This is a genomic window from Kushneria sp. Sum13 (assembly GCF_052692355.1).
Genome location: NZ_CP199847.1, coordinates 113,702 through 171,372, shown reverse-complemented (window position 1 = coordinate 171,372; position 57,671 = coordinate 113,702). Strand labels below are relative to the sequence as shown.

General features: G+C 62.1%; 50 protein-coding genes and 1 pseudogene (2 of these 51 running past the window's edge). 28 read left to right on the top strand and 23 right to left on the bottom strand.

Going from position 1 to position 57,671, the window contains the following annotated elements; genetic code table 11:
• On the bottom strand, positions 1-816 hold the start of the coding sequence (locus ACUN8C_RS00785) for a TonB-dependent siderophore receptor (protein WP_445620489.1). It extends 1,236 nt beyond the left edge of the window; only the first 816 of its 2,052 coding nucleotides appear in the window; its start codon is at positions 814-816; the stop codon falls past the left edge of the window.
• Positions 817-1,116: 300 nt separating this feature from the next.
• Here ACUN8C_RS00785 and pepE point away from each other — a divergent pair, with 300 nt between their 5' ends.
• The gene (pepE, locus tag ACUN8C_RS00780; RefSeq protein ID WP_445620488.1) at positions 1,117-1,866 is read left to right on the top strand and encodes a dipeptidase PepE; all 750 of its coding nucleotides are present in this window, start codon (positions 1,117-1,119) and stop codon (positions 1,864-1,866) included.
• Positions 1,867-1,889: 23 nt separating this feature from the next.
• Here the strand turns inward: pepE and ACUN8C_RS00775 are convergent, their stop codons facing one another.
• Complete coding sequence (locus ACUN8C_RS00775; RefSeq protein WP_445620487.1) at positions 1,890-2,375, bottom strand: cupin domain-containing protein; 486 nt, start codon at positions 2,373-2,375, stop codon at positions 1,890-1,892.
• Positions 2,376-2,515: 140 nt separating this feature from the next.
• Here ACUN8C_RS00775 and ACUN8C_RS00770 point away from each other — a divergent pair, with 140 nt between their 5' ends.
• The 12 genes from ACUN8C_RS00770 to ACUN8C_RS00715 all read left to right on the top strand — a co-directional run bounded on the left by ACUN8C_RS00770 (position 2,516) and on the right by ACUN8C_RS00715 (position 17,557).
• On the top strand, positions 2,516-2,848 hold the full coding sequence (locus ACUN8C_RS00770; protein WP_445620486.1) for an antibiotic biosynthesis monooxygenase family protein: 333 nt from the start codon (positions 2,516-2,518) through the stop codon (positions 2,846-2,848).
• Positions 2,849-2,886: 38 nt separating this feature from the next.
• Positions 2,887-3,792 carry an oxidoreductase gene (locus ACUN8C_RS00765; RefSeq protein WP_445620485.1) on the top strand — a complete coding sequence of 302 codons (906 nt, stop codon included), beginning with the start codon at positions 2,887-2,889 and terminating at the stop codon, positions 3,790-3,792.
• Positions 3,793-3,975: 183 nt separating this feature from the next.
• Positions 3,976-4,596: a cell wall hydrolase gene (locus ACUN8C_RS00760; protein ID WP_445620484.1), complete on the top strand. Its 621-nt coding sequence runs from the start codon at positions 3,976-3,978 to the stop codon at positions 4,594-4,596.
• 87 nt (positions 4,597-4,683) lie between these two features.
• Positions 4,684-5,652 (top strand): DUF2235 domain-containing protein, encoded by a 969-nt coding sequence (locus ACUN8C_RS00755; protein ID WP_445620483.1) that lies wholly within the window; start codon positions 4,684-4,686, stop codon positions 5,650-5,652.
• Positions 5,653-6,006: 354 nt separating this feature from the next.
• Positions 6,007-7,335: a short-chain fatty acid transporter gene (locus ACUN8C_RS00750; RefSeq protein WP_445620482.1), complete on the top strand. Its 1,329-nt coding sequence runs from the start codon at positions 6,007-6,009 to the stop codon at positions 7,333-7,335.
• 114 nt (positions 7,336-7,449) lie between these two features.
• The gene (locus ACUN8C_RS00745; RefSeq protein WP_445620481.1) at positions 7,450-9,186 is read left to right on the top strand and encodes a carboxylesterase/lipase family protein; all 1,737 of its coding nucleotides are present in this window, start codon (positions 7,450-7,452) and stop codon (positions 9,184-9,186) included.
• A gap of 62 nt (positions 9,187-9,248) precedes the next feature.
• Complete coding sequence (locus ACUN8C_RS00740; protein WP_445620480.1) at positions 9,249-10,886, top strand: carboxylesterase/lipase family protein; 1,638 nt, start codon at positions 9,249-9,251, stop codon at positions 10,884-10,886.
• Between the two features lie 148 nt (positions 10,887-11,034).
• The gene (locus ACUN8C_RS00735; protein WP_445620479.1) at positions 11,035-11,268 is read left to right on the top strand and encodes a hypothetical protein; all 234 of its coding nucleotides are present in this window, start codon (positions 11,035-11,037) and stop codon (positions 11,266-11,268) included.
• Positions 11,269-11,434: 166 nt separating this feature from the next.
• Positions 11,435-12,721 (top strand): flippase, encoded by a 1,287-nt coding sequence (locus tag ACUN8C_RS00730; protein ID WP_445620478.1) that lies wholly within the window; start codon positions 11,435-11,437, stop codon positions 12,719-12,721.
• Between the two features lie 37 nt (positions 12,722-12,758).
• Positions 12,759-13,892, top strand: a complete 1,134-nt coding sequence (locus ACUN8C_RS00725; protein ID WP_445620477.1) for a CapA family protein — start codon at positions 12,759-12,761, stop codon at positions 13,890-13,892.
• A gap of 194 nt (positions 13,893-14,086) precedes the next feature.
• The gene (locus tag ACUN8C_RS00720; RefSeq protein ID WP_445620476.1) at positions 14,087-15,241 is read left to right on the top strand and encodes a M20 aminoacylase family protein; all 1,155 of its coding nucleotides are present in this window, start codon (positions 14,087-14,089) and stop codon (positions 15,239-15,241) included.
• Positions 15,242-15,424: 183 nt separating this feature from the next.
• Positions 15,425-17,557, top strand: a complete 2,133-nt coding sequence (locus ACUN8C_RS00715) for a sensor domain-containing protein (RefSeq protein ID WP_445620475.1) — start codon at positions 15,425-15,427, stop codon at positions 17,555-17,557.
• Here ACUN8C_RS00715 and yccS read toward each other — a convergent pair.
• The 7 genes from yccS to ACUN8C_RS00680 form a co-directional block, all read right to left on the bottom strand.
• Positions 17,532-19,754 (bottom strand): YccS family putative transporter, encoded by a 2,223-nt coding sequence (gene yccS, locus ACUN8C_RS00710; RefSeq protein WP_445620474.1) that lies wholly within the window; start codon positions 19,752-19,754, stop codon positions 17,532-17,534. The genes ACUN8C_RS00715 and yccS overlap by 26 nt on opposite strands.
• A 219-nt stretch (positions 19,755-19,973) precedes the next feature.
• On the bottom strand, positions 19,974-22,208 hold the full coding sequence (locus ACUN8C_RS00705; protein WP_445620473.1) for a TonB-dependent receptor: 2,235 nt from the start codon (positions 22,206-22,208) through the stop codon (positions 19,974-19,976).
• A gap of 242 nt (positions 22,209-22,450) precedes the next feature.
• Entirely contained in the window at positions 22,451-23,617 is a 1,167-nt protein-coding gene (locus ACUN8C_RS00700) for a nucleotide sugar dehydrogenase (RefSeq protein WP_445620472.1), read from the bottom strand.
• A 252-nt stretch (positions 23,618-23,869) separates the two neighbouring features.
• Positions 23,870-25,018, bottom strand: a complete 1,149-nt coding sequence (gene dgoD / locus ACUN8C_RS00695) for a galactonate dehydratase (protein ID WP_445620471.1) — start codon at positions 25,016-25,018, stop codon at positions 23,870-23,872.
• A gap of 58 nt (positions 25,019-25,076) precedes the next feature.
• Positions 25,077-25,700: a 2-dehydro-3-deoxy-6-phosphogalactonate aldolase gene (locus ACUN8C_RS00690; RefSeq protein WP_445620470.1), complete on the bottom strand. Its 624-nt coding sequence runs from the start codon at positions 25,698-25,700 to the stop codon at positions 25,077-25,079.
• 35 nt (positions 25,701-25,735) lie between these two features.
• Entirely contained in the window at positions 25,736-26,704 is a 969-nt protein-coding gene (locus ACUN8C_RS00685) for a 2-dehydro-3-deoxygalactonokinase (protein ID WP_445620469.1), read from the bottom strand.
• Positions 26,697-27,557 carry an IclR family transcriptional regulator gene (locus ACUN8C_RS00680; RefSeq protein WP_445620468.1) on the bottom strand — a complete coding sequence of 287 codons (861 nt, stop codon included), beginning with the start codon at positions 27,555-27,557 and terminating at the stop codon, positions 26,697-26,699. The genes ACUN8C_RS00685 and ACUN8C_RS00680 overlap by 8 nt, the downstream gene beginning before the upstream one ends.
• A gap of 159 nt (positions 27,558-27,716) precedes the next feature.
• On the opposite strand from ACUN8C_RS00680, the gene ACUN8C_RS00675 reads away from it, so the two are divergent.
• Positions 27,717-29,123 carry a mechanosensitive ion channel family protein gene (locus tag ACUN8C_RS00675; RefSeq protein ID WP_445620467.1) on the top strand — a complete coding sequence of 469 codons (1,407 nt, stop codon included), beginning with the start codon at positions 27,717-27,719 and terminating at the stop codon, positions 29,121-29,123.
• A gap of 28 nt (positions 29,124-29,151) precedes the next feature.
• Here the strand turns inward: ACUN8C_RS00675 and gloA are convergent, their stop codons facing one another.
• Positions 29,152-29,688, bottom strand: a complete 537-nt coding sequence (gloA, locus tag ACUN8C_RS00670; RefSeq protein ID WP_445620466.1) for a lactoylglutathione lyase — start codon at positions 29,686-29,688, stop codon at positions 29,152-29,154.
• An 84-nt stretch (positions 29,689-29,772) separates the two neighbouring features.
• Between gloA and ACUN8C_RS00665 the strand changes: the two genes are divergently transcribed.
• On the top strand, positions 29,773-30,420 hold the full coding sequence (locus ACUN8C_RS00665; protein WP_445620465.1) for a LysE family translocator: 648 nt from the start codon (positions 29,773-29,775) through the stop codon (positions 30,418-30,420).
• A gap of 43 nt (positions 30,421-30,463) precedes the next feature.
• Here ACUN8C_RS00665 and ACUN8C_RS00660 read toward each other — a convergent pair whose 3' ends face one another.
• From ACUN8C_RS00660 to ACUN8C_RS00650, 3 genes and pseudogenes are all read right to left on the bottom strand, one after another.
• Positions 30,464-31,561, bottom strand: coding sequence for a M42 family metallopeptidase (locus ACUN8C_RS00660; RefSeq protein WP_445620464.1), 1,098 nt, complete (start codon positions 31,559-31,561; stop codon positions 30,464-30,466).
• A gap of 279 nt (positions 31,562-31,840) precedes the next feature.
• A pseudogene (locus tag ACUN8C_RS00655) lies at positions 31,841-33,288 on the bottom strand (aldehyde dehydrogenase).
• 99 nt (positions 33,289-33,387) lie between these two features.
• On the bottom strand, positions 33,388-34,218 hold the full coding sequence (locus tag ACUN8C_RS00650; protein ID WP_445620463.1) for a p-hydroxycinnamoyl CoA hydratase/lyase: 831 nt from the start codon (positions 34,216-34,218) through the stop codon (positions 33,388-33,390).
• 93 nt (positions 34,219-34,311) lie between these two features.
• Between ACUN8C_RS00650 and ACUN8C_RS00645 the strand changes: the two genes are divergently transcribed.
• Positions 34,312-34,806 (top strand): MarR family winged helix-turn-helix transcriptional regulator, encoded by a 495-nt coding sequence (locus ACUN8C_RS00645; protein ID WP_445620462.1) that lies wholly within the window; start codon positions 34,312-34,314, stop codon positions 34,804-34,806.
• 37 nt (positions 34,807-34,843) lie between these two features.
• Here ACUN8C_RS00645 and ACUN8C_RS00640 read toward each other — a convergent pair whose 3' ends face one another.
• Together ACUN8C_RS00640 and ACUN8C_RS00635 are read right to left on the bottom strand one after the other, a co-directional pair.
• Positions 34,844-35,323, bottom strand: coding sequence for a DUF3237 domain-containing protein (locus tag ACUN8C_RS00640; RefSeq protein ID WP_445620461.1), 480 nt, complete (start codon positions 35,321-35,323; stop codon positions 34,844-34,846).
• Positions 35,324-35,336: 13 nt separating this feature from the next.
• Complete coding sequence (locus ACUN8C_RS00635; protein WP_445620460.1) at positions 35,337-35,855, bottom strand: MarR family winged helix-turn-helix transcriptional regulator; 519 nt, start codon at positions 35,853-35,855, stop codon at positions 35,337-35,339.
• 242 nt (positions 35,856-36,097) lie between these two features.
• Between ACUN8C_RS00635 and ACUN8C_RS00630 the strand changes: the two genes are divergently transcribed.
• Positions 36,098-37,873 (top strand): feruloyl-CoA synthase, encoded by a 1,776-nt coding sequence (locus ACUN8C_RS00630; RefSeq protein WP_445620459.1) that lies wholly within the window; start codon positions 36,098-36,100, stop codon positions 37,871-37,873.
• 120 nt (positions 37,874-37,993) lie between these two features.
• Here ACUN8C_RS00630 and ACUN8C_RS00625 read toward each other — a convergent pair whose 3' ends face one another.
• From ACUN8C_RS00625 to pobA, 4 genes are all read right to left on the bottom strand, one after another.
• Entirely contained in the window at positions 37,994-39,286 is a 1,293-nt protein-coding gene (locus ACUN8C_RS00625) for a TRAP transporter large permease (protein ID WP_445620458.1), read from the bottom strand.
• A gap of 1 nt (position 39,287) precedes the next feature.
• Positions 39,288-39,815: a TRAP transporter small permease gene (locus ACUN8C_RS00620; protein ID WP_445620457.1), complete on the bottom strand. Its 528-nt coding sequence runs from the start codon at positions 39,813-39,815 to the stop codon at positions 39,288-39,290.
• Between the two features lie 40 nt (positions 39,816-39,855).
• Positions 39,856-40,887: a TRAP transporter substrate-binding protein gene (locus ACUN8C_RS00615; protein WP_445620456.1), complete on the bottom strand. Its 1,032-nt coding sequence runs from the start codon at positions 40,885-40,887 to the stop codon at positions 39,856-39,858.
• A gap of 145 nt (positions 40,888-41,032) precedes the next feature.
• Positions 41,033-42,217, bottom strand: coding sequence for a 4-hydroxybenzoate 3-monooxygenase (pobA, locus tag ACUN8C_RS00610; RefSeq protein WP_445620455.1), 1,185 nt, complete (start codon positions 42,215-42,217; stop codon positions 41,033-41,035).
• Positions 42,218-42,364: 147 nt separating this feature from the next.
• Between pobA and ACUN8C_RS00605 the strand changes: the two genes are divergently transcribed.
• Positions 42,365-43,252 (top strand): helix-turn-helix domain-containing protein, encoded by an 888-nt coding sequence (locus ACUN8C_RS00605; protein WP_445620454.1) that lies wholly within the window; start codon positions 42,365-42,367, stop codon positions 43,250-43,252.
• A gap of 22 nt (positions 43,253-43,274) precedes the next feature.
• Here ACUN8C_RS00605 and ACUN8C_RS00600 read toward each other — a convergent pair whose 3' ends face one another.
• Positions 43,275-43,964, bottom strand: coding sequence for a GntR family transcriptional regulator (locus ACUN8C_RS00600; RefSeq protein ID WP_445620453.1), 690 nt, complete (start codon positions 43,962-43,964; stop codon positions 43,275-43,277).
• Between the two features lie 152 nt (positions 43,965-44,116).
• Here ACUN8C_RS00600 and ACUN8C_RS00595 point away from each other — a divergent pair, with 152 nt between their 5' ends.
• From ACUN8C_RS00595 to ACUN8C_RS00585, 3 genes are all read left to right on the top strand, one after another.
• Positions 44,117-45,172, top strand: a complete 1,056-nt coding sequence (locus ACUN8C_RS00595; protein WP_445620452.1) for an aromatic ring-hydroxylating dioxygenase subunit alpha — start codon at positions 44,117-44,119, stop codon at positions 45,170-45,172.
• 81 nt (positions 45,173-45,253) lie between these two features.
• On the top strand, positions 45,254-46,225 hold the full coding sequence (locus ACUN8C_RS00590) for a PDR/VanB family oxidoreductase (protein WP_445620451.1): 972 nt from the start codon (positions 45,254-45,256) through the stop codon (positions 46,223-46,225).
• An 86-nt stretch (positions 46,226-46,311) separates the two neighbouring features.
• Positions 46,312-47,334: a TRAP transporter substrate-binding protein gene (locus ACUN8C_RS00585; protein ID WP_445621885.1), complete on the top strand. Its 1,023-nt coding sequence runs from the start codon at positions 46,312-46,314 to the stop codon at positions 47,332-47,334.
• 91 nt (positions 47,335-47,425) lie between these two features.
• On the opposite strand, the gene pcaG is transcribed toward ACUN8C_RS00585, so the two are convergent.
• The 3 genes from pcaG to ACUN8C_RS00570 all read right to left on the bottom strand — a co-directional run bounded on the left by pcaG (position 47,426) and on the right by ACUN8C_RS00570 (position 49,904).
• Entirely contained in the window at positions 47,426-48,064 is a 639-nt protein-coding gene (pcaG, locus tag ACUN8C_RS00580; RefSeq protein ID WP_445620450.1) for a protocatechuate 3,4-dioxygenase subunit alpha, read from the bottom strand.
• Between the two features lie 18 nt (positions 48,065-48,082).
• Positions 48,083-48,820, bottom strand: coding sequence for a protocatechuate 3,4-dioxygenase subunit beta (gene pcaH, locus ACUN8C_RS00575; RefSeq protein ID WP_445620449.1), 738 nt, complete (start codon positions 48,818-48,820; stop codon positions 48,083-48,085).
• A gap of 283 nt (positions 48,821-49,103) precedes the next feature.
• Positions 49,104-49,904 (bottom strand): IclR family transcriptional regulator domain-containing protein, encoded by an 801-nt coding sequence (locus ACUN8C_RS00570; protein WP_445620448.1) that lies wholly within the window; start codon positions 49,902-49,904, stop codon positions 49,104-49,106.
• Positions 49,905-50,059: 155 nt separating this feature from the next.
• Between ACUN8C_RS00570 and ACUN8C_RS00565 the strand changes: the two genes are divergently transcribed.
• From ACUN8C_RS00565 to ACUN8C_RS00535, 7 genes are all read left to right on the top strand, one after another.
• Positions 50,060-51,208 (top strand): lyase family protein, encoded by a 1,149-nt coding sequence (locus ACUN8C_RS00565; protein WP_445620447.1) that lies wholly within the window; start codon positions 50,060-50,062, stop codon positions 51,206-51,208.
• 242 nt (positions 51,209-51,450) lie between these two features.
• Positions 51,451-52,275, top strand: a complete 825-nt coding sequence (locus ACUN8C_RS00560) for a CoA transferase subunit A (protein WP_445620446.1) — start codon at positions 51,451-51,453, stop codon at positions 52,273-52,275.
• Positions 52,272-53,111 (top strand): CoA-transferase subunit beta, encoded by an 840-nt coding sequence (locus ACUN8C_RS00555; RefSeq protein WP_445620445.1) that lies wholly within the window; start codon positions 52,272-52,274, stop codon positions 53,109-53,111. Before ACUN8C_RS00560 ends, ACUN8C_RS00555 begins: the two co-directional genes overlap by 4 nt.
• Entirely contained in the window at positions 53,108-54,310 is a 1,203-nt protein-coding gene (gene pcaF, locus ACUN8C_RS00550) for a 3-oxoadipyl-CoA thiolase (protein WP_445620444.1), read from the top strand. The genes ACUN8C_RS00555 and pcaF overlap by 4 nt, the downstream gene beginning before the upstream one ends.
• Before the next feature lie 38 nt (positions 54,311-54,348).
• Positions 54,349-55,671: a short-chain fatty acid transporter gene (locus ACUN8C_RS00545; protein ID WP_445620443.1), complete on the top strand. Its 1,323-nt coding sequence runs from the start codon at positions 54,349-54,351 to the stop codon at positions 55,669-55,671.
• A 33-nt stretch (positions 55,672-55,704) separates the two neighbouring features.
• Positions 55,705-56,877 (top strand): bifunctional 3-oxoadipate enol-lactonase/4-carboxymuconolactone decarboxylase PcaDC, encoded by a 1,173-nt coding sequence (gene pcaDC / locus ACUN8C_RS00540; protein WP_445620442.1) that lies wholly within the window; start codon positions 55,705-55,707, stop codon positions 56,875-56,877.
• Positions 56,878-57,114: 237 nt separating this feature from the next.
• Positions 57,115-57,671: the 5' portion of an OmpW/AlkL family protein gene (locus tag ACUN8C_RS00535; RefSeq protein ID WP_108841094.1), read on the top strand. It continues 91 nt past the right edge of the window; 557 of the gene's 648 nt are visible here — the first part of the coding sequence; it begins with the start codon at positions 57,115-57,117; its stop codon lies beyond the right edge, outside the window.

Here is a 57,671-nt window from a genome sequence, read left to right as displayed (position 1 = left end):
GCCGAGAAAGGTTTCCGGATCGATATTTGAACCGATCGGAATGGCATGCGAGGTATTGCCGCGACGCTTGTTGAAATCGGCGAGAAACGTCAGCGAGGTGTTGTCATCGGGCTTCCAGGTCAGGGCCGGTGCAAAATAGAAACGGTCATCACGGGTCTCGTCGGCACTGAGCTCGGCATCCTGCCATTTGGTGGTGATGCGATAGGTCCACTCGCCGGCCTGATCGATCGGGCCACCAAAGTCGGCTGCGGTCTCGGTGTGGTCATCGCCCAGCGTGGTGTAGACCTCGCCGAAATCGTAATCAAGCGGGCGTTTGGTGATCGCATTGACCATGCCCCCCGGCGCGTTGAGGCCAAACAGCGTCGAGGTCGACCCCTTGAGGATATCGATGCGCTGCAGACCGTACGGCTCGAGCTTGCCGCCGGTAAAGTTGACTGTGCGGCGGCTCAGTCCGTCCCGATAGGTACCGGCCGAGGTGCCGTCAAAACCACGAATCATGAAGTAGTCATAGCGGTCATCACCGCCGTATTGATCCACCGCCACGCCTGCCGTATAGCCGATCGCCTGCTCAAGGCTCTGCACGTTGCGCGTGCGCATCTCTTCTTCGGTGACGGTCGAGACGCTATTGGAAAGATCGAGCACCTCGGTATCGGTTTTGGAGCCGGTCATGGTGCGACGCGCCACAATGGAGCTGTCCGGTCCGGCCGCGCTGTCGGGTACGGCGGCCGCCTCGACCGTCATCGTTTCAAGTGCAGCAGTGCCATTATCCTGCGCCATGGCCGTCGTGGTCGACAGCAGGGCCGCGGAGGCGGCCATGAATGTTCCCAGAAAATAGCCACGAGAAACCGGTGTAAGGTGAATACTTCTCGCCAAAGCGCGCGATGACGTTGTCATGATGTCCCTTGCCGATGCGTTTGACGCACCCGTTATTAATATTAAAAAGCGAAGGGATTCTGAGAAGCCACTCAACCAAAGTCAATAATAATCATTCTCAAATAAGAAGATGGCTTTTAATTTGTCTCATTGGCAGTATCGAAACGACTGTCCCGAACATTTGGGATTTCCCGGCTCAAACCCCGGGGGCATTACAGACAAAAGCCCTGACAGGACCATGACATGTCACGACTTCTCCTGCTGAGCAGCGCCATGGCCGGTGATACCGGCTATCTGGCCTGGACACGCCCTCTGATCAAGGACTTTCTGAGCGTTCATCCTGTAAGGATCACGCGCGCGCTGTTTATCCCCCACGCCGGAGTCAGTAAAGGTTTCGACACCTATCTGGACCACGTCCGCGCCGCGCTTGATCTCGGCGACATCACGCTGGACAGCCTGCATGACAGCGACGACCCCGAATCGGCGATCCGCCGTGCCGAGGCGCTGATCGTGGGCGGTGGCAATACCTTTGCACTGGTCAGCCGGCTTTACGACCTAAATCTGATGGATGTCATTCGCAAGCGCGTGGGTGAGGGCCTGCCCTATATTGGCTGGAGTGCCGGTGCCAACCTGGCAGGCCCAACCCTGTGCACCACCAATGACATGCCGATTGTCGAGCCTCCGAGCTTTCGAACCCTTGAGCTGGTGCCCTTTCAGATCAACCCTCACTTCATCGTCGACAAGAGCGCCGGACACCACGGCGAGAGCCGGGAAGAGCGCCTGATAGAGTATCTGGCGCTTAATCCGGGCATGCAGGTGGTGGCCCTGCCGGAAGGCACGGCCCTGCGCCAGGAAGGCGAGCACTTCGAACTGCTCGGTAACCGGGACGCCTGGCTGTTGACCCATCAGGGCACCCGGGCCCTTCAGGCAGGACAGGCCTGCGACGGCCTGCGTGGATCGGAGGGCACAGGAGACGACCCCAAAGCGCCGTGAATCCTGTGGTAATGCGCCCGAGCCTATGCGCCCGGTTCACCTTCCCAGTAGGAAGGCGCGTCATCGTGTCGGCCCAACAGCCGAACGCGAGGCTGATCGGGAGGCCCACTACGCGCCATGAACTTGCCCGAGTCGGGATACTCGATGATATCGGCCGCGGCCCTGCTGGAAATGACCAGATACTGAAGCGGCTGATTGCCGGTATTGATCAACTGATGCGCGGTGTCCATGCCGCCGGCGGGGGCACCCAGCACATCACCCGCCGTGACCACATGGCGATTCTGCCCAAGGCGATATTCGCCCTCCTCTTCCAGAATCACGAAAATCTCATCCTCCACGTGATGGTTATGAAAGGGACAGCCCGATTTGCCCGGGGGCACTTCATTGTACGTAATGCCCAGGGACTTCAAGCCCAGCAGTGCGCCCAGACCGGCTTCCGAGCCTTCGTAAACATTTCCCTGTTGCCAGGGTTTTTTGATCAACCGTGACAGACTGATGACTGGTGTCATGACAGATACCCTCCCAAAGTGCAGTAGCCCGATGTGCCCTGGCTTGCCTGATAGTCTTGCCCGAACGCCGCCAAGGTGCCATCGTCATGACATGACCCGGCGCACAGTGCGCCCGATTGAAGACGACAGGAGCGTGCACGGTGTTTATTGCCATGAACCGTTTTCGGGTCAATCCCGAGCGAGTAGAGGAATTCGAGCAACTCTGGCTGGAGCGTGAAACCCATCTGCAGGGGCTGCCCGGGTTTGTCGAGTTTCATATGTTGCGCGGCCCGCAGGAAGAGGATCACGTGCTGTACGCCTCCCACACGATCTGGCGCTCGCGCGAGGATTTTGATGCCTGGACCCACTCCGAGGCCTTTCGCGCCGCGCATGCCAATGCCGGCCAGAGCCGCCGTGAGGGGCTCTATCTGGGGCCACCGAAATTTGAAGGTTTCGAGGTCATCCAGACCATCAGCGAGGCGAATCACGCCTGATGGCGTGATGGCTTGCCTGTCCACTGCGGAGCATTGTCATGAGTGATCACGCCGATAGACGGCCACTGGCCGTGGTGACCGGTGCCAATACGGGGCTGGGGTTTGAAACCGCCCGCGCCCTGATGCATCAGCACTACCGGGTCATCGTGGCCGCGCGTGATGAAACGAAGGGGCAGGCGGCTGTCGAGGCGCTGCGGGATGAATCCCCCAAGGCCGACGTGTGTCTTGAACTGCTCGATCTCAACCGGCTGACGTCAGTGCGGGAATTTGCCGCCCGCGTGCAGGCACGCGAGCCGTCGCTGGATCTTTTGATCAACAATGCCGGCGTCATGGCCCTGCCCCGGCGCGAACTCACCGAGGAAGGTTTCGAGCGTCAGTTCGGCGTCAATTATCTGAGCCATTTCCTGCTGACAAGCCTTTTGCTGCCGCAGTTGATGCACGCGCCAGCCCCACGGGTGGTCCAGCTCTCAAGCCTTGCCCACCGGGGCGGGCACATCGACTTTGATGACCTGCAGGGGGCACGCGACTATGACCCCTGGCGGGCCTACCGTCAGTCAAAGCTGGCCATGCTGATGTTCAGCCAGACCCTGCAGCGCCACAGCAACCAGGAGCTTTGGGGGCTCGACAGCCTGGCAGCGCACCCGGGGCTGTCGCGCACGGCGCTTTTCAACCATGGAGTGAAAAGCCGCCCGCTGGTGGGCACGCTTTTTCGGCTGGCCATGCCGCTTTTGAGCCAGAATGCCGCCGACGGTGCCCGGCCCACGATCCATGCCGCGACCTCCAGCGACATTCGACCGGGCGATTACTTCGGCCCCGATGGCACCGGGGAAACGCGCGGTGCGCCCAAACGCGCCCGGCTTTCAAAAACGGCACGTGATCAGGCCGAAGGCGAGCGGCTCTGGCAGGTCTCCTGTGAGTTGACCGGCGCGGAATGGTCCGCCTGATCAAGGCTCGACACGACGTCAGCACGGCGGGAGTCCACAAAAGGTCTCGGGCGTGGGGTCATCAGCGGCCAAACAGCATTGGAGCGCCCGCCCGGGCGCTTTTGGTATCTGTGCCGCAATTACTCTCCACTCAGGGACGGTTTCCCGGCCGCCGGTGGAATGCGTAGGATAGGGTTTTTCGCCATGAGAGCTGCCATGCGTTACGCCCTGATTCTTGTTGTCAGCCTTGTTACCGGCCTAGGGATCTCATCGAGTCAGGCCTCCGAGACCACCCAGCGCGCCGTAGCCCAGCAAAAGGCCCAGCTGCTGGAACAGCGCGCCTCCAACGAAGGCGGCGTTCAACCCCCGCCGCCCCACGTTCGTCTCACCAGTGACGGGACGCGCGCAATCGACCCGCGCGGCCAGGCGCCGCTCGATGATGCCGTGACCTGTCTGGCCCGCTCCATCTACTGGGAGACCAAGGGCACGAACCAGCGAGAGATGGAAGCAGTGGCCAGCGTGATCATGAACCGCCTCGGCAGCAGCGGTTTCCCCCCGACCCTGTGCGGCGTGGTGCAGGAGGGCTCGGAAACCGGCAGCTGTCAGTTCTCATGGTGGTGCGATGGTCGCCCGGACGAGGCCAACGAGCTGGGAGAGTACGCCGCCGCCCGTGAAGTCGCTCGACGGGCCCTCAACGGCAGCCTGCGCGATCGCACCCGCGGGGCACTCTTTTTCCATCACCGCGGCATGACGCCGAGCTGGGCATCGAGTTTCGTGGAGACTGCGGAAACCGGCGAGTTCCTGTTTTATCGCCCGCCGAGCTGAGCTCGATCGGTGTGACTGGCGCAGGCGCTGCCGGCCGCTACGCTAAAGGCCCCGACATTACTTCTGCATCAGGGCGGAGCGGCATCGATGGGCAAGAATCTTGTGGTGTGCTGTGATGGCACCAATCAGCAGTTCAGTCGCGTCAACACCAATGTGGTGCACCTGTTTCGCTTGATCAAACGTCACGGCGATCAGCAAAAGGCCTTCTACAGCCCGGGCGTCGGCACCTTTGCCGCGCCCTTTTTCGGCATTGATGTCGGGCGGGCGCTGGGGCGCGCGCTGGGCACCGCCTTCGGTTACGGCATCCAGCAGAACATGGAAGATGCCTACCGCTTTTTGATGAACGAATACGAGCCCGGCGACCGCGTGTTTCTATTCGGCTTCAGTCGTGGCGCCTTCACCGCGCGCTCGCTGGCGTCGATGATCGACCGCTGCGGCATTCTTTATCCGCACCACGACAACATGGTGCAGGAGATTACCCGCCGGTATCTGCGGGGCGATGACGCCACCAGCCTGCGGACCTTTCGCGACACCTTTGCCCGTTCCTGCAAGCCCTGGCTGGTCGGCGTGTGGGATACCGTCGGCGCACTGGGCTGTCTGATCTCGATGCGCAAATTCCACAACCGACGCCTGAGCCCGGGCGTACGTTTCGCCTATCACGCTCTGGCGCTGGATGAAAAGCGCCGACCCTTTTCGCCGACCCCCTGGGATGAAAGCAAGGCCCGGGACGGGCAGCACATCGAGCAGCGCTGGTTTGCCGGCAGCCACGGTGATGTGGGCGGCATGTACCGTGAGCGCGGGCTCTCCGACATCACCCTGCGCTGGATGCTGGAGCGTGCGACCGAACACGGGCTGCTGCTGGAACAGGACGATCTGTCCCGCATTCAGGGGGATCCGGCGGGCATGTTGCATCAAAAGGCCTCAGGGCCATGGCGGCTTTTGGGCACCAGAAGACGTCACTATCCCTGCGGTGCCCTGATTGATGAGAGCGTGCAAACACGTATCGAACAGGTCGATGGCTATCAGCCGGCCGCCCGCCAACAGGCGCGTGAGTAGAACGCGCCCTGTTGCATCAGACGTCACGAATTAATGAGTGAATTTCCCCGGGTCACTGGTAACGGCCTGGGGCACCGCGCCGCCCCCTGACCACCCTTTTGATGCGCCCCGGACAGCCATCCCATCCCTGGGCGTGCCAAAGGATTCATCAAACCCGCCTCAAGCTGAAGTTCCCCGTATCACACTGCCCATGAGCACTTCTGCCAGGTCAGTGACGGCCCCTGTGCGTCTACCGTTCGCAGCGACCCGGACCTTGTCGATACTCGACGGCGCCTGTCGCTGTACGCATGACAACCTGCAATGAACGCCAGCCATTACAACAATTCATGACCACCCTCGGGAGCCTGATCTTTCATGCGTGTCATTGGCCGTCTGTTTACTCACATCGCCGAGCGTTATCTGCCGGATGCCTTTGTTTTCCTGTTTTTCCTCACACTTGTGGTGCTGGGGCTCGGCATCGTGTGGGGCGACGGCCATGCGCCGCGCCAGGTGCTGGACTACTGGGGCAACGGTTTTTTCAGCATCTATGAATTCACCTGCCAGATCATTCTGGTACTGGTGAGTGGCTACGCCCTGGCCCACACCCGCCCGGTGCGCCGTGCCCTGATCGCCTTTACCCGCCTGCCGCGTACCGAGGTGCAGGTGATCGTGGCCACCACACTGGTGGCCATGCTGTGCAGCTGGATTTCCTGGGGCTTCGGGCTGGTGGCCGGCGGTCTGGTGGCCCGCGAAATGGGGATTGTTCACCGCGGCCGGGTGCACTATCCGCTGGTGGTGGCAGCGGCCTACTCGGGATTTATCGTCTGGCACGGCGGCTATGGCGGCTCGATCCCCACCGTCATCGCCAATCCCGGACACTTTCTGGAAGCCGAGATGGGTATCATCCCGGTATCTCAGACAGTCTTTTCGATCGGCAACCTGGCCATTCTGGCGGCCATGGTGCTGGTGGTGCCGGCCGTGCTGGTGTCAATGCGCCCACGCATCGGTGAAGCCCGGACCAGCCTGCCGGACAGCGAGCAAAGCGATGACATCAACGCCGTGCCCGAGCCCGACCGCTCACGCATGACGCCGGCCCAGCGCCTTGAGTACTCACGCCTGATTCCGCTGACACTGGGCGTGATTGCGCTGCTCTGGCTGCTGGATCATTTCGTGACCGGCGGCGGGGTCAACATCAATACCGTCATTCTGGGCTTTTTCGCGCTGGGGCTTTTGTTTTCCCGCCACGCCCGTGAATACATCGCCTTTTGTACCGACGGGTCGCGCACGGCCTACGGCATCATCATGCAGTTTCCCTTCTACGCCGCCATGATGGGCGTGATCGCCGGCACCGGCATGGCCACCGATATCGGCAGTGCGCTGGTCTCGATTGCCAGCAGCGAGACCCTGCCGTTTTATTCGTTCATTAGCGCGGGGCTGATCAACTTCTTTATCCCGGCCGGCGGCGGTCAGTGGATCATGCAGGGCCCCATCGTGATTGATGCCGCCCGCCAGCTCGATGCCGACATGGCCAATGTGGCCATGGCAGTGGCCTGGGGCGATGCCTGGACCAACATGGTGCAACCCTTCTGGACGCTGCCCCTGCTGGCCATTGCCGGTCTGCAGATTCGCGACATCATGGGCTATACCTCGGTGATCATGCTGGTGAGCGGTGTCGTGCTGGGCATCGCCATGTTTTTGATCTGAGCCCGATGCGCCTTGCCCGAGTGAACGACCGTGTCCATCTTTAGTCTCACTCAGAGGATCGGCGGACAGGGAGAGGACATGCGGGCAGGGGCAGGAAGAAAGGGCGTCATCCTGATGATGTGGACAGTGCTGAGCCTGTCGGCCGGCCTCGCCGTGGCCGAGAGCCCTCCGGCACCCGTCGCAATCGATGAGGCGATGGCCGTTGAGGTGGCCGCCGCTCTGGCGGCGGCGAATGATGCCCCGGTCGTTCGCACTGACAGCGGCCTGCTGCGCGGCGAGCATGATCAGGGTTTTTCGGTCTATCGCGGCATCCCCTTTGCCGCACCTCCGGTAGGAGAGAACCGCTGGCGCCCGCCGCAGCCCGTCACACCCTGGCAGGATGTCCGCGAAGCCACGCGATTTGGCCGCGACTGCATGCAAAAGCCACTGTCCAGCAGCGCCTCACCCGGGGATGAGCGCCCCGATGAGGACTGTCTCTATCTCAATGTCTGGCAACCCGATGGCGCTCGACGCGACACACCGGACAGCGCGCGAGAGGCCGCCACCGATGGACAGGCGGCCGCAACCGATGGCCCGGGTCGCCCGGTGGTGGTCTGGCTCTATGGTGGTGCCTACGTCAACGGTGGCGCGTCCTCACCGGCCTATGACGGCCAGAGCTTTGCCCGTGATGGCGTGCTCTATGTCAGCCTGAACTATCGACTGGGGCGCTTTGGCTTTTTCTCTCATCCGGCGCTGGACGGCGAAGACGGCAATGACGCCCTGGAGGGCAACTATGCCGTCATGGACCAGATCCGGGCGCTTGAGTGGGTCAAACGCAATATTGACCGCTTCGGCGGCGACCCGAATCAGGTCACCCTGGTCGGCGAATCTGCCGGCGGCAACTCGATTCTCAACCTGATGGCAAGCCCCGCCACCGAGGGTCTCTTTCAGCGCGCCGTGGTGATGTCCGGAGGCGGCCGCGGGCTGCGCGCCGTGCGCCATGGCCTGCATGACGACCACCCCGACAATCCATCGGCCGATAGCTTCGGCACCCGCTTTGCACAGCGTCACGGCATCGAGGGCAACGATGAGGCCGCGCGTGAGGCGCTGCGCGCGCTGCCGGCCGAGGCGGTGACGGGGGATCTCAACATGAGCATGATGTATACCCCCAACCGCGAGCGTGAGACCTATGTCGGGGGTCCGGTGCGCGATGGCCGGCTTCTGGTCGATGAGACCCAGAACCGATTCAAACAGCAGCAGCAGCGAAAGATACCGCTATTGATCGGCTCGACCAGCATGGATCTGGGGCGCGCGGATGCCGCCTCGAAAACCGAGCTTTTCGATACCTTTGGCGATAATGCCGATCGCATGCGCGCGCTCTATGACCCCAACGGCAACGTCAATCTGAAAACGCTGGCCAAGGAGATCGGGCGCGACCGCACCATGACGGAGCCGGCGCGCTTTATTGCCGATGAAATGTACGCCGCCGGCCAGCCGGTGTGGCGCTATCGTTTCTCGCATGTCGCCGCGCCGCGCCGTGCCGACTGGGCAGGCGCACCGCATGCCACCGATATTCCCTATCTTTTTGATCATCTTGATGCGCTCTACGGCAGCTCGATCGACGACAGCGACCGCACCACGGCCACGGCCTTTCATCGCTACGTGGTCAACTTCGCGCTGACCGGTGACCCCAACGGCGAGGGCCTGCCACAGTGGCCCCGGCATGACCCGACGCAGGAGAAGCTGGTGGATTTCACTCAGGATGACGGGCCACAGGTGATGCGCGACCCCTGGTGGGAACGGCTGGACATGATCGAGGGCCGCTGGGTGGCCGCCCCCGATGCACCTCCCGAGCCGGACCATCAGGGCTGACAGGCCCGGTCTTCCGGCGTGGTCTATGCTGGGCGCATGATCCAACGCAAACGGGACGTCGCATGCAACGCTGGTTGAAAGGACTGCTGACGCTGGGGCTACTGGCCACGCCCCTGTGGACCTGGGCTCAGGCCGCCTCGTCTGACCCGGCCGTTACCCGGGTAGACATCGACACCGGCGCGCTGCAGGGCCGCAGCGCGCTTGATGTGACGGCCTTCAAGGGCGTCCCCTATGCAACGCCGCCAACGGGAGACAACCGCTGGCGGCCACCGCAGCCGGTATCCCCATGGCAGGGCGTGCGCAAGGCCACCGCTTTCGCCCCGGACTGCATGCAGCGTCCCGACCCGAGCGATGCCGCCCCGCTGGGGGTAACGCCTTCAGAGGACTGTCTTTACCTCAATGTCTGGGCGCCGTCTGATGCCATTCCCGATCCGAAGGCCGATCGCGCACCAACCAACCATCCGGTACTGGTGTGGATTCACGGCGGGGGCTACGTCAACGGCGGCACCTCGACGCCCATTTACGACGGCAGCGCCTTCGCTCGCGACGGCGTGATTCTGGTCAGTCTCAATTACAGGCTGGGTCGTTTCGGCTTTTTTGCTCACCCCGCCCTGAGCCGCGAACAGCAAGGAAAGGCGCTGGGCAACTATGGCGTCATGGATCAGCTGGCCGCCCTTGAGTGGGTACAGCGCAATATCGGTGCCTTTGGTGGCGATGCCGGTAACGTCACCATCATGGGCGAATCCGCCGGCGGCGCCTCGGTGCTGGATCTGACCGGCACACCGGCCGCACGCGGGCTGTTCCAGCGCGCCGTGGTGATGTCCGGTGGCGGACGGGCGCTGATGGGGCCAATGCCCGCGCTTTCCGATGATCAGGACGACCTGCCTTCGGCCGAGACGATCGGTGAGCATTTCGCCCACCGTCACGGCATCGACGGCCAGGGGCACGAGGCGCTGGACGCGCTCAGACACCTGCCTGCCGAGCAGGTGGTCGATGGCCTCAACATGAGCAACCTCATGGCATCACATGAGGGACCGCGCACCTGGGTCGGCGGCCCGATCCGCGATGGCGAGCTGATCTCCGGTGAACCCGAGAAGATTTATCAGACCGGCCTTGAGCGGCATGTACCGATGCTGATCGGCACCACCGATGCCGATCTGGGATTCAGCTCGGCAGATAGCATGGACACACTGCTCACCCCCTTTGGCGAGGACGCCGACCGTGCCCGGGCGCTGTATGATCCCGAGGGCAGCGATGACGTGCAGCAGGTGGGGCGCGCCATTGGCATGGATCGCATGATGACCGAACCGGCGCGCTTTATTGCCGATCATGTGGCCGCCAGTGGCGAGCCGGTGTGGCGCTATCGCTTCTCTCACGTCGCGCTCGAGGCGCGTGACCAGTGGCCGGGAGCAGTGCATGCCAGCGAGCTGCCCTATCTCTTTCGCACGCTTGAATCGCGCTACGACCGGCTCGATGACAGCGACCGGGCCATGGCCTGGCAGCTGCATCGCTACGTGGTCAATTTCGCTCGGGACGGCAATCCCAACGGCGGCGGGGCGCCCACCTGGCCGCTGCATACCCCGCTATCAAACCTGATGATGGACTTTACTCAAAAGGCGGGGCCGGTAGCCCGACAGGACCCGGGGCAGGCGCGGCTGGATTTGATCGAGCAACATCTGACGCCGGCCCTTGATCATTGATAGCCCTGGTGTTTTACCGATCATCATCCACGTCCTGAAGACATGACCCTACAGGGCTACGACTTTGGTAATTTTGCGTAACAAAATGATCAAGCAGGTAACGGAGCGGTCGATATAGGCGGGGAACATCTTCTGGATTCTCGCCATCATGAAACTGGATCGCTTTTACGCACAGGCCAACGAACAGGACGCTTCACTGCAAAATGAGGCCGAACATGACGCCCTCATGAATGCGCTGTCCCCCTGCCAGCAGCTGGAACAGAATTATACGAATCTGATCAGGCGCGAGGAGCATCTGCGTCTGGCCTGGAAGGACATGCCCGAAACACTGCGTGTTCTTTTGCAGGAAACATCTCTTGGTCGTCTGCTGGAAGGCCTTTAAGCCTGGTGATCCGACCCGATTTTTCTGTCATGACCTGATGTTGCAGCTCGATACAACCCGAGACATCGCACAACTCTGCACACACGGTAACCCTTTCTGGTGGCATGATCGGCCTCCCTTGCCGATCGGCCACCCGACGGTGTCTCCCCCCTGAAAAAGCAGCTTCATGAACAAGGCACTCATCAATACCGCCTGGATTCTTGGCGAAAAGGTCATGTTGGCGCTGGCCGGTATTTTTATCACGGTCTATGTCGCTCGCTATCTGGGCCCCAGCGAGTTCGGTCTGATCAGCCTGGCGCTGGCGATCGTGGCCTTGATCACACCCATGGTGAAAATGGGCGGCGATAACGTGGTCTTCAATCGCCTGGCCCGCAACCGACAGAGCGGACTGCTGCTGATGGCGGCCTCCACCCGGGTGCGTGCGATCAACTTCGTCATCATTTGTGCGCTGTTGACCGTGGGCGCCTGGTTTTATTTTGACACCCCCAAACAGAGGTTGGTGTTTTCCATCATCATCTGGGGCAGCTTCTTTACCACCAACGAGGTCTACAGCGTTTTTTTCAATTCGTCGCTGGATTCCAAGTTCAACACCGTGGCGCAGAACATTGCCCTCGGTATTGGCGTGGCGCTGAAGTTTGCCTTTATCAAGCTGGGGGCCACGGTGGGCTTTTTTGCCGCGGCCAACATCATTCAGTGGGCCGTGTCGTATTTCATCAAGCAGCATCTGTTTCGCAAAAAGACCCGCGACATTGCGCATACCTTCAAGACGCGCAGCCGCCGCCACTCCCGCCATATCGTGCAGGTCGGCATCCCGCTGGCGATCTCGAGCCTGTCGATTGCCCTCTACACCCGCACCGACCAGATCATGCTGGGCAGCATGCTCGATGAAACGCACGTGGGCTGGTACAGCGCCGCCCTGACCCTGTCCCAGGGCTGGATGATGTTTCCCATGGCGCTGATGACGTCCTGGATGGTCGGCATCAATCATGCGTCAAGAAACCCTGACCCGTCCGTGTTCGAGCATCGCATTCGCCGACTGTTTCTGGCCGTGTTCGTGGTTGCGGTGATTCCGGCCACGCTGATGGGCATTTTCAGGGTCGAGCTGATCGACATGCTCTACGGCGAGCAATATGCCCCGGCCGCTGCTGTGCTGGGCATTACCGTCATTTCCTCGGTCTTCTCGGTACTGGGTACCTCGGCGTTCAACGTGATTACCGTGATGGGCGGCTACAGCTTCCTGCTCAAGAAAATGCTGTTTGTCAGCGCGCTCAATATCGTTTTGAACTACCTGCTCATCCCTCATTACGGTTTGGTGGGTGCGGCCATGTCGACGCTGATTGCCGAAATCCTGTCGGCCGTGGTGCTTAATCTCTTTTACCGTCGGGGCCGTGTCCTGAGGCTTCAGCTGACGGCCTTTATGGGCGCCAGATCTGCCCCGGCGCCGGCCGGTTAATGCTGCCGGCCCCGTCGATATTTTGGAAACCGATACCATGATTGAAATGTTTGTCTGTGGCGATGTGGTCAACCGCCAGTACAACGGCGGCCCCGTCTGCGATGACGCCATGAGCGAAACCATCGCCGCCTGCGATTACGCCGTATGCAACTTCGAGGCACCGGTTCGCGGCTTTGGTCGCGAACAGCCCAAGGACGGTCCGCACATCAACCAGCAGATCGAAATCATGTCGGTGCTCAAAAGCCACGGCTTTGACATGATGCTGCTGGCCAACAACCACATCATGGACTTTGGCGATGAGGCGCTCGAGGCCACGCTGCGTGAAGGCGAGCGTCTTGATGTCGACATGCTCGGCGCCGGCATGACCGTCGAGAAGGCCTATCTGCCCCTGATCCGCGAGATTCAGGGTGTCCGTATCGGCATGATCAATGCCTGCGAGGCGCAGTTTGGCGTGCTCGATCACAACGCCGAACCTGATCAGGCCGGCTACGCCTGGCTCAACCACCCCGCCATCGATCGCATGGTGATCGAGCTCAAGCGCGAGTGTGATTTCGTGGTGGTGTTTGCCCACGCAGGTCTTGAGTACTACGACATCCCGCAGAAGGAGTGGCGCCTGCGCTACCAGCACCTGTGCGATCTGGGCGCCGATGTGATCGTGGGCGCCCATCCGCACGTACCGCAGGGGCACGAGAACCATAACGGCTCGCTGATCTTCTACAGCCTGGGCAACTTCTACTTCAGCAACCGGCCCAATCCGGCGGCGAAGAAGAATTATTCCTATGCCGTAAAGCTCGGTTTTGAAAAAGGCGCGCCGGTGCGTTTCACGCCGGTCTTCCACCACACCGAAAACGATGTGGTGTGCCTCTCGCCGGAAGATGACCGTACCGATCTGGCGCGACTGGATGCCCTCCTGCACGAGGACTATCAGCGCCGTTATGATGAGATGAGCACCGCAATCTATCAGAAATACATTCAGCCCAATCAAATCCGCAGCCTCATGGGGGTGCCCTGTGATGGCACGCTCAAGGGCAGTATCAAGGAAGTGGCGGCAACGCTTCTGGGCAAGCGCCGCCACCTCGACAAGCCGGTGCTGGGCATGCACCTGATGAAAAACGAGACCTACTACTACGCCGCCCGGCGCGCTACCGAGCTCAAGGCAAAACGCTCGTAAGCAGCCTCCCGGCGCCAGTATGAAAGGGCCCCTGACAGTACGCTGTCCGGGGCCCTTTTTTTGGCGCGCGCTGTCTTCCTGCGCCATGGTCTAAGTGAAGCGCTCGAACGCATCGACACTGGGATACGATCGGCATAAGGTTTTTGTTCGGGAATCTCCCCTTTGACAGCAACACTTTTGATCAGGCCTCCCCCATGACCGCTTTTGAGTCCTATCCGGATACCGAACAGCTTCGCCAGTGGCGCCACGATTTTCACCGCCATCCCGAAATCGCCTTTGAAGAGCATCGCACCAGCGCACGCATTGTCGAATTGCTGCGTGAGGCCGGCATCGAAGTGCATACCGGGCTTGCCGGTACTGGTGTGGTCGCAACGATCGAGGGCACTCGCGGCCCCGGGCGCACCATCGGCCTGCGCGCCGACATCGACGCGCTGGCCATTGAAGAAGCGACCAATCTTGATTACGCCTCTACCACGCCCGGGCGCATGCACGCCTGCGGCCACGACGGTCACACCACCATGCTGCTGGGCGCGGCCTGGGCGCTGGCGCGCAACCCGGATTTTGCCGGTAAGGTGCACTTCATCTTTCAACCGGCCGAGGAAAACGAGGGCGGCGCCCGGGTCATGATCGAGCAGGGGCTTTTTGATCTTTTCCCGATGGACGCCGTGTATGGCCTGCACAACTGGCCGGGCATGGCGGTTGGCGAGGCGGCCGTCCATAGCGGCCCTTCCATGGCCGCCTTTGATGTCTTCACCCTGCGCCTGTCCGGTCGGGGTTGTCACGCGGCCATGCCGCACATGGGCGATGACGTGATTCTGGCGGGCTGCGAGCTGGTGACGCAGCTGCAGGGGCTTATCAGCCGCGAGCGCCCGGCGCATCAGCCGGCGGTGCTGAGCGTGACCCAGTTTCACGGTGGCGACGCCTTCAACGTCATGCCGGCCACGGTAGAGCTGCGCGGCACCCTGCGCTGCTTCGACCCCGCCCTGCGCGAGCACCTTGAAAAGCGCTTTCGCGAAGCCATTCAGGCCAGCGCCGACTTTCACGGCCTGAGCGTCGAGCTGGATTACCAGTCGCGCTATCCGGCCACCATCAATGACGCCGAACAGGCCGCGCGCTGCGCCGAAGTACTTGAGGCCATGCCGGAGATCGAGAAGGTGCATTACGACCTGCCGCCCTGCATGGCCTCGGAAGACTTCGCTTTCATGCTGGAAAAATGCCCGGGCGCCTACATCTGGATGGGCAATGGCGACAGCGCTGCCCTGCACAATCCCGGCTATGACTTCAACGACGCCCTGGCCCCGCTCGGGGTGGCCTGGTGGCAGGCACTGGTGAAACATCTGCTGGGATAAAGTCCCGCTAGATATCGCGACATCCTCGCCCTATCGCCGCAGTTGAGGCTCAAAAAAGGCCTTAATTGCGGCTTTAATCAGATAACCCTGTTTCATAATTCAGATTATTCATTTGATGACGTCTGAACCTCCTGTCGGAGCAGCCCCGGACGCTTTTCCTTACATCTTCGATCAGATATCGCCATGCCCGAACCGAGAGCACCCGCCAGCGCCATCACAATGGACAGTGATGCACTCTATCGACAGCTGGTGCAAAAAATTACCGATTACGCGATCTACATGCTCGACCCCGAGGGCATGATCCTGAGCTGGAATGAAGGCGCCCGGAACTTCAAGGGTTACTGCAGCGAGGAGATTCTGGGTCAGAACTTCAGCTGCTTCTATACGCTCGAGGAAAAACGCTCGGGGCTGCCCATGCAGGGGCTGGCCGCCGCACGTCGGTATGGTCGACACGAAGCGGAAGGCTGGCGTCTTCGCAAGGATGGCAGCGTTTTCTGGGCCAGTGTGGTGATCGATGCCATGCATGAAGATGGCCGGCTGATCGGCTTTGCCAAGATCACCCGCGACATCACGGAAAAAAGGGCACAGCAGCAGGAAGTGCTCGAGGCACGGGACGCCGCCGAACAGCAGTCCCGTGAGCTGAGCGGACTGTACGCGTTTCTCAATACCGTGATTCACAACATTCCAACCCGGGTCATGGTTGAAGACCAGAGTGATGGTCGTCTCCTGCTGTGCAATCAGGGGCAGCAAAGGCACCAGGCCGGCCCGCGAACGCTGATGGCCAACCTGCCTACCGACGCGCTATTAACGCGGATTCGGTCCGAGCTGCCCCGCGAGAATACCGACGTTGCGCGTCACCTCAGACTCAAGCTGGAAACGCCGGAGGGCACCTGCCGGCTGAAATGTCTGACGCTGGACATCATGGATAACGGCGAGGCGACCGGACAGCGTCTCTACTTGGTCGATGACATTACCGAGGAGCACACGGCTCAGGCCACCATTCGCCACATGGCCCATCATGATGCCCTGACCAACCTGCCCAACCGGCTGTTGTTTGGCGAGCGCACCCGGGCACTGCTGGAAAACCTCGAGCCGGAGATCGAGCGGGTGGGCATGGTGCTGCTGGATCTGGACAACTTCAAGAACATCAATGATGTACTGGGCCATCAGGTCGGCGATGAGCTGCTGTGTCAGCTGGCCGCTCGACTGCGCCAGCATCTGCATCACGGCGAAACGCTGGCCCGCATCGGCGGCGACGAGTTCGCCCTGCTGGTGCCTGATGCCGGTGATGACAGCGCCCTGGCCCGACTTGCGCAAACGCTGGCCACCAGCGCACGAACGCCCTTTCAGCTCAGCGAGCATCTTGTCCAGACCGGCATCAGCCTGGGCGGCGTGCGTGCCTCAAACGATATCGACAGCTTCGAGCAGCTGATGCGTTGCGCCGACCTGGCTCTTTACGAGGCCAAGCGTCAGGGCAAGGGACGCTATGAAACCTTTCGCCCGGCGCTTGCCCGGCTGGCGCGCGAGCGCCTTGATCTTGAAAACGACCTGCGAGGCGCACTGGATCAAGGCGCGCTCTTTTTGCTCTATCAGCCCATCTACGACATCACCGGGACCCGCACCACGGGCTTTGAGGCCCTGATGCGCTGGCGCCATCCGATCAGGGGCATCGTCTCACCGCTGGAATTCATTCCGATTGCCGAAAACAGCGGCCTGATTCTTGACATCGGCGCCTGGGCGCTGGTCGAGGCCTGTCGCGAGGCCAGCCGCTGGCCTGATGATCAGCGCATCTCGGTCAATCTGTCACCGGCCCAGTTCAAGCGCCAGGCCCTGGTCGATGAAGTCGCCAGCGCGCTGGCCATCACCGGGATTGCGCCTTCGCGTCTGGAGCTTGAGATCACCGAGTCGATTCTGCTCGATGCCAGCCAGCACAACATCGATATCCTGCACCAGCTCAAGCAGCTGGGCGTTCGCATCGTGCTGGATGACTTCGGCACCGGCTACTCGTCGCTGCACTATCTGCGCTCTTTCCCGTTTGATCGAATCAAGATCGATCAGAGTTTCATCCGCGAGATGTGCGACAGTCGCGAGGCCATGGCCATCGTGCGCGCCGTCACCGGCATGGGCAAAAGCCTCGAGATGGAAGTGACCGCCGAGGGGGTCGAGCGCCCCGAGCAGATGGCGCTGCTTCAGCAGGAGGGTTGCTCGCATTTGCAGGGCTTTTTACTTGGCCGACCGGGGCCGGCCGCCGACATTGTCTCGAACACACCGGCGCCGGCCGACATCTCGCCTAAGCCGCCGCACGCCTTGAACTGACCCGACTGCGCCGCTGGCCCTGCTGGTCCAGCAGCCGGCCGGCCACCTCGGCCAGCGGCGTCATCTGATGACAGATCATGGCCAGTTGAGAGTGCACCAGCCGGCGAGCGTCCTCGACTTCCTCCGGCAGCTGCTCGAGGAAGGCCACCATCGTCTCGGGCGGCGGTGACAGCGCACCAACCGCCTGACGCCGGGACAGCGCGCGGGCAATGGTCGAGAGATAGCCACTGATCGCCTCAAAGACCACTTCCAGCTCCTGCACGTCCAGTCGCTCACTGACGCTGCGCCGGTGCGCGCCCAGCGCCGACAGATGACCAAGAATGCTGTGGGTGATCACCAGTAGCCGATACCCCTCGTCGGCATCATGGCGATATTGCCCCGGCTCCTGCATGACGCTGGCCAGGCGCGTCGACAGCGCCGCATCGGCGTTATGGGCGTTGCGCCTGGCCAGCCGATAAGCCAGGTCGTCGCGCTTGCCACTGCGATACTGGCGCACGATTTCACAAAAGTAGGCTTCACTGGCCGTGACGACCGATGCCGCCTCCCGATTGAGCCGTCGCCCCTGCCAGTCCGGCAGGATCACCAGCACCGCCAGCGCCGCAAGGCCCGCCCCAAGCAGCGTATCGATCAGCCGCGGCCAGATCAGATCAAATCCGTCGCCCACCTGATTGAAGCAGGCCAGCACCATCAGCGTGATGGCCGCGGTGGCGATCGTGTAATGACGAATGCGAGTGGCAAAAAACAATACCCCCGCCAGCACCGCAATCAGGGCCTGCGCGGCGTCCCAGGGGAACAGCGTGATCAGCGCCCAGCCGGCCACCAGTCCCATCACGGTGCCGGTAATGCGCTGGCGCAAAAAGCGGTGGGTCGCACCGAAACTCGGCCGACAGACAAACAGCGTGGTCAGCAAAATCCAGTAGCCCTGGGTGGGGTGAATCAGGCGCAGCAGCAGATACCCCGCCACCAGTGCCGAGGAAAGACGCAGGGCGTGACGAAAGATCGGCGATGAGGTGCGAAAGTGGCCGCGCAGCCGCTGCCAGCCGTCACGCAGGCCACTCGGCGAGCGGTCCAGCAGCTTGCGATCAAACTCGTCCAGCGCCATTTCTGGATTGTCGGCACGGGTCAGCTGTCGCTCCAGCTCGCCCAGATTGATGGCCAGCGACGTTAAAGAGCGCAGCAGCCGGTGGTTCTGGCGCGTGTCTTCGCCGGGCGGATGGCGCTTGAGATACTCGATCGAGGCCCGCAGATCATTGAGCGCCTGCTCGCTTTCACCATGATCAAACGACTGGCGCAGCAACAGGGCTCGGCCCAGCGCCCGGCAGGACTGTCCCTGCTGATACAGCAGCCGCTGACAGCGAAAGAGCACATCACTGTGAAAGAAGTGCTCGGCCAGCGCGTCGTAATCGTAGTGGGTGGAGCTTGCACGCTCATGGATGTCCTGAGCGATCAGATAAAGGCGCAGGTAACGGTCGATGCGCGCACTGTTGTGCTGGCCCTGAAGGCGCGAAAAGATCATCTCCTTGGCTTCGTTGAGCGCGCTGACCACGCGGCCGTTCTGACGCGCCAGCGCCAGCCGGCGAGCGCTGCGATCCACCCCGCGCAGCGGTTCGAACAGCGAGGCCTTGATGGCGAGATACTCCCCCAGCTCCGTCATCAGCGCCGCCAGACTCTGGCGCACCGGCTGGTGGGTAAACAGCACCTGCCAGACAATCGACAGCACGCCGTACCAGGCCGCTCCGGCGATCAGCAGCAGCGGCCCGTGCCAGAGGTTTTCTACCGTCGCCCCGCCGCGCTGCTCGATGTTGATCATGGTGTAGACCGACAGAATCAGCGTCGCCGTCGTGATGGTGGCGTAGCGCTGGCCGATGGCACCGAGCATGATCATCAAAAAGGTGGCCAGTCCCAGCCCGATGCCAAACAGCCACGGATGGGCAAAGGTCAGCTCCACGGCAAGCGAGGCGATGGCAAAGCAGACCAGCGTGACCAGAAGCGCCCGCAACCGACCCTGCCAGCTGTCGTCGGTCTCGGCCAGCGCACTGGCAATCACGCCCAGAAACAGCGGAATCATCTGCTCGATGTGGCCGAAAAGCCCGCTCCAGAGCATGACACCGGTCAGCGCCATGAACACGCGCAGGCTATAGGCGAAGGCATCCAGCGCCCAGAGACGGCGCAGTGAATGGGTCAGGCGATCGAACATGGCGCTGGCCTCCACGGGGAACACGAAGGCGACACCTGCCGGCCGGCAGGGCGTGCCATAACAGCGCGAACATAACAGAAAGGCAATGGAGACGACATCGCCGCCCGGGGCGGGAGAGGCCCGAGCGGTGCGCTGAACCCTTGTTACGGGCGGCCTCGGAGCATGACAACGCCGGCCCAGAAGGGCCGGCGAAGGGTGTGGAATATCCGTGCGGAAGGATTAGAAATCCAGCGTCGCCGAAAGCTTGAAGGTGCGCGGCTCGCCCTGCCAAAGGGTCTGTGAACCGGTCGTTGCCGCCGATGCCCAGTACGCTTCGTCGGTAACGTTTTCGACATCGGCGCGCCAGATCAGATTGCCCTCGTTGAACGGCATGGTATAGCGAAGGCCCAGATCCAGCCGCGTCCAGGGGTCCACTTTCAGATCATTGGCCTCATCCACATACTGAGCGCCGGTGCGAATCACGCGTCCGGTGGCGGTCAGGTTCTGCACCTTCGGCAGGTCCCACTCACCGCCCAGTACATAGCGATAGCCGGCCACGCCCGGCGCATCATTGCCATCGTTGGTGCCATCGGTAGTATCACGCAGCTCGGGGTCCATCCAGGTCGCACTGGCCAGCAGACGCACACCCTCCAGAGGCTCACCGTAAAGGCTGGTCTCGAGTCCGCGGTTGCGCTGCTCGCCGTCATAACCTGCGGTATTGGTGCTATCGATGGTGACCTGAGGCTGCTCGATCTGGAACAGCGCGATGCCGCCGCCAATGGTGCCGTAATCAAATTTGGCGCCGACCTCGTCCTGTTTGGAGCGCACGATTCCCAATACGTCACCGGCGTTGGTGACCGTATTATCACCATTGGTAAAAGGTGCCGACTCGCCGGCCTGCAGCGCCTCAATATGGTTGGCATACAGCGAGATATTGTCGGTGGCCTTGTAGAGCAGGCCATAGACCGGTGTCACGCGCGACGCTGCAAAGCGGTCAGTAAGCACGCCATCAGCAGCGCCGTAATTGTTGACCTCGATTTCCTGATAGCGCGCGCCCAGCGTCAAAAGCAGCCGGTCATCGATAAAACCCAGCGTATCGGAAAGCGACACGCCGTTGTTATAGACCCGCCCGGTGGTATTGGGATCACCCACATTGCCAAAGGCAACATTATTGGGGCGCTGATCAACCGCGACCGGATCGTAGAGATTGGTAGCAGGAGCAGGATAGAGCGCAAGCGATGACGCTGGATCAGTGTTGGGATATTCAAACGCCACGTCCTTGCGTGAATAGACACTTGAATAGCCCAGATTGAGCTGATGCGAGACCGGCCCGGTGTCCAGCTTGCCGCGCAGCCCGATCTGGCTGGCCAGCGATTCCGACTGATAGGCCGTATCCAGCTGGGACACGGTACCATCGCCGGCTTCATCGCTCAGGCTGACGCTGCCGGACAGGGTACGCTCATGGGTCCGATTGCCGCCGAGTGCTGCATAGCCGGTCCAGTCATCGTTGAAGTCATGCTCGCCGCGCATCATGGCGAAGGTGGTTTCAAGGCTCGAACGGTTCCAGCCCGGCACGTAGTTGGCGTCACTGTGCGGCACATCGGGCACCGAGCTGCCGGTATAGCTACCCAGATTCAGGTTAAGCCGATCACCGTCGATTACGGTTTTTTGATGGCCCAGATCGAACGAGAGCCGATCACTGCCGCCGTCATAATCCAGCCCCAGCAGGGCCAGGGTATTTTCACGCTCGGCGTCATCGATCACGGTATCGCCGCGGCCGCGCTTGAGCACCAAACGGGCGCCAAACTCGTTGGCCTCACCAAAACGACGGCCGACATCCACACCGGAGTCGATATAGCCATCGCTGGTATAGCCGGTCGAGAGTCGGTTGATGGGCTCATCGGTAGCACGTTTGGGCTCGATATTGACCGAGCCCCCCACGCCGGTGCCGCCGGCCGGCACGCCATTGGCAAAGGCGCTGGCGCCCTTGAAAAGCTCTACGCGGCTGGCAATGTCGCTGGCAACGATCTGACGCGGCAGCACGCCGTAGAGACCGCCAAACGAAATGTCGTCATTGTAAAGATTAAAGCCGCGAATCTTGAAGGATTCGGAATAGTTGCCAAAGCCCGTGCCGACCGCGACCGAGGCATCATTTTGCAGCACGTCACCGATGGTATCGGCCTGCTGGTTCTCGATCAGTTCATCGGTATAGCTAATCACATTGAACGGCACATTCATGGCATCCTGCTCACCCAGAATGCCCAGGCGACCACCAGCGGCTACCTGCCCACCGGCATAGGTGGGTGGCGGCGTATTACCGGCGGTTTCGATCGCGGTGCTGGTCACTGTGATGGTATCAAGATGGCCATTCTGCTCGGCCGCGTACGCTGCACCGGTCGCGACCGTACTCCCCACAACGACGCCTGCGGCAAAGCGCTGTACCAGCCGGCGCCTGAAATCCTGTTCCCTTGTCATTGCCCTGAACCCTTTGAATTATTGTCGCCGACGTCGGTCGCACTGCGATCCTGCGTCGGCAGATACGCGTCAAAGGCGACCCTTTTTCTTGCCGGATCTGCCCATGTCACTGACTGTCAGTGTGAATTTCATGCATTTGAAAACTATTCGCATATGCATTGCAACAGGCGTTGACTTAAACAGACACAAAAAAACCATCCCGAAGGATGGTTTTGATAAACGCGCGATGGCGATAGCAATGCTTAGTCGATATTGAACAGGTCGCGGGTGTAGATCTTGTCCTTGACGTCTTCGAGCTCGGGCAGCATGCGGTTGGCGATGATGACATCGGCCTCTGCCTTGAACGCCTCGAAGTCCTTGATCACGCGGGAGTTGAAAAACTCCTCTTCTGCCAGGTTCGGCTCATAAACAATGACTTCAACGCCCTTGGCCTTGATGCGCTTCATCACGCCCTGCATGGCGCTGGCGCGGAAGTTGTCGGAGCCGCTTTTCATCACCAGACGATAGACGCCGACGACCTTCGGCTTGCGGCGCAGAATCGCCTCGGACACGAAGTCCTTGCGGGTACGGTTGGCCTCGACAATGGCCTGAATCAGATTGTTGGGCACATTCTGATAGTTGGCCAAAAGCTGACGGGTATCCTTGGGCAGGCAGTAGCCGCCGTAGCCAAAGCTCGGGTTGTTGTAGTGATTGCCGATACGCGGGTCGAGGCCGACGCCATCGATGATCTGACGGGCGTTGAGTCCGTGCGTCTCGGCGTAGGTATCGAGCTCGTTGAAATAGGCCACACGCATGGCCAGATAGGTATTGGAGAAGAGCTTGATCGCCTCGGCTTCGGTGCTGTCGACCAAAAGCGTGGCAATGTCCTGTTTGACCGCCCCTTCCTTGAGCATGTTGGCAAACGTCTCGGCGCGCTCGGAGCGCTCGCCAACAATGATGCGCGACGGATGCAGATTGTCATACAGCGCCTTGCCCTCGCGCAGAAACTCCGGCGAGAACATCAGGTTTTGCGTATTGAAGCGCTCGACTGCTTCACGGGTATAACCTACCGGCACGGTGGATTTGATCACCATCACGGCGTCGGGATTGACCGCCATGACGTCATTAATGACCGATTCAACGCTTTTGGTGTTGAAGTAGTTGGTCTGGGGATCGTAATCGGTGGGCGTGGCGATGATGACATAGGCCGCATCGCGATAGGCCGCTTCCTTGTCCAGAGTGGCAGTGAAATTCAGCGCACGGTTGGCCAGAAAATCAGAGATTTCCACGTCCTCGATGGGCGAGATCCCCTGGTTGAGACGCTCAACCTTCTCGGGCACGATATCGACCGCAACCACTTCATGATGCTGCGCCAGCAGCATGGCGTTGGAAAGGCCCACATAGCCTGTGCCTGCAACTGCAATTTTCACTTGAACCGTCCTTTCGTCAAAAATGTGCTTTACCGGCCATTTCCGGACAATCATGCGCGTCCGGATGACAGCGCCCCTGATAGGCGGCGGCCGTGACTGATGCCATGCATCATACTCGACCCGCCCCCTCAGGCGCTTGGCACAAACGCTACTTTTACGACGCCCTTCAGACACGCGCTGTTAAAAAAGCGGACCGGCGCAGACGCCGGCCCTATTGTGACGCGCTTTGCGCCCATTGTCAGCGCAACACCCCTACCACTCGGCGAAGCTGCCATCGGCATGGCGCCAGATCGGGTTGCGCCAGCGATGGCCGATTTCGGCGCGCTCGCGCACGTATTCCTCGTTGACCTCAACGCCCAGACCCGGCCCCTGCGGAATCTTCACGTAGCCGTCTTCATAGGCGAACACTTCCGGGTTTTTGACGTAGTCCAGCAGATCATTGCCCTGGTTGTAGTGAATGCCCAGGCTCTGCTCCTGGATGAAGGCGTTGTAGCAGTTGGCATCAAGCTGCAGGTTGGCGGCCAGCGCAATCGGCCCGAGCGGACAGTGCAGGGCGAGCGCCACATCATAGGCCTCGGCCATGTTGGCGATCTTGCGCGTCTCGGTGATGCCACCGGAGTGGGACGGATCAGGCTGGATGATGTCCACGTAACCACCGGCCAGAATCTGCTTGAAATCCCAGCGCGAGAAAAGCCGCTCCCCCAGCGCGATCGGGATGTTGGACAGCGGCGCAATTTCCTTCAGTGCCTCGGCGTTTTCACTGAGCACCGGCTCTTCGACGAACATCAGGCGATAGGGCTCAAGCTCTTTCATCAACACCTTGGCCATCGGCTTGTGCACGCGACCGTGGAAATCCACGCCGATGCCGAAGTTCGGGCCTACTGCGTCACGAATCGCTGCCACGTTGGCAATGACCCCATCGACCTTGTCGAAGGTATCGACGAACTGCATCTCCTCAGAGGCGTTCATCTTGATGGCTGTAAAGCCGCCGTCCATGCGCTCTTTGGCCATGCGCGCAGTATCGCTCGGTCGATCGCCGCCAATCCAGGAGTAGACGCGGATACGATCGCGCACCGCACCACCCAGCAGCTCATGGACCGGCACGCCCAGCACCTTGCCCTTGATGTCCCACAGCGCCTGATCGATACCGGCCAGCGCGCTCATGTGAATGGCGCCGCCACGATAGAAGCCGCCGCGATACATCACCGTCCAGTGGTCCTCGATGTGACGCGGGTCCTTGCCGATCAGATAGTCGGAGAGTTCTTCTACCGCCGCCGCCACACTATGGGCACGGCCTTCGACCACCGGCTCGCCCCAGCCGACAAAGCCCTCGTCGGTCTCGATCTTCAGAAAGCACCAGCGCGGCGGTACGATGAAGGTTTCCAGTCGGGTAATTTTCATGACAGTACTCGGCAGTTCCTGGTCTTGAGTGGATCAGAAGGAAGTCATTGTTGACGGTTCAGCGCTTGAGCGCCTGCCAGGCGTCCGCGAAGGCGCGGGCATTGCGGCCCACGTCTTCTGCGCTCATGCCGGGCTTGTAAAGCGCCGAGCCGAGCCCGAAACCGCCGGCGCCGGCATCGACAAATTCCTGCATGTTGTCGGGCGTAATACCGCCCACCGGCAACAGCGCCACCTCGGGCGGCAACACGGCACGCCAGGCCTTGATCACCTTCGGCCCCAGCTGCTCGGCCGGGAACATCTTGAGCACATCGGCGCCGGCGTTGAGTGCGGCGAAGGCTTCGGTCGGCGTGGCCACGCCCGGGGCACTGGTCAACCCGGCGGCTTTAGTGGACTGGATAACGCGCGGGTCGCCGTGGGGCGAGACGATCAGCTTGCCGCCGGCGTGCGCCACGTCACGCACCTGCTGGACGCGGGTGACCGTACCGGCGCCGATCAGGCACTTGTCGCCCAGAAGCCGATCCAGCCGCACGATGCTTTCCAGCGGCTCGGGTGAGTTGAGCGGCACTTCCATGATGCGAAAGCCCGCGTCATAAAGCGCCTGACCGATGGGCTCGATTTCATGCTGCGTTACACCGCGCAAAATGGCGATCAACGGCAGGGTCTGCATGTACTGGTTCAACATGGTCTGCTCCTTGGTGAGCTAAAGCGTCAAAATCTTCAGGCGGACTCGATCAGGCCGGCATGGCGGGCGATGGTCATCAATCCGCTGATGCTGGCGTCATGAATAATCTCGACATCAGGGCATTCAAAGTGGGTCAGCGCGCGAGCGTAACGCCGGCACAGGGCGTCATCGCCGATCAGCGCAAGCCTCAAACGGGCCGTATCTCCCAGCGTAGCCGTGGCACTGCGCACCTCCTCGCCGATCAACAGTCCCGAGAGATAGGCAAGGCTGGCTGCAGGCGAAAGTTCTCCCGCCAGCACGCGGCTGCGCACGCTGAAAAGCTGGCCCGACAGGCCCGCGCTGCCGCTGTTACGGGCATTTTCAAGACCCTCATCGAAGGCCTCAAGGCTTGCCGCCTCGCTGGCCTCTTCCTCACATTCAAGCGCCGGGCGCCCCAGAATCGAGTGCTCGCGCAGCACGGCATACAGCTCGCCGGTCATGTGAGTGGTAAACGACGTGAGGCGTTTCTCCTCGATCATTGCCCACTTGCTGTGGGTGCCGGGCATGATCAACAGCGCGTCTTGGGCCAGCGCCGGATTGCGCGCCATCACGCCAATCAACTGGGTCTCCTCGCCACGCATGACGTTGGGTAGCGCGCCGGTCTCGGGGTTGCTGCGCTGCATGACGCCGGGCACCAGCGACAGCCGATCAATGCCGGTATCGATCTCGACCAGGCCATTGGCGATGGCACCGGCATCGGCGGGGGCGGCCACGTAGGGCACTTCCTGCCAGCCGCCGCGGCTGCCGATCATGCCGCAGGCCAGCGCCGGCAGGTCCGGGTGTGCATCGCGCCACGGCCCGACGACGGCCTGATAGGCCCGGGCGAAGTCGCCCTCCGGGGTATGCAAAATCCCCCAGGGCTCATGGCGGCTCTCCAGGATCTGTCCCTGGTCGTCAAGCAGCCAGGCACGCAGTGAGGAAGTGCCCCAGTCGAGCGCGATCAGGCGCGCAGAGGTGTCAGTCATGGGAGGCTCCCGCAGGTGAAAAAAGGGCAGAGTCAGGGTAAAGATCAGGCCGGGCGATCCGGTTCGATAACTGCGCTGCGGCGTCATGCACGTTTGGGCCAAGCTCGGTCAGGCGCGCATCCGACATCCAGGGCGTGGCACTGGCGATGCTGATGGCCGCCACAATCATGCCCTGCTCGTCGCGCACCGGTGCTGCCACGCAGCGAATGCCCCGTTCATTGTCCTCAAGATCCAGCACCACGCCCGTCTTTTGATAGTCGATCAGCCGCGCTCGATATTCGGGCCAGGCCGGAGGCTCCAGCGGTGAAAGTCCCGCCACGGGGACCTCCCCCTGATGGCGATGGCGCTCACAGGCCAGCGCATGCAGGCGCTGCCACTGAGCCTCATCAAGATCGAGCATCAGCGCCCGCCCCACACCGGTCAGGGCCAGCGGCAGCCGAAGTCCCGGACGCGAGCGCATTTCAAGCCCGCGCGATCCGCGGATCTTGTCGAGATAGACCACGTCATCGCCTTCCCGAACGCCCAGATGCACGCTGTCACCGCAGTTTCGGGCCAGGGTCTCAATGATCGGGCGGGCCAGCGTGACCAGCGGCATCTGCTCGCGGGCACGAGTACCGAGCGTGGCCAGCTTGATGCCAAGCTGATAGCCATGGGCATCCTGGCGCAGGTAGCCGGCATGGACCAGCGCCGAGACCAGCCGGTGGGTCGTGCTGCGCGTGCATTGAATGCGCTCGCCGATGGCGGCCAGGCCATGATGGCCTTCAGCCACGGCGTCCAGCACCGCCAGACCGCGCATCAGGGCCTGAGCGCCGACAGGGCGTTCGGGAAGGGGAGCAGAAAGAGAAGTTGTCATGGCATCAGTCTACGCCTGAAATGGCTCCATCCCAATATGCAGACATGACTCCCACATTATGGGACGAATGGCATGATACGAAGGTCTCGATCTGTACTAAAGTCAGAAAAGACCAAGGTCAGAAAAGCACTCATGTCCGACTGTGACAGGATCCGATCCATGCATGACACCCTGATGATCTGGTTGACGCACCTGCCCCGCTGGACGCTGGCCATGGTGGCCATCGCCGCCGCCATGGTCCTGCATGGCGGGCTCAAATATCTGCACCTTCGCCTGCGCCGGCTGGAACACGGGCGCTGGCATCTGCTCAACGTGGCAGCGCTGGCCGTGCATCCACCGCTGGTGTGTCTGGTGTGGTGCTATGGCGTGATGGTGGCGCTTTATTATCTGGTGCCCACCGTTCTGGGCTGGCAGTCCACCATCATGACGCTGGCCAACGTGGTGGGCGTGTTTCTGGGCTTCTGGCTTTTTGTGCGGGTCTCACGACGGGTGATCGCCGTGATGGACCGCTGGTCGGAATCACGCCAAGGCTACTTCGAGCGTTTTCTGGCCCCCTTTCTGGCCCGGGCCGCCGCGGCGCTTTTCCCGATTTTTCTACTCTTCTCGCTGTTTCCGCTGTTTGTGACCTCCGAGCGCTTTGACCTGGTCATTCACAATCTCACCAGCATGCTGCTGATCGCCAGCATTGCCGGCATCCTGGTGCATGGGGTCAATATCGTCGAACGCGCACTCAGAGAGCACTACCGTGTTGATGTGGCCGACAATCTGGCCGCGCGCAAGGTACACACGCAGATCGCCGTGCTGCGCAAGCTCATCAACTTCATCATCGTGCTGGTGGCACTGGCCTCGATGCTGATGCTCTTTGACAAGGTGCGCCAGCTCGGCACCAGCATTCTGGCCTCGGCCGGCATCATGGGGGTCGTGCTGGGTTTTGCCGCGCAGAAGATCTTCGGCAACCTGCTGGCCGGGGTACAGATTGCACTGACGCAGCCGATTCAGCTCGACGATGCGGTGGTGGTGCAGGGCGAATGGGGCTGGATCGAGGAGCTGACGCTGACCTATGTGGTGGTCAGGCTCTGGGATTGGCGCCGGCTGGTGCTGCCGATCAACTGGTTTCTCGACAACCCGTTCGAGAACTGGACGCGGCGCACCAACGACCTGATCGGCAGCGTCTTTTTGTATGCCGACTTTTCACTGCCGCTGGACGCGCTGCAGGAAGAAGCCACCCGCATTGCGCAGAACTCGCCGCTGTGGAGCGGCGTAGTGTGTAAGGTGCAGCTTCTCGAGATGACCGAGTACAACATGCAGCTGCGTGTACTGGTCAGCGCCCGCGGCGGCGGCGACACCTTTGACCTGCGCTGCGAGATGCGCGAAGGACTGATCCGCTTTATCGCTCGTGAATATCCGGATGCCTTCCCGCGCATGAGAGTGATGATGCCGGATCGCAACAGCCTGCACGGCGAGCAGGAAGCCAGCCCTGCGCCGACCGGGGAAACCACGCTGACCCAGGCGCCGGACGACTTAGCGGGCGAGGACCGGACACCGAACGGCCCGGCCCCCAACTGATCAACCGAACCCGAGGTCGCCTCGGGTACTACTGCCCGGCGCCGGCCATCAGATCGGCCTGAATCACCTCGATCCAGTAGCCGTCCGGGTCCTTTACGAACACCACGTTTTTCATCTTCCCATCATTGGCACGCTTGATGAACTCGACCCCCATGTCCTCGAACCAGGTCTCGGCGCTGTCCAGATTGGGCACGTTGAAACAGATGTGGCCATAGCCCTGCGGGTCCGAATTGCCGTTGTGATAGGCAAATTCCGGATCGTCCTCGGTGCCCCAGTTGTGGGTCAGCTCCAAAAGCCCGCGCTGGCTGAAGGTCCAGATCGTGCGCTCATCCGGGTCTTCCGGCACGCTGTCTTCCGGAGACAGCTGAGTCAGAAAATAGAGCGTGAACTTGAGCTCGGGGAAGTCGAGCTTGCGCAGCAGGCGCATGCCGAACACGTGGGTATAAAAATGCAGGGCACGCTCCGGGTCCTTGATGCGCACCATCGAGTGGTTGAGCGTAAAGCCCGCCGCAGCGGTCGGGATTTCCTCGGCCACACCCGGGGCCTTCTCGGTAAAGGTGGTCATGTTAGTCTCCATTGATATAGTAATGATTGAATTGATGGGTAAAGGATTGCCCCACCGCCGCTCACTGGGACCAGAGGACATTTCATGCTGGGCATCCATGATCTTGCCATTTTCATGCTTTCGGGCCTGATCCTGAACATGACACCGGGGCCGGACTCGCTTTTGATCGTGGCGCGTACCGCCGCAGGCCGATGGCAGCAGGGCGCGGTGACGGCGCTGGGCATCAGTACCGGCACACTGGTGCATGTGTTGGCCGCAGCTCTTGGGCTCTCGGCCATTCTGGCCACCTCTGCGATAGCGTTCACGGTGGTGAAATGGGTCGGGGCGCTCTATCTGATCTGGCTGGGCCTGTCGGCGCTTCTCAAGCGTCACCATTCAACGCCACAGACACTTGCGCCCCGAATCAGCGAGACCCGTCTGCGCACGCTGTTTCGTCAGGGGTTTCTGACCAACGTGCTCAACCCCAAGGTAGCGCTGTTTTTCATGGCCTTCATGCCGCAGTTCATTGACCCGGCATCGACGCTCAAACCGCTTGCCTTCCTGACCCTGGGCCTGATCTTTGATGTCGTGGGCACCCTGTGGAGCGCTGTCCTGATCGCCGCTGTCACCCTGGGTGGGCAGCGCCTGCGCCCCGGCGCCAGACTCAAGGCGTGGCTTGAGCGCAGCATCGGCATCATATTTGTGGCGCTGGGGGTTCGACTGGCCCTGACGCGAACGCCTTCTCTGGCATAAAAAAATCCGGCGCCCTGGGCGCCGGATCCTTCAACCATGACCGCTAGTCAAAATAACTGAACGTTTCGCCATCCTTGATGTTCAAAAGCGTCTCGTAAATCAGACGGATGACGTTTTCGACGTCCTCGCGCTGCACCATCTCGACGGTGGTGTGCATGTAGCGCAGCGGCAGCGAGATCAGGGCCGAGGCCACACCGGTATTGCTGTAGGCAAAGGAGTCCGTGTCGGTGCCGGTGGCGCGTGACTTGGCGACCCGCTGGAAGGGGATGTTGCCCTTTTCGGCCACGTCCAGAATGCGCTCGCGCAGACGGTTCTGCACCGCCGGGGCCCAGGCAATCACGGGGCCGGCGCCCATCTTGTTGCTGCCTTCCTTTTTGGGGTCAATCATCGGCGTGTGGGTGTCGTGGGTCACGTCGGTGACGATCGCCACGTTCGGCTGGATGCGCTCGGCAATCATCTGCGCGCCGCGCAGGCCCACTTCTTCCTGCACCGAGTTGACGATGTAGAGGCCGAAATCGAGCGTCTTGCCGTTTTCCTTCAGCAGACGCGCCACCTCGGCAATCATGAAGCCGCCCATGCGGTTATCCAGCGCGCGGCAGACGAACTTGTTGCCGTTGAGCACGCTGAAGGTATCCGGATAGGTGATCACGCAGCCGACGTGGACGCCGAGCTTTTCGACCTCTGCCTTGTTGTCACAGCCGACATCAATAAAGATGTTGTCCGGCTTGGGCGCCTGCTCTTCGCTGCCGGGGCTGCGGCGGGTATGGATCGCCGGCCAGCCGAATACCCCTTCGACAATGCCGTTTTTGGTGTGGATGTTGACCCGCTTGGAGGGCGCGATCTGATGGTCGCTGCCGCCGTTGCGAATCACATAGAGCAGCCCTTCATCGGAGATGTAGTTCACATACCAGCTGATCTCGTCGGCGTGGCCTTCGATCACGACCTTGTACTTTGCATCAGGGTTGATCACACCGACCGCTGTGCCGTAGGTGTCGGTGAAAAATTCATCGACCCACGGGCGCAGATAGTCCATCCACAGTTTCTGACCTTCCCACTCATAGCCGGTGGGCGAGGCGTTGTTGAGATAGCGCTCGAGAAATTCCAGCGACTGATCGTTTAAAAGGGTGCTGTTGTCACTCATGGTCTGTCCTGTTCATGCGTTGATTCCGGGATCAAGCGATCCGTACGCCCTGACCATGGCGCGAATAGACGCGTGCGTCCAGTTCCGAGCGCTTCAATACACATGATCCCGGTCCGCATGGGCGGCGCCGGGGTCATGGTCATGGAAGGTTTGAAACTGTGCGAACCGCGGTTCAGATCAGGTGATGAAACGGTCTGAATCTGTCGCGGCCCGGTTTAAATGGGAAGGTGGTTAATCTGGACAGTGATTAAATGGGGCAGTCGTTAAATGGGACAGTCTTTAAATGGGATAGTGGCGTGGCCCCAGCTGCACGGTCATCCAGCGCAGTTCGGTGAAGGCATCGATACCGGCCTTGCCGCCAAAGCGTCCGTAGCCGCTGCTCTTGACCCCGCCGAAGGGCATTTGCGGCTCGTCATGCACGGTCGCCGAGTTGATGTGGCAGATGCCGGATTCGATCCGAGCGGCCACGCGCATGGCGCGCGCCGTATCACGACTGAACACCGCTGCCGAAAGCCCGTATTCGCTGTCGTTGGCCACCCGAATCGCCTCGGCCTCATCTGCCACACGAATCAGGGCCACGACGGGCCGAAGGATTCCTCGCGATAAAGCCGCATGGTATCGGTGACGCCATCGACCAGCGTGGGCTGCATGATCACCCCTTCAGCCTGACCGCCGGTTAAAAGCCGTGCGCCCTTGCCTTCGGCATCATCAAGCAGCGTATTGAGCTTGTCGCCCGATGCCCGGTTGATCAGCGTGCCCAGCGCGTTGTTGGCGTCGCGTGGATCACCGGCACGCAGCCCGACCACCTTGCGGGCCAGCTTCTCGGCGAATTCATCGGCGATGGCCTCGACCACCACCAGACGCTCGGTCGACATGCAGATCTGGCCCTGATTGAAAAACGCGCCAAAGGCTGCGGCCTCGACGGCAGCGTCCAGATCGGCATCCTCGAGTACCAGCATCGGCGCCTTGCCGCCCAGCTCTAGAAGCGCCGGCTTGAGGTTGCGCGCGGCGCGCTCGCCAACCATGCGCCCAACATGGGTAGAGCCGGTGAAATTGACACGGCGCACGCAAGGGTGATCGATCAGTGCATTCACAACCTCTGCAGCCTGCTCGGGGGCGTTGGTGATCACATTGACGATGCCATCATTCAGGCCGGCCTCGACAAGTACCTCACCGATCAGGTGATGGGTCGCCGGACACTGCTCGGAGGCTTTCAGGATCACCGTGTTGCCACAGGCCAGCGGGGTGACAATCGCGCGGGTGGCCAGAATGATTGGCGCATTCCACGGCGCGATGCCGAGCACAACCCCACACGGCACCCGCACCCCCATGGCCAGATTGTCGGGCACGTTGGACGGGATCACATCGCCCCCTACCTGGGTGGTCAGGGAAGCGGCTTCACGCAGCATGCCGGCGGCGACCATGACGTTGAAGCCGGCCCAGCCCGGGGTGGCCCCGGTCTCATTGACCATGCGCTCGATGAACTCGTCCTTGCGCGCCTCCATGCGATCCGCCGCCGCCAGAAGTCTTGTGCGCCGCTCGCCGGGCCCGGTCTGCGACCAGCCTTCGAAGGCGTTTTTGGCGGCCTCGACCGCGGCCACGGCGTCATCAAACGTGGCTGCGGCAGCCCGGGTCACGACAGCGCCGCTAAGCGGATTGTGCCGCTCAAAGGTCGATTGCTGCCGGGCCGGTCGCGGCTGACCGCCGATCAGAAGTTCGAGATTCATGACAGGCTCCGTTGATATCAAAAATAAACACAGGGATGCCAGGGATAACGACAGGCCGCCGTCATTTTTTTCAACCGCGGCCTGACTTGGGCCATGCACTCAGCGACGGTAGCTCTGAAGTCCGGGCTTGATGCTTTTATCATCCAGAAACTGCTTCATGCCCTGCTCGCGACCGTGCTCCCGGTCGAGCATCTGCGCCTGGTCCAGCTTGGCATACAGATACTCCTCGTTTTGCTCCCAGGTCAGCTCCCGACACATCTTGAAGCCGGTCTTGGCGGCCCGCAGTACCACCGGGTTCTTGTCGCCCAGCGTCGCTGCCAGTGCCCTGGTGGTCTCGCGCAGCTCGGCCAGCGGTACACTGCGATTGACCAGCCCCATGTCGGCAGCCTGACGGCCGGTAAAGGTCTCGCCGGTCATGATGTAATAGAGCGCCTGGCGGTGACCGACGGTATCGGCCATGGCCTTGCTGACCAGGTTGCCTGGAGGAATGCCCCAGTTGATTTCCGACAGACCGAATACGGCGTCATCAGCTGCAATCGCCAGGTCACAGGCCACCAGCGGTGAGAAGGCGCCGCCGAAGCACCAGCCGTTGACCATGGCAATGGTCGGCTTGGCGTAGTGACGCAGCAGTTTCCACTGCCAGGTCGAGGCGTCGCGACGTACCTTGACCTGAACGATCTCGGGGCTGGCATCAATCTCGCGGAAGTACTCCTTGAGGTCCATGCCGGCCGAAAACGACTCGCCGGCGCCACTGAGCACCAGCACCCGGGCGTTTTCATCCAGCTCCAGGGTTTCGAGCACGTCAATCATCTCGCGATTGAGCGTGGGGCTCATGGCGTTGCGCTTGTCAGGGCGATTGAGCGTGACCCAGGCGATACCATCCTCGACGGTGACGTCTACGGTATCCCAGCGATTGTTGTAGTCTGTCATGTAAGGTTACCTGTCAATTTTATATCAAGTAGGCTGATACTTACCTGACGTATACTAGTGCGCGACCCGTCACTTGGAAAGAGGAATTTGCACATGACCACCATCTCCGATGCACACCCTGACGCGGCACCAGACAATTCGCCTCGGCGTGAGGGCAGTCCACGCGTGCCGTACCTGATCGGCCGGCTGGATCGTGCCCTGCGAAAACATATTGGTGAAGCCGTTCGGCCGCTGGGGCTGACCATGCAGCAGTACACGGCACTTTCTGTGCTGGCACGGCGCAGCCCGCTCTCCAACGCTCAGCTGGCCGACCGGTCACTGGTGTCCCCTCAGGCGGCCAACGAGATGGTCAGACTGATGGAGCAGCGCGGTCTGGTGATGCGTAGCCCTGACCCGCACCATGGCCGCATCATTCATATCAGCATGACCGATGAGGGCAAGCGCCTGCTGGCCGAGTGTGACCGGGCCGCCGGCGCGCTGGAGGCGTGCATGATGGAGTCACTGGACGATCAACAGCGCGTGGTCCTTGAGCGTTGCCTCCGGGAATCCCTCAAGGCGCTGGGGGCGGGGCTGATCGATACCGAGTGAACAAGGGCCGGGGCCGGCCCTTCAATGGTGGCGCGGTTCAGTTGACTGAAAACACATTGATGACGACATCGTCGGGCAGCCGCTGGGCGGCGCCGATAAAGATCGTGCGGTTGATCCAGTCGAGACCGGCGCTGGTGGTGTGCAGACGCGGCGTGGTCTGAAAGTAATATTCTCCGGCAGGCACGACCTCGCCTTCGAGCAGGCGCGCCATGACGGCCGGCGAGGCGTGGCGATAGCCGATGTTGGTGACCTCGATGAGATCGCCGCCATCGGTCTGCAGGCAATAGCGCGCCTCAAGCTCGGCCACGCCATCCGGTCGCAGGGTCTGCCAGTCGCCGCCGCCGGCCAGAACGCGCCCGTTGAGCCCAGGGCCTTCAAAATACCCGCCGATGATGGGGATAAAGCGTCGGCGTCCCCGAGCGTTTTCGCCAAGCTCCAGAGGCGCTTCGACCTCGACATGCAGGCAGGTAACAAATTCAAGCGCCGGGCCCTGTGGTATTTGATCCGTCAACGACATGACATTCCCTCCCCTATTCGTTTGATCCCGGTTCATCCGATGCCTGCGGGCTGTAGATCCTGCGCAAAAGCCCCAGCAGTTGACGTCTTTCCGTCTCGCTCAGCGCCTGGGTGGCGGCCAGATCACTCTGCTCCGAGAGCGCCTTGAGCCTGACCACCAGCGCCTCCCCGGCACGCGTCAGAAAAATGCCATATGAGCGACGGTCACGCTTGCAGCGCACCCGCAGCGCCAGACCGCGGGCTTCCAGCGTATTGACCAGATTGACGACGCGCGGCGGATCGATCGCCAGCGTCTGCGCCAGGCTCGACTGCGTGACGCCCGGATGGCCTTCAATGATCACCAGCGCCGAAAACTGGGCCGGACGAATATCGTGCTCGCGCATGACCTCATCAAAGTGCTTGAACACCCTGAGCTGGGCACGACGCAGGGCATAGCCCAGGCGCTCCTCCAGAATCAGTCCATCCACGGGGCCGGTCTCGGTCGCTTCCGGGGCCACCTGATGAATCGGCGCATCCTTGTCACGGGGGGGCATGGCGTCTTTTTTCCTTCAAAAAGAGAAACAGTTAGTGGATGAAAGCAACCTTCCATCGAATATCGTGACGCTTTTGACACCTTATACCGCAACGGTGCTGGGCTAAAGTCTCATTCTGCCATTCTGGCAAAAGGATATAGTTACTCAACACAACTAAATGGTTTCGGCATCCATCATCATGCCGGTTATTGCTGGTGGAGCGCTTTATGAGGTCCGACAGTAGCCCCCTGCAGGAGCACGATATGTCAGGCACCACGTACTATCTTGATGGCGGGGTCATCGGGCCTTTCCCGCGCTGTATGACCGAGCGTTTGTTGATGTGGGCGCAAAAACGCCCCGACGCTGTCTTTCTTGCCCAGCGCGACGTCGCCGCTAAAACCTCCCGTGACATGCCGCCCTGGAAAACCCTGACGTTTTCCGAGGCGGCAACGCACATGGTGCATCTTGCCCAGGCCCTGCTGGACCATGACCTGTCGCCTGAGAGACCGCTGATCATCCTGTCGGGCAATGACCTCCATCACGCCCTGCTGACCTGTGCCGCCCTGCATGTGGGCATTCCGTGTGTGCCCGTGTCGCCGGCCTATGCGCTGGTGGCCAGCGACCATGCCCGGCTGCGCCATGTTATCGATACCGTTACACCGGGACTGGTCTTCGTCGACGATGAAGCCCGTTTTGCCGCAGCGCTGGACGCCGTTGGCGGCGATGCAGCGCTGGTGGCCACCCGCCCGGCAGCGCGGGCACAGTCCCTCGAGGCCCTTGCCCGAACGCCGCTTCGAGGGGACAGCGTCGAGCGTGCCCATCTCGCCGTCACCCCGGACAGCGTGGCCAAGCTGCTGTTCACCTCGGGCTCGACCGGCATGCCCAAGGCCGTGATCAACACCCAGCGCATGCTCTGCAGCAACCAGGCCATGCTGGCACGTCAGCTGCCCTTTCTGGAAAGGGAGGCGCCGGTGCTGGTGGACTGGCTGCCCTGGCACCATACCTTTGGCGGCAACACGATCATGGGCATGGCGCTGTATCACGGCGGGGCGCTGTATATCGATGACGGCAATCCGACTCCCGAAGGGGTTCAAAAAAGCGTGGCCAATCTGCGCGAGATCTCCCCGACCTTCTACTGCAACGTCCCGAAGGGGTTTGAGTCGCTGGCCAGCCATCTGCAGGACGATACCCAACTGCGCGACACGTTTTTCCAGCGTTTGGAGATGATGCATTTCGGCGGGGCAACGCTGCCCGGCCATGTCAGAAAGACACTCGATGCGCTTGGCCAGGCGCACACCGGCCAGCCGCTGCCGATGCTGACCGGGCTGGGCTCCACGGAGGCCTGTCTGGCGTTTTGCACCGTGGATGACACGGCAACGCCGGGGCTGGTCGGGCGACCGGTACCCGGTATGCAGGTCAAGCTGGTGCCCTCGGGCCAAAAGTGGGAGGCACGCCTGAAAGGACTCAATGTGACCCCCGGCTACTGGCGCGACCCGGACAGAACCCTCGAGGCCTTTGACGAGGAAGGCTATTACTGCACCGGAGACGCCATGCGACCTGCCAGCGCGCAGGATCCCGACAGCGGGCTGATCTTTGACGGGCGGCTCAGCGAGAACTTCAAGCTTTCAAGCGGCACCTGGGTCAACGTGGGTGCGCTGCGACTGGCCGCCATCGACGCGCTGGCGCCCGTGGCCCAGGACGTGGTCATCGTCGGCGAGGGCCGCGACTATCTGACCGCACTGCTGGTGCTGCATCCGGCCGGCTGCCGGCAGCAGCTCGGCAGCGACATGCACGACCCGGCAGGCAGCGAGGCCTTGAGAGCGATGCTGGGCGAACGACTGAAAACGCACTGGCAGGGCAGATCAAGCTCGATGCGTCTGGAGCGGCTGCTGGTACTCGATTTTCCGCTTTCGCTGGATCGGGGTGAAGTCACCGACAAGGGGTCGGTCAACCAGCGGCTGGTCCGCGAAAGCTACCCGGCCCTGGTCGACGAGCTCTACGCCGACGCCCCTTCTTCGCGTCTGATTCTGCCGGCCTGATTAATACCTAGGCGACCTCGTCGGCCTGATGCCCTGAGCACCTGCCAGAACGCCGACGATATCGTCGGCGTCTTCATTGCCCCTTCGGTAAACGATGCGCTATCCGGTGACCACGATGCGCTATCCGGTGACCAGATACAGGCTGAGCGCCGGAAACAGGATCAGAAGGGCCAGACGTATAAAGTCCGAGATGATAAACGGCGTGACGCCGCGAAAGATTTCTCCCAGCCCCACGTGGGGCGCCATCGCCTTGATGACGAAGACATTCATGCCGACGGGCGGTGTGATCAGTCCCAGCTCGACGGTCAGCACCGTGACGACGCCAAACCAGACCGGATCGATTCCCACGGCCTGAATGATGGGATAGACCACCGGTACGGTGATCACCAGCATGGCCAGCGAGTCCATGAACATGCCGAGAATGAAATACATCGCCAGAATGCACAGCAACACCACGATTGGTGCAAGTTCGAGGCTATAGAGATAGTCCGAGATGGAAAACGAGATGCGCGACACCGAGATGAAATAGCCCAGCGTCTCGGCCCCGACCAGCATGAAAAACACCACCGTGGACAGCGCCAGGGTCTCCTGCAGCGCCCGCCACAGCCCAACAGCGCGCATCCCCTTGGCCACGGCGTAGATCAGGGTCGCGAAGGCACCGATACTGGCGCCTTCGGTTGGCGTAAAGATCCCGAAGTAGATGCCCAGAATAATCAGCAAAAAGACGCCAAAAAACGGCACCAGCCCGGTCAGCGAGGCCAGCTTCTGCCCCCAGCGGGTCGGCTCGCCCGCCACCGCAAGCGACGGGCGAAGACGCATCACCACGGTAATGGTCAGGCAGTAAAACAAAAGCCCCATCAGGCCCGGAATCAGACCGGCCATGAACATGTCGCCCACCGACTGCTCGGTGAGGATGGCGTAAATCAGCAGTGCAATACTGGGTGGAATCATGATGCCCAGCGTGCCCCCCGCGGCGAGCGCCCCCGTGGCCAGCCCCCGGTTATAACCGTGTCGCTCCATCTCCGGCAGGGCGACGCGGGTCATGGTGCTGGCGGTGGCCAGCGAGGAGCCCGAAATCGCCGAAAAGATGCCACACGAGCCGATCGCCGAGATCGCAAGCCCGCCCTTCCACCCACCACAGATGGTGCGGGTGGCATCAAAAAGCTTGCCGGCCATGCCCGAATGCGCAGCCAGCACCCCCATCAGGATGAACATCGGGACGGCGCTGAAGCTATAGCTGGTCAACACCTCGACCGGCACGGAGCGCACCATCGACAGCGCCGCGTTCCAGCTGATCACCTGGGCAAAACCGCCCACACCGACGACCAGCATGGTCAGCGCGACCGGCACCCGCAGCACCATCAGCACCAGCAACAGGCCAAGGCCCAGCGCACCGATCATTTCACTTCCCATGTCAGATCTCCTCGACCGAGGCCACGCGGTAATGGAAGACAAGCCCCAGCACCGCAAACACCAGACTGCGTGCCCCCAGCAGAAGGCTCAGTGCAGCGGCGACCCAATAGATCGGCCCCATCGGCAGACGAAGATCCTGGGTCACCTCACCGTGGCCCTGAGCACTGACCGCCGAGTCCCACAGCCCCAGCGCCACCAGCACGCCAAGTGCTGCAAACCCCAGCAGATAAAAGCCGTTGAGTCGGGTCTTCAGGGTGTCATTGAGTCGATGGCTGAACGCCTCGACCACCACCTGGCCCTTCTCGACGTTGGCGGCCATCGCCGCCAGCAGGGCAAACAGCATCAAATAGCTGACCAGCTCCACGCTGCCGGAGACCCGCAGCGTCACCGCGCCATCACTCAAGCGATACAGGTAGCGCAGCGAGACATCGGCCACGGTGACCACCAGCATGCCGGCCAGCGCCACGCCGGCCACCAGCCGACACAGCATCTCCAGCCAGTGCCCGAGTCGAAGAAGTCCCTGCTGCATTGTGATGTCTCCGTGTCACGCGTGGATGTTGGCGCAGGCGTCAGGATGCCTGCGCGTCACAGGCACTGCGGGCCTTGAGCGCCGCCTGATACACCTCGCGCCCCTGGTCGAGGCCACGCGACTCGAGCCCACCCAGATAGTGCTCGATGCCCTGCTTCAAGGGCCCCTGCCAGTCGGGGTTGTCCAGCGGATGATCGATCACGCGAATGGTGTCGCCGGCCGCTTCCGCTTCCTGCCTGCCGGCAGCATCAAGTCGTGAGAAGACAGCCCCGGCGTTGTTGGCCCATGTCATGCCGGAGTTGGCATCGATCACCGCGCGCTCGCTGTCGGTGAGGCGTTCATAGGCCTGCTTGTTCATGGTGGCCACGAACACCACGGCGTAAAACGGCACCTGGGTGTGGTAGTGGGCCAGCTCATTGAGCCGGAAGACCTTCATGCCCTCCCAGGGGAAGCTCAGACCGTCCAGCACACCGCGCTGCATCGAGGTGTAGATGTCCGGGGCCGGCATGCCCACCGGACGGGCACCCATGCTCTCGAGCATGTCACCGGCCACCGCGGTCGGTCGTCGAATACGCAGCCCCTTCAGATCTGCCGGGGTCTGCACGTCCGTTTCACGGGTATGGATATAGCCCGGCCCGGTAGTGAACATGAACAACACGTGGGTGTCCTTGTACTCATCGCCGAATTGACCCTCGTCATAGAGCGTCTGCATGACACAGGCCCCCTGCGAGGCATTGTCGATCACGCCCGGCAGCTCCGCGATCTGGGACAGCGGGAATCGCCCGGCCGTATAGCCCTGGGCGGTCACGCCGATATCGGTAATGCCTCTGACGGTGGCGTCATAGGTGTCGTCGGCCTTGCTCAGGGTCTGGGAGGGGAAGTTCTGAACCCGCAGCTCGCCATCGGACTGCTCCGTGACGGCCTTGGCCCAGGCCTGAAAGATCTCCTTGTCGGTGGTCGAACCACCGGGCCAGAAATGCGACATGCGAAGCGTGGTGTCCGCCTGGCTCTGGCCGGCCCCGAGCAGGGCAATGGCAGCGGTCAATACGAAGGTGCCAAAACGAGTGTTCATGAGTGTTCCCGACCCCGAGTGGAAAATCGCCTTTTGTACCGCAGCCATTGTTCGCCATAAGCACAAAAGTTCGCTTGAAGCCTCACAGTAAACCGCTCGCCATGTCCGAGGTAGCCGGACTTTAGTTGAGCGCTCGGGGCCGGCGCTATGTCAGCGACTCAAGGGGCAGCCCGACATAGTTCTCGGCAATGGTGACAAGCCCGGCATGCGAGCCGGTGGCGTAATCAAGCTCGGCCTGCTGAAGACGTCGCTCGAAGTCTTCCTGATCGGAAAACCGGTGCAGGTTGGAAGTCATCCACCATGAAAAGCGCTCGGCCTTCCAGATACGGCGCAGACAGGTGTCGGAATAGCGGGAAACAAGATCGGTACGGCCGTTGTGGTAGATGCCGACCATCAGTTGATAGAGCGTATGGACGTCGCTGGCAGCCAGATTCAGCCCCTTGGCCCCGGTGGGCGGGACAATGTGGGCAGCGTCTCCGGCCAGAAACAGACGACCGTACTGCATGGGCTCGACCACGAAACTGCGCAGCGGCGCGATGCTCTTCTCGATTGAAGGGCCGGTCACCAGCTGCTCGGCGACCTCCTCGGGCAGCCGCGCGGCAAGCTCTGTCCAGAAGCGCTCATCCGACCAGTGTTCAACCTTCTCCCCTGCCGGCACCTGCAGGTAGTAGCGGCTGAGATGTCGTGAACGCAGGCTGCACAGGGCGAAACCGCGCGCATGACTTGAATAGATCAGCTCCTCATTGACCGGCGGCGTCTCGGAGAGCATGCCCAGCCAGCCAAACGGATAGACCCGCTCAAAGGTCTTGAGCCGGTCCTCGGGGATCGAGCGACGCGACACGCCGTGAAAGCCGTCACAGCCGGCCACGTAGTCACACTCGAGCTGAACGTGCTCGCCGTCTTTTTCAAAGGTTACCCGCGGCCGCTCGGTGTCGAGATCATGCAGCGCCACCTCATCGGCCTCATAGATCGTGGTCGCCCCGGCCGCGGCGCGGGCCGCCATCAGATCACGGGTGACCTCGGTCTGGCCGTAGATCGTCACCGTCCTGCCCCCGGTCAGCCCGGCCAGATCGATGCGCACGCGGCGATGGCCCAGAGCCAGCTCGAAGCCGTCATGAACGATCCCTTCCTGTCTGAGGCGCTGGTCCACCCCGGCCTCGCGCAAAAGATCCACCGTCCCCTGCTCCAGCACGCCGGCCCGAATGCGACCCAGCACGTAGTCGCCCGAGCGGCGCTCCATGATCACGTTGTCGATGCCCTGGCGCTGCAGTAACTGCCCCAGCAGCAGGCCGGCGGGGCCGGCGCCGATAATGGCCACTTTTGTACGCATCGCGAACTTCCGTTACAGAAATGATGGATTTCATTCTCTGCTTCACGGCGCCCGCCTTTAAGGCACAAATGAACGACGAAATGACAATATCCGCGGATTACTCGATGACTTTAGTCTGGCAGACCCTGCCCGACCGGAAGATTGGTGATGACGATAGCCCAGACCGTGCCTGTCTTTCGTCTGTACGGTGAAACCCGGGACTGGCCCACGCCGGATCTTTTGCACTGCGAAACCATTGCCGATCGCAGTCGGCCCCACGGCTGGCAGATCAGGCCCCATCGCCACACCGACCTGATGCATCTGCTGCTGCTCACAAGGGGCGGGGGCAGTGCGCACCTTGGCGAGCTGGCCTACTGTCTGACGCCACCGGCGCTGATCTGCGTGCCGGCGGCGGTCTCCCATGACTTTCACTTTTCACCGGACACCGAAGGCCACATCGTCACGCTGGCGCGACCGCTGGTCGAGGATCTCCAGCAGCGTCTCCCCCAGGCGCAGGTACTCCATCGTAATGATCACTACGCTTTGGCCGAGCGCGCCGAGTGCCTGCCCCTGGCAGGGCTTTTCGAGCAGCTGCACACCGAATACCGCCATACCCCGATGGGCCAGCAGGAGGGGCGCGAAGCCATGCTCAATGCCCTGATCGAGGCGGTCGTCCTGCAGCTGTGGCGACGCGCGCGCTGGCAGCCCCATCAGCAGCGCCCGACCTCCCAGCGGGGCGAACAGCACCTGCAGCGCTATCAGGCTCTGATCGAAACCTGCTTTCGTGACCAGCCCACCGTGCCGCAGCTGGCAGCCGGCATCGGCATCAGCAGCGCCTACCTCAATGAGGTCTGCCGGATGCTGGCCGGGCGCAGCGCCCTGCAGCTGCTGCATGATCGGCTACTGCTCGAGGCACGTCGGCAGTTGACCTATACCCGCCACAGTGTGGCCGCCATCAGCGACCAGCTCGGCTTTTCCGAACCCGGCTATTTCACCCGCTTTTTCAAGCGCTACACCGGTGAGACGCCGCGCGCCTTTCGCCAGCGTTTGCCCTGAAGGCATTGATCAGCAGCCCGGCTCAGCGCCTGTCGGGAGGATCGAGACTCAGCAGCTCGCCGTAGCGCAGCCCGATATAGGCATGCTCGCGCATGAGCATTTCGGCCCGCGCGCCCTCGCCCTGTCGCAGCGCCTGAACAATCGCCTGATGCTGGGTCTGGGCCACGTAGAGCTTGCGATATTCCCGGTCCAGCGCCTGCGTATCGAGAATGATCGAATCCGCCGAGGCAAATGGCAGGTGATCGTTGCGCGCCAGCGCATCACCAATCACCGGACTGCCAATGGATCCAATGATGGTGGTGTGAAAGCGCTGATTGAGTTCACTCCAGACGGTCACATCGTCGGCCTCCAGATACCCTTTTGCCAGCACGGCATGCCCCTGCTCGAGGCAGTCGGCAAGCTGCGTCCTGACCGCTGGCGCCAGGCCCTGCTCCGCCAGCCGCCGGGCCGCGAGGCCTTCCAGCGCGCCCCGAACCTCCAGCGCACAGAGAATGTCCGTCTCGGTAAAGGCGCGCACGCGATAGCCGCGCTGGCCGGCGCGCTCCAGAAGCCCCTCCTGCTCAAGAGTGCGAAAGGCCAGCCTTACCGGGGTGCGTGATACCCCCAGATGCTCGGCCACATGCAGCTCGGCCAGGCGCTCGCCTGCCGGGTAGCGCCCCTCGCGAATCCACTGGCGCAGGCTGGCCACCACGCTCGTATTGTTTTTGCTCACTGCCCTGCCCCGCGTCAAAAAAGTCTTGAGTAAATACGATCAGCATTAATGGATCCAACCAAAGCATATATTGACCAATCAAGCCTCAAAGGTCTCTACTCTGGATCCAATAACATATTAATAATTTGTCGACCGATGATGAGGACCACACCATGTTTCCCAAAAACGTCTGGTATGTCGCCTGCACGCCTGAAGAGATCGATGATAAGCCGCTGGGCCGTACCGTCTGCAACGAGAAGATCGTGTTCTTTCGCGCCGAGGAAGGCAAAGTCGCCGCCGTCGAGGATTTCTGTCCGCACCGAGGCGCGCCGCTGTCGCTTGGGTTCGTGCGTGATGGCCAGCTGGTCTGTGGCTATCACGGGCTTGAGATGAACTGCGAAGGCAAGTGCTCCAGCATGCCCGGCCAGCGTGTGCGCGGCTTCCCTGCCAATCGCGTTTATCCGGTCGTCGAGCGCCACGGCTTTGTCTGGGTATGGACCGGTGACGCCGAACAGGCCGACCCCGCACTGATCCCGGAACTGCACTGGGCCAACAACCCCGACTGGGCCTATGGTGGCGGGCTGTATCACATCCAGTGCGATTATCGCCTGATGATCGACAACCTCATGGACCTGACCCACGAAACCTACATTCACGCCTCCAGCATCGGCCAGGCCGAAATCGAGGAAGCCGCGCCCGAAACCGTGGTCAACGGCGATGAAGTCATCACGCGCCGGGAGATGGAAAACATCACCGCGCCACCGTTCTGGCAGGCAGCACTGCGGGGCAACAACATGGCCGAGGACATGTCAGTGGATCGCTGGCAGGTCTGTCGCTTCACGCCACCCAGCCACGTGCTGATCGAGGTCGGCGTCGCCGAAGCCGGCAAGGGCGGTGTCAATGCCCCGGCCGAGTCGCGCGTGGCCAGTGTGGTGGTCGACTTCATTACCCCGGAAACCGAGACCTCGCACTGGTATTTCTGGGGCATGGCGCGCAACTTCAATCCGCAGGACGAGGCGCTGACCGAACGCATTCGGGAGGGCCAGGGCAAGATCTTTGCCGAAGATCTGGAAATGCTGGAATCCCAGCAGAAAAATCTGCTCGCCTATCCTGACCGTCGGTTGCTCAGCCTCAACATTGACGGCGGCGGCGTGCGCGCCCGACGCATCATCGATCGCCTGCTTGCCGAAGAGGCCGCCCCGGCAGAGGGGGCCGCTGTCGCCGGCTGATCCCTCCTCGCCCACCGATCAATGAACGGCGCCTGTGCGCCGTTCGTCCCTTGATTCGGTTTGAGACCGAACAGGAGCCTCATGATGAGCAACAGCACCCTGTCCATGTTTGTGCAGGTCATCGAGCGACGCGTCGAGGCCGAAGACGTGATCGGCCTGACACTGGCCGACCCGCATGGCCGACCCCTGCCTGCCTTCAGTGCCGGCGCCCACATCGATGTGCGCATCAGTGACGGGCTGGTGCGCCAGTATTCACTGATCGGCCAGTCCGACACACGTGACCGCTATCACATCGCCATCCTGCGCGAGCCTGCCTCGCGAGGCGGATCGACGGCGCTGCACGATACCCTCAAGCAGGGTGACATGCTTCAGATCAGCGCGCCGCGCAATCACTTCGAACTCGAGCCGGCCACGCATACGCTGCTGTTTGCCGGCGGCATCGGCATCACGCCGATTCTGTGCATGTTTGATCGCCTGATACAGACGCATGCCGATGTCGAGCTGCACTACGCCGCCCGCACCCGGACGCGCATGGCCTTTGCCGAGCGCCTCGAGACAAGCGACACCGCCGGACGAACCCATTTTTATTACGATGATCGACCCGAGGCAGGCCGACTCGATGTCGCCGCAATTGCCGCGGCAGCACCGAGGGATACCCACGTCTACGTCTGTGGTCCGGCCGGGTTTATCGATCATGTCCTGTCGACCTTCAAGGCCTGTGACTGGCCGCAGGATCAGCTGCACTGCGAGCACTTCAGCGGCGCAGCGCAGAGGGATGAGGACGACACCAGCTTTGAGGTCAAAATCGCCAGCAGCGGGGCCACCTTCACCGTGCCCGAAGACAAGAGCGTCTATCAGGTGCTGACCGAAAACGGCATCGAGATCATGGTTTCCTGCGAACAGGGCGTCTGTGGCACCTGCCTGACCCGTATTCTGGAAGGCGAACCCGACCATCGCGATCTATATCTTGAAGAGCATGAACACGCCGCCAACGATCAGTTCACGCCCTGCTGCTCGCGCGCCAAAAGCCGGCTGCTGGTGCTGGACCTCTAACCTCTTCAGGCCTTCCGGCCGACAGTGGTGCGGTGTCTCATGGCCCTCTACCGACCGTCATGACAACAAAAGAGACACGACACATGATGAGAACCACGCTGATAAGTGCGGCACTGGCCCTGTCGCTGGCGGTGCCATTGGATACCGCCGGGGCCGCGGAAGTCCTGCGCGTTGCCCATGTCTGGCCGGGGGGCTCCCTGATCGACCGGGAACTGTTCCAGGCCTGGGCCAAAAGCGTTGAAAAGGCTTCGAACGGCGAGCTCAGGGTGCAGGTCTTTCCCGGCCAGACCCTGGCCAAATCCGACCAGACCTATCAGAGCGCGGTGTCCGGCATCGCCGATATCGGCTCGACCGCACAGGGCTACAACGCCGGGCGCTTTCCGCTGACTCAGGTCGTGGAGCTGCCCGGGATCTCGCAAAGCAGCCATCAGGGTTCCTGCGTGCTGCAATCGCTGTATGACCAGGGCGCGCTGGGCGATGAGTATCGGGATTCCCATGTGCTGTTCATGTTCACGACCGGCCCCGGCTATCTCCATACGAAGCGCAAGCTGATCTCCACACCCGCTGACATGGCCGGTCTTCGCCTGCGACGACCGACCTCGGTGGTCGGCGACATGATGACACGTCAGGGCGCCCAGGCCGTAGGGATGCCGGCACCGGACGTCTTTACGTCCATGCAGCGCGGCGTGCTGGATGGCTTGAGCTTCAACTGGGAGGCGATGAAAACCTTTCGCCTCAATGAGCAGACCCGCTACCACACGGAAGTGCCGCTTTATGATCTGTCATTGGTGGCGACCATGAATCAAAAGCGTTACGACGCCCTGCCGGCAAATCTCAGGGCCGTTATCGACGATCACAGTGGCATGGCGTGGTCGATGAAGGCCGCAGCCGTGTATGACCAGTTGATCGCGCAGGGCCGCGAGGAAGCCGTCGAGGCGGGCCATGAGTTTCTGGCCGTGGAGGCGCCCCTGGAGGATCCGCAGTGGGGCCCTGTACTGCAGGAGACCATCGATACTTACCTGCAGAAGACAGGGGGCAACGCGCAGGCGGTCTACGATGATGCCCGGCGTCTGGCCGAGCGCTGCACAGGCTCGCAACAGGGCGCATAACGGGCGCGGCGGCGGACCAGGCCGCCGCGGTCACGGCCTGTTCTGGGGCCGGGCCCGGTCAGGGCATGAACCCTTGATACGATGCAGAGGATTAAAAGTCGAAAAACACCGTCTCGCCTTCGCCCTGCAGGCGGATATCGAAGCGATAGCGCGCACCGGCGTCACCTTCGCGCTCTTCACGCCGGGCCAGCAAGGTCTGGCGACGCGTGGGCGATTCAATGGCATTAAAGACCGGACAGCCCGCATTGGCCTCGCTTTCATCCTCAAAGTAGAGCCGAGTGTTGAGGTGGATATTGATGCCACGGGCAAACACCGTCAGGTTGATGTGCGGGGCCATTTGCCGACCATTGGCAAGCGACACGGCACCGGGCTTGATGGTGAGAAACTGCCACTCGCCGTCGTTTTCCACCGTCGCGGCCGTCCGTCCGAAGCTGTTAAACGGCGCATCACTCTCGAAGCGGGGCTGATACTCGCCGCTGGCATCTGCCTGCCAAGCCTCCAGCAGGGCATCGCGGACGGTATCGCCATTGCCGTCGATGACCAGACCAACGATTTCGATGCGCTCTCCGCGGGCCTGATCACCGGCCAGCCGGTTCCAGACCTCCTGCTCTCGCGGCGGCAGGCCGGCGATGTCGAGCGCCAGTCCGATGTGGACATAGGGCCCGGCGGTCTGTGAGGCGGTTTCTCGCAGCACGCCATCCGCCATCGGTTGCGCATTGGGCTGTTGCATGACTGATCTCCTTTTCACTTAACCCTGATTTTCAAACCAGGTTTGCAGTTCACCGCGGACGACAAGATCAAAGCGGTAGGTCAGACAGTCCATGGTGCGGCTGTGGGCCATATCCAGTCGCCCGACCATGGTGGCCACGGCCTCGGGGTCGCGCAGCGTTTGTACGATGGGGCACAGCGGAATCAGCGGATCGCCCTCGAAATACATCTGGGTGATCAGGCGTGTCGAGATCGAAGGTCCCATCACGGAGACGTGAATATGGGCCGGGCGCCAGCTGTTGATGTCGTTGGGCCAGGGGTAGGGGCCGGGTCTGATGGTGCGAAAGCGATACCACCCCTGCTCATCGGTCAGACAACGCCCTACACCGCCAAAGCCGGGGTCCAGTGGGGCAAGATACTGGTCCTTCTTGTGCCGGTAGCGCCCGCCGGCGTTGGCCTGCCACATTTCCACCAGCGTGTGGGGAATGGGCTTGCCGAACTGATCGATGACCCGACCATGCATCATGATGCGCTCGCCGATCGGCAGGCCCGAGTGCTGCGGATCCTCACGGAAGTTGAGCAGCAGATCGTTGTCGTGCGGCCCCATGCGCAGTTGACGAAAATCCGGGCCGGACAGTTCGGATACGGTGGGTTTCAGCAGACTAACCAGCGCCTGGCGCGGCGAGCGGGCCACCGACGTCTTGTAGCCTGGCGTGTGAGGGGCGGGGTGCCAGTTGCGATCGCGCGGTACAAAGCGCCTGTTCTCTATATCCGACATGGCTTGCATCTCGTGGGTGAATGAAGCGCTCGGCGGGCGGGCAGCGGTGCGGGAAAAATTGTCTTACCGGCGATTTGTTCGCGATATGAACAATTCTTTGTGATGCGAACCAAACTATGGAGCCGGTCTGCAAAAGGCAATCACCACTTTGGTCGCAGACCGGTCAACCGGTTTAAGGAACACTGCAGGCAGGAGAGGCCTGCCCGGCAGGGGTTACTGAAGATGGCTTACTGCAAATGGCTTACTGCAGAGGGCTTGCTGCAGAAGATTGACTGAAGACGACTTACTGCATGTGACGGGCCAGCTGATCGCGTTTTTCCAGCAGCAGCGGCAGGAAGTCCTCTCTCAACTGCTGCTCGGAGATACGCATGGCGTTGGTGCTGATATTGATCGCCCCCAGCAGCCGCCCGGTCCCGGCATACAGCGGCACCGCCAGCGAGCGCAGGCCCGAATCAAGCTCCTGATCCACCACGCAGTAGCCATCGTGGCGGACCCGGACGAGCTCGTCGCGAAAAGCCGCCATGTCGGTCAGGGTGTACCCGGTATGCGCTTCAAGCGTGACGCCCTCAAGCAGGGTATCAAGCGTGGCTTCCTCCAGCTGCGCCAGCAAAATGCGTCCCATCGAGGTGTAAAGCGCCGGCAGGCGCGTGCCCACCGACAGGGTAATGGCCATTAGCCGGTGGCGGGCAGCCGAGCGGGCGGCGTACACCACCTCGAGCCCGTCGAGCACCCCGAGAGATGCCGATTCCCCCGTGCGCTCGGTCAGCGCTTCCAGCCCCTGCTGGACCACCGAGTGATAGTTGTTGGCCGACAGAAACGAATAACCCAGCGACAGCACGCGCGGCGAGAGCTCGAACTGACGCTTGCACCGCGCCACGTAGCCCAGCGCATGCAGGGTCAGCAAAAACCGGCGGGCTCGGGCCCGGTTCATGCCGGTGCGGGCCGCCACTTCACTGAGCGTCATGCTGCGATGTTCCTGATCAAACGCCGAAATGACCTCCAGACCGCTGGCCAGCGCGGTCACGAAATCTCGATCGTCCGGTGTGATCGCGGCGTCTTCATCGCCGTCGGTCGACTTCACCATCGAAGGGTTCTCCTGAAGGGATCTCGAAAAAAGGGGGCAAAAGCAGCCTGCGTCGACGCTCGCCAGCGTCAGGGGCGCATGCCAGGATAAGGTTGTTCGCTCAACGTACAAAAGGTCGCAGAGTATCTGCATTAGCGCAATAGCGGGGAGACACCATGGCCTGCGCATTTCTTCAGCACCCTTTCATGAGCCGGGCAGCGCTTGAGCATTTTGACAACGCCGCCCTGATCAATGCCATGAAGCACTTTGAACTGGCGCTGGCCGACAGCGAAGAGCGCCACGGCGTGCTGCCCGCCGGTACCGGCGACACGCTGCGCCAGCATCTTGCCGAGCACGTCTTTGATCTCGAGGATCTCGAAGCCGGCACGGCGCTGGGCGGCAACGTGGCCATTCCCTTCGTGCGCCAGGCAAAGGCCGCCCTGCCCGAGCCTCTGCGGGCCCATTTTCACTTTGCCGCCACCAGCCAGGACGTGCTCGACAGTGCCCTGATGCTCTTGAGCCAGCAACGGCTGCCCACCCTGCTGATGCTGGCTCAGCGCAACCTGCGCGCACTGGCCGCGCTGATGGATCGCCACCGCGATACCGCCATGATCGGGCGCACCCTGATGCAGCAGGCCCTGCCGATCACCTTTGGTGTGCGCACGGCCCAGTGGGCCCTGCAGCTCGATGAGGCCAGAGCGCGCCTGAACGACCTTGTCGAGACAGGTCTGCCGGTGCAGTTTGGTGGCCCGGTGGGCATCCACAACGGCCTGGAGGACGGGCTTGCCATCATGGAGACGCTGGCCGCCTCGATGGGACTGCGCGCGCCGCTGCTGCCCTGGCATACCGACCGCCAGCCGATTCATGCCCTGATCACCGCGCTGGATGCGCTCGCCACCGCCGCTGACAAGATCGCCCTTGATGTGGCCCTGCTGGCACAAAGCGAGATCAATGAGCTGAGCGAACCCGCGGGCGAAGGCGTGGGGGGCTCCTCGTCGATGGCCCACAAGCGCAATCCGGTACGCTGCGCACTGATTCGCACCGCCACCCGCCACGTTCACGGTCATACGGCCACCGTGATCAACGCCGCCAGCCAGCCACTGGAGCGCGGTCTGGGCGAGTGGCACAGCGAGTGGGCGCCGCTGATCGAGAGCCAGCAGCTGCTGGAAGGTGCCCTGTTACAGCTCGCCGTGCTGCTGGAAGGGCTGGAAGTTCACGAGGATGTGATGGCCTCGCGGCTGGCCGCCCTGAACGTGGCCACCCGGCAGGATACCGACAGCAGCCACCGCCAGATTGATCGGGTACTGGCGCATCTGGCCCGGTAGTCACGCGGTTCAATCAGGGCGCCATCTCGCCGCTCAATAGACCTTGGTCGCATTTTTACTGCCGCCGCCCTCATGGGCTGGCGGCATTTTGTGCTTTTGGAACAATAACCTGTCGCTGGATATTCATAAATTCTACGCCATACCCTGCCCCCTTGAGTGTATTGACGGCCTGCTCGGCCTCGCCCTAATCTGGTTCGCATTGCAAACATAAAGTTCACATAGCGAACAAAGAGGGCCGTCTCATGGCTGAATTTCTCTCGCTTCACGAGGCCATCGCCCGCCATGTCCACGATGGCGATACCGTGGCGCTGGAAGGGTTTACCCATCTCATCCCGTTTGCCGCCGGCCATGAGATCATCCGCCAGAAGCGCCAGAATCTGACGCTGATTCGCATGACCCCGGACCTGCTTTATGACCAGATGATCGGCATGGGCTGCGCCTCGAAGCTGATCTTTTCCTGGGGGGGCAACCCCGGGGTCGGCTCGCTGCATCGCCTGCGCGACGCGGTCGAAAAGCACTACCCCGCGAAACTCGAGATTCTCGAGCATAGCCACGCCGCCATGGCGTGTGCCTGGGAGGCCGGTGCCGCCGGGCTGCCGCTGGCCGTGCTGCGGGGCTATATCGGCAGTGACCTGCCGAGGGTCAACCAGGACATTCGCCACATCGACTGTCCCTTCACCGGCGAGCGCCTGGCCGCCATTCCGGCCAATCGCCCCGATGTCACCGTCGTCCATGCCCAGAAAGCAGATCGGGCCGGCAACGTGCTGATCGAGGGCATCATCGGCGTGCAGAAGGAAGCCGTACTGGCCGCCCGCCGCAGCGTGGTGACCGTCGAGGAAGTTGTGGACAGCCTGGAGGCCCATCCCAATGCCTGCGTGCTGCCGGCCTGGGCCATCAGCGCCATCGCCGTCGCCCCCGGTGGCGCCGCGCCGTCCTACACCCACGGCTACTACGGCCGGCGCAATGACTTCTACAAGCAGTGGGACACCATTGCCCGCGACCGCGACACCTTCCGCCAGTGGATGGAAGATCACGTCATGACCGTTGAAGAAGGAGTGTCTGCATGAGTGAAATGACCCCTGTCCATGACAACACGACGGCCCGGGACTACACCGCCACCGAAATGATGACGGTGACGGCCTCCCGCGCGCTGACCAATGGCACCACCTGCTTTGTCGGCATCGGCCTGCCCAGCGAGGCTGCCAATCTGGCCCGCCTGACCCATGCCCCCAATACGGTATTGATCTACGAATCCGGCACCCTGCAGACAAGGCCCGACGTGCTGCCGCTGTCCATCGGCGACGGCGAGCTGTGTGATACGGCGCTGGCCACCGTGTCAGTACCGGAGATGTTTCGCTACTGGCTGCAGGGCGGCCGGGTCGATGTGGGCTTTCTCGGCACCGCCCAGATCGATCGCTACGCCAATCTCAACACCACGCTGATCGGTGATTACCGTGAACCGAAGGTGCGTCTGCCCGGCGGTGGCGGTGCCCCTGAGATCGCCACCAATTCGCGCGAAGTGTTTGTCATGATCAAGCACTCGCCGCGCGCCTTTGTCGAAGAGGTCGATTTCATCACCAGCCTCGGCTTCGGGCGCGATGGCCGGGCCCGTGACGACCTTCACCCCGAAACCGCCCGTCACATCGGCCGCGGCCCGACGCTGGTGATTACCGACCTGTGCCTGATGCGACCGGACCCGGACACGCACGAACTGGTGGTCACCTCGATTCATCCCGGCGTCACCCGCGAGCAGATTGTGGATGCCACCGGCTGGCCGGTGCGCTTTGTCGAGTCGCCTGATGCTACCCCCGAGCCCAGCGCGCATGAAGTCAGCACGCTGCGCGAGCTCAAGGCGCGTACCGAGCGCCACCACGCCGGCCATTCCGAGGAGGTCAGCGCATGACGGACGTCTATCTCTGCCACCCCAGGCGCACCGCTGTGGGCAAATTCGGCGGCGCGCTCTCAAGCGTGCGCCCCGATGACATGGCGGCCCGCATATTTGAAGCCGTGCTGCGTCAGGCCCCCGGGCTCGACCCGGCCGCCATCGATGACGTCATCATGGGCTGCGCCAACCAGGCCGGTGAGGACAACCGCAACGTGGCCCGCATGGCGGCGCTATTGGCCGGCCTGCCGGACAGCGTGCCCGGCACCACCATCAACCGGCTGTGCGGCTCCAGCATGGACGCCATCGGCACTGCGGCGCGGGCGATTCGAGCCGGCGAGGCCGAACTGATGCTGGCCGGCGGGGTCGAGTCGATGTCGCGCGCGCCCTACGTTCTGGGCAAGGCGGACAGCGCCTTCTCCCGCGGCCAGACGATGGAGGACACCACCATCGGCTGGCGCTTCGTCAATCGTCTGATGAAAGAGCGTTTTGGGACGCATTCGATGCCCGAAACGGCCGAGAACGTGGCCGAACAGTTCAATATCTCGCGTGAGGACCAGGACCGCTTTGCCCTCGCCTCCCAGCAGCGTACGAAGCGGGCGCAGGACAGTGGCCGCCTGGCGCTGGAGATCGAGCCGTTTGAAGTGGCCCGGCGCAAGCAGCCGCCGCTGATGTTCGAGACCGACGAGCATCCGCGCGAGACCACGCTTGAAAAGCTCGCCGGCCTGCCCACGCCCTTTCGCGAGGGCGGCAGCATCACTGCCGGCAACGCCTCCGGCGTCAACGATGGGGCCGTGGCGATGCTGGTCGCCAGTGAGGCCGCGGTGAAACGGTTCAATCTCACGCCGATGGCCCGCCTGCACGGTATGGCGACCGCCGGGGTCGAACCGCGCATCATGGGCATGGGGCCGGTGCCGGCCACCCGGAAACTGCTCGACCGGCTGGGCATGACGCTGGATCAGATGGATCACATCGAACTGAACGAGGCCTTTGCCGCTCAGGCGCTGGCCTGCCTGCGCGAGCTGGGGGTGAGTGATGACGACCCGCGGGTCAATCCCAACGGCGGTGCCATCGCACTCGGTCATCCGCTGGGCATGTCGGGCGGTCGCATTATCGCCAGCGCCATGCACGAGCTTGAACAGCGCCGCAAGCGCTTTGCGCTGTGTACCATGTGTATAGGCGTAGGTCAGGGCATCGCAACCGTGCTGGAACGACTATGATCGACCTTTCATGACCCTATAAATACAAGGAAGGTGCCATGGAAGCCGTGACCAATCTGTCGGTTCGCATCGTTCAGCGCTACCTGCCCAGCGCCTTCGTGCTGGCGGTGATGCTGACCGCCATCGTGTTTGCGCTGGGTATGGCCATTACCCGACAGTCGCCCATCGATATGGTGACGTACTGGGGCGATGGCTTTTCAGAGCTTTTCAAATTCGGCATGCAGATGACGCTGGTGCTGCTGACCGGCTACGTACTGGCCCTGACGCCGGTCGTGCAGACCGCGCTGTCCGGTTTGACCCGACATGCCGGGTCGCCGCGTCAGGCCATCCTGCTGACCATCGTGGTCAGCTTTGTCTGCTATTACCTCAACTGGGGATTTGGCATGGTGGCCGGCGCGATCCTGGCCCGCGAAATGGGCCAGCGGGTGGCCGGCATCCACTTCCCGCTGCTGGTCGCGGCGGCCTACGGCGGTGAGCTGGTGCGCGGACCGTCCTCGTCGATTCCGCTGGTCATTGCCACGCCCGGCCACTTCATGGAAGACGCCATCGGCATCGTGCCGGTGTCGCAGACGCTCTATTCCGGCTGGAACATTGCTCTTACCCTGCTGCTTCTGGCGCTGCTGCTGGCGTTTTTCGCCCGCCAGCGACAGCCCGAAAACATCGTCACCCTGCAGATGACCGACAACGCCAGCGCCGAGCCCGCTGCGCAGGCGGACGAGGGTGACGGCACGCCGTCGGATCGCATTGAGCGCAGCCGCCTGCCGACCCTGTTTCTGGGCGCCATGGCGGCGCTCTATCTGGTTGCTCAGGCCGCCGCCGGCAGCTTCAGCATCGATCTCAATACCGTGATCATCTTCTTTCTGGCGCTGGGGCTTTTGCTGCATCGCAGCCCGAAGGCCTATCTGGGCGCGGCGGAAAAAGGCGTCAGCGCCGCCCGCGGCATCATCGTGCAGTTTCCGCTCTATGCCGGCATCGCGGGCATGATGACCGGCTCCGGGCTGGTCACGCATTTCTCGGAGGCCGTCATTTCGGTGGCCACGCCGGCGACCTTCCCCGTTCTGACCTTTCTGTGCGCCGGCATCGTCAACTTCTTCATCCCTTCCGGCGGCGGACAGTGGGCCATTCAGGGGCCGATCATGATGGAAGCCGCCGCTGCCATCGGCGCCGACCCGGCCCGCACCATCATGGCCTTCACCTGGGGCGACGGCTGGACCAATCAGATTCAGCCGTTCTGGGCCCTGCCGCTGCTGGGCGTGGCCGGGCTTTCAGCGCGCGACATCATGGGCTATCTCATCATCTGGCTGGTCATTTCGGGGCTGGCCATCGGCGGCGTGTTCGCCACGCTGGCCGTGCTGGGCTAGGCCAATACGCCATCGAATCATCAGGAGAGACACATGACATTCATGGAGCATCAGGGCCGTACCATCGCCTGGCGTCTGCTGGGCCCGCAAGCGGCGCCGCTGGTGGTGCTCGCCCATCCGCTGGGCATGAGCCAGAGCGTCTGGGATGAGGTGCTGCCCACCCTTTTGAGCCGCTATCGCGTCCTGACCTGGGATCTGCCGGGCCACGGCGGCAGCGCCCCCGCCACCGGAGCCCTGACGCTTGAGTCGCTGACCGATGAGCTGCTCGCACTGGTGTCCAGCGCCGGTGCCGAGTGCTTTCACTTTATCGGCACCTCGATCGGCGGCGCGCTGGGCCAGCATCTGCTGGTGCAGCATTCCGAGCGTCTGGCCAATGTGGTACTGACCAACACCGGCGCCACCATCGGCACGCCGGAGAACTGGCATGCCCGCGCAAAGCGCGTCCGCGATGAAGGGCTGGCGGCCATGGCCGGTGAGCTGGCGCCCCGCTGGTTCAGCGCCACTACCCGCGACAACGCAGCGCTGGTGGAAGGCTGGCGCGCCCAGCTCGCCCGCACCGATGATGAAAGTTATGCGCGGCTATGCGAGATGCTGGCCGGCTTTGACATGCGAGGTGCCCTCAGGGAAAGCGCCGAACGCGACGGCCTCTATCTGCTCGGTGGCAGCGATGATCTCTCCACACCGCCGGAAACCCTTGAGGCGCTGGCGGAGGTTTTGAAGGCACCACCGCTGGAGATTCTGGCCGGCGCCGGCCACGTGCCCTCGGTCGAACAGCCACAGGCCGTGGCACAGCGGCTCATGACCTGGCTTGGCACCCGTGCTGGCAACACTGGTCTTCACGGCGTTACCTATGATGAGGGGCTTGAGACCCGCAAGCGCGTGCTCGGCGCCGAGCATGTCGAGCGCGCTTCCAGTAACGCCACCACACTGGATCAGCCGTTCCAGCAGATGATCACCCGCTTTGCCTGGGGTGAGCTGTGGGGCAGTCAGGATCTGTCCGTCACCCAGCGTAGTCTGATCACGCTGGCGATTCTGGCCGCGCTCGGGCGCGATGGCGAGCTGGTACTGCATTTGAAGACCGCGCATCGCACCGGGGTCAGCGAGGCGGAACTGCGCCAGGCCCTGATGCACGTGGCCACCTATGCCGGCGTGCCGGCGGCCAACCACGCCTTTGGGCTGGCGAAACAGCACGGCTGGGGCGAATAACCGCCCCTCTCCTGCCTGCCATCAAAACTCTCCTGCGCAGTCTAATCCATCCACCGGCGCCCTGAAGCCGGTGGGCGGAAACAATCCGTCACACCTCTTTTGACGTGCGTCAATAAATGAACAGCGTTCGCCTGGCACAATGGTGTCAGGCACTTACAGGGATCGGGTCGGGTGCATCACGCCTGGAGGGGGAGCCCGAACCACTTCAGAAAAAACCTGTTCAGGGGAACCAGACACATGCGCGCGCTGCCGCTTATTTCCATTGCCGCTCTGGCACTCGGGGTGACCGTGGGTACAACTGCCCAGGCTGCTGAATCCACTTACGGTCAGGGCGATTTCTTCACCCGCGCCGGCCTTGCCAAGGTGTCACCGAAAGATGACAACGGTGATTACGATTCACTCGGCGTGGACAAGGTCGACGTCAAGGACGGTCGCGGGTTCGCGATCACCTTTGGCTATCGCTTTCTCGACCAGTGGGGCGTGGAACTGCTGGCCGCGCAGCGCATCAAGCATGACTTCAATCTCGACGGTGACAAGGGCGGCTCGGTCAAGCACCTGCCCCCGACGCTGACGCTGCAGTATTACCCGCTGGGCGGCACCGATGCCCGCGTACAGCCCTATGTCGGCGCCGGCATCAACTACACCCGCTTCTCGGCGGAAAGCGTCGACATCGATGGCGCCAGCATGGACATGGACAATTCCTGGGGCTGGGCCGGTCAGGTCGGTGTGGATCTGTTGATCAATGATCACTGGGCCATCAACGCCGCGGCCTGGTATCTGGACATCGACTCCAA

Coding starts and splice junctions, on each gene's coding strand:
- pepE (WP_445620488.1), top strand. CDS start 1,117: ATGTCACGACTTCTCCTGCTGAGCAGCGCCATGGCCGGTGATACCGGC.
- ACUN8C_RS00775 (WP_445620487.1), bottom strand. CDS start 2,375: ATGACACCAGTCATCAGTCTGTCACGGTTGATCAAAAAACCCTGGCAA.
- ACUN8C_RS00765 (WP_445620485.1), top strand. CDS start 2,887: ATGAGTGATCACGCCGATAGACGGCCACTGGCCGTGGTGACCGGTGCC.
- ACUN8C_RS00760 (WP_445620484.1), top strand. CDS start 3,976: ATGAGAGCTGCCATGCGTTACGCCCTGATTCTTGTTGTCAGCCTTGTT.
- ACUN8C_RS00755 (WP_445620483.1), top strand. CDS start 4,684: ATGGGCAAGAATCTTGTGGTGTGCTGTGATGGCACCAATCAGCAGTTC.
- ACUN8C_RS00750 (WP_445620482.1), top strand. CDS start 6,007: ATGCGTGTCATTGGCCGTCTGTTTACTCACATCGCCGAGCGTTATCTG.
- ACUN8C_RS00745 (WP_445620481.1), top strand. CDS start 7,450: ATGATGTGGACAGTGCTGAGCCTGTCGGCCGGCCTCGCCGTGGCCGAG.
- ACUN8C_RS00740 (WP_445620480.1), top strand. CDS start 9,249: ATGCAACGCTGGTTGAAAGGACTGCTGACGCTGGGGCTACTGGCCACG.
- ACUN8C_RS00735 (WP_445620479.1), top strand. CDS start 11,035: ATGAAACTGGATCGCTTTTACGCACAGGCCAACGAACAGGACGCTTCA.
- ACUN8C_RS00730 (WP_445620478.1), top strand. CDS start 11,435: ATGAACAAGGCACTCATCAATACCGCCTGGATTCTTGGCGAAAAGGTC.
- ACUN8C_RS00725 (WP_445620477.1), top strand. CDS start 12,759: ATGATTGAAATGTTTGTCTGTGGCGATGTGGTCAACCGCCAGTACAAC.
- ACUN8C_RS00720 (WP_445620476.1), top strand. CDS start 14,087: ATGACCGCTTTTGAGTCCTATCCGGATACCGAACAGCTTCGCCAGTGG.
- ACUN8C_RS00715 (WP_445620475.1), top strand. CDS start 15,425: ATGCCCGAACCGAGAGCACCCGCCAGCGCCATCACAATGGACAGTGAT.
- yccS (WP_445620474.1), bottom strand. CDS start 19,754: ATGTTCGATCGCCTGACCCATTCACTGCGCCGTCTCTGGGCGCTGGAT.
- ACUN8C_RS00705 (WP_445620473.1), bottom strand. CDS start 22,208: ATGACAAGGGAACAGGATTTCAGGCGCCGGCTGGTACAGCGCTTTGCC.
- dgoD (WP_445620471.1), bottom strand. CDS start 25,018: ATGAAAATTACCCGACTGGAAACCTTCATCGTACCGCCGCGCTGGTGC.
- ACUN8C_RS00690 (WP_445620470.1), bottom strand. CDS start 25,700: ATGTTGAACCAGTACATGCAGACCCTGCCGTTGATCGCCATTTTGCGC.
- ACUN8C_RS00685 (WP_445620469.1), bottom strand. CDS start 26,704: ATGACTGACACCTCTGCGCGCCTGATCGCGCTCGACTGGGGCACTTCC.
- ACUN8C_RS00680 (WP_445620468.1), bottom strand. CDS start 27,557: ATGACAACTTCTCTTTCTGCTCCCCTTCCCGAACGCCCTGTCGGCGCT.
- ACUN8C_RS00675 (WP_445620467.1), top strand. CDS start 27,717: ATGCATGACACCCTGATGATCTGGTTGACGCACCTGCCCCGCTGGACG.
- gloA (WP_445620466.1), bottom strand. CDS start 29,688: ATGACCACCTTTACCGAGAAGGCCCCGGGTGTGGCCGAGGAAATCCCG.
- ACUN8C_RS00665 (WP_445620465.1), top strand. CDS start 29,773: ATGCTGGGCATCCATGATCTTGCCATTTTCATGCTTTCGGGCCTGATC.
- ACUN8C_RS00660 (WP_445620464.1), bottom strand. CDS start 31,561: ATGAGTGACAACAGCACCCTTTTAAACGATCAGTCGCTGGAATTTCTC.
- ACUN8C_RS00650 (WP_445620463.1), bottom strand. CDS start 34,218: ATGACAGACTACAACAATCGCTGGGATACCGTAGACGTCACCGTCGAG.
- ACUN8C_RS00645 (WP_445620462.1), top strand. CDS start 34,312: ATGACCACCATCTCCGATGCACACCCTGACGCGGCACCAGACAATTCG.
- ACUN8C_RS00640 (WP_445620461.1), bottom strand. CDS start 35,323: ATGTCGTTGACGGATCAAATACCACAGGGCCCGGCGCTTGAATTTGTT.
- ACUN8C_RS00635 (WP_445620460.1), bottom strand. CDS start 35,855: ATGCCCCCCCGTGACAAGGATGCGCCGATTCATCAGGTGGCCCCGGAA.
- ACUN8C_RS00630 (WP_445620459.1), top strand. CDS start 36,098: ATGTCAGGCACCACGTACTATCTTGATGGCGGGGTCATCGGGCCTTTC.
- ACUN8C_RS00625 (WP_445620458.1), bottom strand. CDS start 39,286: ATGGGAAGTGAAATGATCGGTGCGCTGGGCCTTGGCCTGTTGCTGGTG.
- ACUN8C_RS00620 (WP_445620457.1), bottom strand. CDS start 39,815: ATGCAGCAGGGACTTCTTCGACTCGGGCACTGGCTGGAGATGCTGTGT.
- ACUN8C_RS00615 (WP_445620456.1), bottom strand. CDS start 40,887: ATGAACACTCGTTTTGGCACCTTCGTATTGACCGCTGCCATTGCCCTG.
- pobA (WP_445620455.1), bottom strand. CDS start 42,217: ATGCGTACAAAAGTGGCCATTATCGGCGCCGGCCCCGCCGGCCTGCTG.
- ACUN8C_RS00605 (WP_445620454.1), top strand. CDS start 42,365: ATGACGATAGCCCAGACCGTGCCTGTCTTTCGTCTGTACGGTGAAACC.
- ACUN8C_RS00595 (WP_445620452.1), top strand. CDS start 44,117: ATGTTTCCCAAAAACGTCTGGTATGTCGCCTGCACGCCTGAAGAGATC.
- ACUN8C_RS00590 (WP_445620451.1), top strand. CDS start 45,254: ATGATGAGCAACAGCACCCTGTCCATGTTTGTGCAGGTCATCGAGCGA.
- ACUN8C_RS00585 (WP_445621885.1), top strand. CDS start 46,312: ATGAGAACCACGCTGATAAGTGCGGCACTGGCCCTGTCGCTGGCGGTG.
- pcaG (WP_445620450.1), bottom strand. CDS start 48,064: ATGCAACAGCCCAATGCGCAACCGATGGCGGATGGCGTGCTGCGAGAA.
- pcaH (WP_445620449.1), bottom strand. CDS start 48,820: ATGTCGGATATAGAGAACAGGCGCTTTGTACCGCGCGATCGCAACTGG.
- ACUN8C_RS00570 (WP_445620448.1), bottom strand. CDS start 49,904: ATGGTGAAGTCGACCGACGGCGATGAAGACGCCGCGATCACACCGGAC.
- ACUN8C_RS00565 (WP_445620447.1), top strand. CDS start 50,060: ATGGCCTGCGCATTTCTTCAGCACCCTTTCATGAGCCGGGCAGCGCTT.
- ACUN8C_RS00560 (WP_445620446.1), top strand. CDS start 51,451: ATGGCTGAATTTCTCTCGCTTCACGAGGCCATCGCCCGCCATGTCCAC.
- ACUN8C_RS00555 (WP_445620445.1), top strand. CDS start 52,272: ATGAGTGAAATGACCCCTGTCCATGACAACACGACGGCCCGGGACTAC.
- pcaF (WP_445620444.1), top strand. CDS start 53,108: ATGACGGACGTCTATCTCTGCCACCCCAGGCGCACCGCTGTGGGCAAA.
- ACUN8C_RS00545 (WP_445620443.1), top strand. CDS start 54,349: ATGGAAGCCGTGACCAATCTGTCGGTTCGCATCGTTCAGCGCTACCTG.
- pcaDC (WP_445620442.1), top strand. CDS start 55,705: ATGACATTCATGGAGCATCAGGGCCGTACCATCGCCTGGCGTCTGCTG.